Source organism: Exiguobacterium sp. SH0S1, from assembly GCF_004337165.1.
GTDB lineage: Bacteria > Bacillota > Bacilli > Exiguobacteriales > Exiguobacteriaceae > Exiguobacterium > Exiguobacterium aurantiacum_A.
Window position 1 is genome coordinate 57,672 of record NZ_SJVC01000001.1, and the last position, 57,114, is coordinate 114,785.

The window sequence follows — 57,114 nt, forward strand, 5'->3', positions numbered from 1 at the left end:
GCTCGGCGTCGGCAGCCATTTGAAACGTTGGGGCGTCGGGGCCGAACGCATCGTCGAACGCGATTGGGGCGATACGTATCAGTTCGGGACGTGGACGTTCGTCTGTGCGCCGGCCCGTCACTTCTCGGGTCGATCGCTCACCGACCGCAATGCGACGCTTTGGGCGTCATGGGTCGTCATCGGTGAGACGGACCGCTTGTTCTTTAGCGGCGACGGCGGTTACGGTCCTCACTTTAAAGATATTGGGGACGAGTACGGACCGTTCGATTTCGCGGCACTCGAATGCGGGCAATACGATGAGCGTTGGCCGGATGTGCACATGCAGCCACGAGAGACGGCTCAGGCGTTCCGCGACGTGCGGGCCGATAAGATGTTGCCGATCCATTGGGGCGCGTTCACGCTATCGTTCCACGCCTGGTACGACCCGGCCGAACAGATGACGCAGTTGTTGCCGCAAGAACACGTACTTACTCCGATGATCGGGGAACGGATCACGCTCGACGGACGCAACGACACAAACACGTGGTGGCGTGACATCGAGGACATGAACAAGCGCTGACCGAATTCGGTCAGCGCTTGTTTTGTTAGGACGAGATCCGTTCGGTCTCGTCCGTTTCGATATAAAGCTTGTGTTTCCGCGTATAGACGAGGAAGGAAGCGGTCATCGCGATTGAACTTACCCCGAACAAGACGACCATGAGCTGCAGACCGATCAAGTCGAGGAAGAAGCCGGTGACGAGCAGAACGACTTGAAAGACGATGCGGTCGAGCATGTTCCGGAACGAGAAGAAGCGTCCGTGATAGTCTTTCGGCATCCGCGTCTGGAAAATCGTCACCGCGGTCGGGAAGAAACAACCGACCGAGAAGCCGAACAAGACGAACGCTGCGATCGAGACGACTGGGATGTCGGCGAAGTACAGCATGAGCTGAGCGATCCCGATCAAAAACGAGAACGTGAACAAGATTGAGAATACGGAGAACTTCTCACCGATCCGTTTGATGACGAACGCGCCGACCATGAAGGCGATCCCTTCCGCCGTATAAATCCAGCCTTTGATCGCGGTCGAATCTTGCAGCTCGCTAATGTTGATGACGAGCAGGTTGAACCCGCCGATGAAGAGGAGCGGGATGAGCGTCATGACGAGCGTCATGAAGATGACCGGGATCGACTTGATGATCGGGAAGACGTCCTTGAATCCGCCTGACGACTTTGTATCGACTTTTCGGGCGGACGGTGTCGTCGTCTCGTCGATGTTCAAGAACCACGTCGCGACAGCGAGCAACAAGTAGGCGACGAGCGAGAGCGCATAGACGTCCCGCAGTGAGATGAGCGTGAGCAGAATCCCGGCGATGGCCGTTCCGATGACCCGGGACAGCGTGGAGACGTTCATATGGACCCCGTTCAAGGCGAGCAGCTCGCGTTCCTTGACGATGAGCGGGATCGCTGCTTGGAGCGCTGGGAAGTAAAACGCGGCCGACCCTTGCAAGAAGACGAGGAAGACGACCATCCACAGGACGCTTCCCGTCTCGATGGCGACGAACATGAAGAGGACGCTGAGCGCCCGGACGATGCTCGAGATGAGCATGATTTTCTTTTTCGAGCCCTGATCGGTGAGACGACCGGCGAGCGGTCCGATGGCGACGCCAGCGAGCAGCCCCCCGGCGAGGATGAGCGCCTTGACGAAGTCGGACGGGACTTTCTCCTGCATGAACTCCAAGTTGCCGATGATGCCGAGCCAAAGCCCGAGACCGGCGACGAACTCCCCGGTCAAGATGATCCAGACGTTCCGATTTTTCCACATATGTTAAGTCCTCGATTCTTATCAGTTAATAATAATTATGCTCGAGAATGATTCATTAAGCCACAAAAAAGAAGCCGAGATTCGACTTCTTCTCCCATTCATTGATTCATGCGAACTGATTATATAAACACTATGATTTCGTAATACAATGTGTGTAAAGGAGGGTGATTGTATGGGAACGATATCTGTGCGACTCAATAAGGAAGACGAACTTCTCATTAGAGAGTATGCGAAAACAAAAAATCTTACCCTCTCTATGCTTGTTCGGGAAGCTGTCCTAGAACGAATAGAAGATGAATTAGACATAGTGCTTTATCATGAATCAATGAGTGCACATCAAGAACATTCTGAAGCAGTTTCATTCGAGGCCATGCTAAAGGATTTGCAAACTTAGATTAAACCTAAAAAAGCATTCGTCCGTATTCAGACGAATGCTTCTCTGTCGTTCTTTTGAAGTCAAATATCGCAGTTATCGTCCGTGCACGTCGCGCCACCCGAGAGCACTTGAAGCGTCGGTGCCGATTCGGCCCACGTCTTCTCAAGTACTTGCGTGAACGCCTCGGTCGGCTGGGCGCCGGAGACGCCGTACTTCCCGTCAAAGACGAAGAACGGGACACCGGTGATGCCGAGATCGCTCGCGCGTCTTTCTTCAGCACGAACCTCTTCCGTGTATACGTCTGAAGCGAGCACGTCTTTCACGGCGTCAGCATCGAGCCCGACGCTTGTCGCGATCTCGACGAGGACGTCGTGGTCGCCGATATGTTTCGCCTCGATGAAGTACGCTTTGAGGAGCGCTTCCGACAGCTCCTTCTCTTTACCGACCGTCTTCGCATAGTGCGTCAACCGGTGCGAGTCGAGCGTGCCGGTGACGACCATGTTGTCAAAGTCATAGTCGAGTCCGACTGATTGAGCTTGAGCGGCGACTTGGGCCGTCGTTGTTTTCGCCTGCTCGAGCGGCATGCTGTATTTCTTCGCGAGCACTTCATAAATCGAACGTGAATCGGTCGTCGGGGCGTTCGGATCGAGTTCGAAGCTCTTAAACTCCACTTCGACCTTGTCCGCGTGTGGGAACTGTTCGAGTGCTTCTTCTAGACGGCGCTTGCCGATATAACAGAACGGACAGACGTAATCTGACCAAACTTCAATTTTCATAGTGAATCCCTCCTACAGTCAGTGTAGGATGTCTTGAAATTGAAGTAAATGAATGTGCTCACAAAAAAAGCCCTCACGAGGAGGACTTAAAAGACGTACCAGAACACGCAGACGAAGTGGGCGAAGCTGCCGAACAAGATGAACAAGTGGAACACCTCGTGGAAGCCCCAACCGCGCCAGTTGACGAACTTCGGCTTGAAGCCGTAGATGAGACCGCCGACCGTGTACATGAAGCCTCCGAGCAAGAGCCAAAAGATGCCGCCGTTGCCGATCACGCTATGGAGCGGTCCGATGAAGAAGACCGACAGCCAGCCCATACCGATGTAGAGAGCAGTCGACAAGAAGCGTGGGGCGTGGAACCAGACAAGTTTGAAGATGATGCCGAACAAGGCGAGGACGTGGACGATACCGAACAGCACCCAGCGCATCGGGCTTTCGAGCGCGAGCAGTGTGAGCGGGGCGTATGTCCCGGCGATCAAGGCGTAAATCATCGCATGATCGATTCGTCGGAAGAACGCGATGACTTTCGGCGAGGCGATGATGCTGTGGTACAAGCCAGACGACAGGTAAAGAAAGACGAGACTGATTCCGAACAAAATCGCCGCCATGATGGCGAGCGGTGAGCCGAGCAGTGACGCTTTCACCGTCATCGCGATCAAGGCGATGAAGGCGAGTACCGCTCCGGCGAGATGGGTCAGCGCGTTAATAGGTTCCCGAAAAATCGAATTCATGCAAAAACACTCCTTATGACGTCATGTAGTATCCATAACTACATGATAAGCGGTATGGGCAAGAAGAACAAGGTTTTTGTTTCGACAAACGACGATTGTCCGTATACTGAAAGTGAGGTGATTCGATGAAACCGAACGAGATTGTACGGACGGAAGGCACGCTCCCGAAAGCGGTATTGCCGACGATCGACTTATATATGGACCAAGTCATCCAACTGTTCGAGCAGCATTACGGCAAGATGAAACGTAATGAAGACGAGACGATTTTGACGAAGACGATGATCAACAACTACGCTAAAGGCAAGTTGTTCCATCCCGTCAAAAACAAGAAGTACACGAACGAGCATTTGATGCTCCTCGGGTTGATCTATGAGATGAAAGGGCTGTTGTCGATCAACGACATCAAAGAGACGCTCCGGCCGCTGAATGAATCGGACGAGGCGTTCTCGCTCGAAGACTTTTATGACGCCTATCAAGCTCAGAAAGAACAAAACTTGCAGGCGTTCGAGACGCAAGCCGAGACGCTGCTCGCGAACGTGAAAGCGACTGAAGCGAGTGAAATCCAACAGTCGCTCGCCATTGCCTCCGCGGTGCATATGAGCCACTTGTATCAACGGCTCGCCGAACGGTTGATCGACGAAAGTAAATAAAAATGTCCCCTAGACTCCGTTTGTAGTCTAGGGGACATTGTGTCATTTTAGATGTTCGCGTTCGAAGCGCTCACCTTTGTTGTACATTTTAACGACGAGAAGTGGTGCTAAATAACTGATGGTCACAAGAATGAAAAGCGTCCATAAGAGATTATAATCTAACATTAGACGCTCATACGTGAACGACAAAAACAAAATGACGGTGATATGAACTAACGGGTGGAGGTTCCTGAGCAAGGCGTTGAGCACACTACTGATGAATACAGTCAAAATCACGAGCATGAACAAGAAAAACGCAATCAACAACCACATGTAGTCCATACGTCACCACCAAGTTAATTATTGATGTACTTCTCGAACACGTCACCGAAATCTTTCCGGTTCCATTCGTGATAGTGGCCTTGGAGCCAGTCGAACGATTGTTGCGACAAGTCTTTGAACGTCGTCGCGACGTTCATGTCCCCTTGACGGAGGCCGCTCAGAACTGACACGGAATGCGTGAGCGACGCGTTGGCGAACTCGAGCATTTTCCGGCCTTCGCGTTGTTTCTCGGCGATGGCGAGGAGTGATTTGTACAAGTCTTTGACGTGCTCGATTTGCTTTTTGTTTACGTCGATCGAGTATGGCTTATCGCCGATTGTGAACTTGATCTCGACGTCTAAGTCGACCGTGCCGGCCGTCTCGAACATGACGTGTTGGAGCGGATGTTGCGCGTACGGATAACGATACAAGACGCGCTTCGAACTGATGGCGCTCGCGCCGTCGAGATGGATCATCGCGAGGTTCGTGAAGCAGTACTCATCCGATTTCGACTTGATCAAGAAGTAAATCTTCTCGTTGTCCTCATGTAAGACGTAATCGTCGGCATCGGCCTTGTCGAAGTCTTTCGGGTCGATGACTTCACCGATATCGCTAAAGCCTGTCAAATCAGAAGCTAGTTTTTTGAACATGTACAGTCTCTCCTCAGTAGTGGATTTTGTGCATCTCGACCGGGTCGGACCCGGTCCGCTCGTTCCGGTTGAGTCCGTCGATCGCTGCCATGTCTTCTTTCGTCAACGTGAAGTCGAATACCTGTATGTTTTCACGAATCCGACTCGGTGTGACCGATTTTGGAATGACGGCGACACCGTTTTGAAGATGCCAGCGCAAGATGACTTGGGCCGGGGACTTGCCGTACTTGCTCGCGATGTCGACGATCGTCGCATCCTCGAGCGCCTCACGACCTTTCATGAGCGGACTCCACGCTTGGATCTGGATGTCGTAGCGCTTGCAGTACGCGATCAATTCTTTTTGGGACAAGTATGGGTGGATCTCAACTTGATTCACCGCCGGTACGATCGCACACGATTGGATGATCTGTTCGAGGTGTTGAATCTCGAAGTTCGAGACGCCGATGGCCCGTACTTTGCCTTCCTCATACAACTGTTCGAGCGCTTTGTACGTCTCGACGAACTTACCGAAGCGCGGCATCGGCCAATGGATCAAGAACAAGTCGACATAGTCGAGACCGAGTCGGTCGAGGCTGTCTTGAAACGCCTGGAGCGCCTCGTCGTAGCCGTGAAACTCGTTCCACAGCTTCGTCGTCACGAAGATGTCTTCGCGCGGGACGCTCGACTCACGGATCGCCTGCCCGACGCTCTCTTCGTTCTGATAGATGGCGGCCGTGTCGATCAACCGGTAGCCGGCGTCGAGTGCCGCCTTGACCGTGTCGACCGTGACCGTCCCGTCTTCAACTTTGTACACGCCGAGCCCGAGCATCGGCAGTTTCACATCATTATTGAGTGTTGTCCATTCCATAATTTGATTCCCTCCCTCTCACATCTAACGTTACCGAAAATCACGACAAAGTGAAAGCGAAACCTACAGCCGAATGCTTTCTCCGTGCGCCTTAATCACGATTTGATCGCGTTCGAGTTTGGCCGCGGCGACGAGGCGGTCATACGGCTCCTCGACCGGCTCGTATGATAAGACGAACGTGTCCCAGTGCATCGGGAAGAACCGTTTCGCTCCGCTCTGTTTGAACATCGTCCACGCTTGCTCCGGGGTGCAGTGCGCTTCCTGGAACGAGTCCGGTTGATACGCACCGATCGGGAAGAAGGCGAGGTCGATCGGTTCTTTGTTCGCGAGCCCGTTGAACGCTTCGGTGTACGCCGTGTCGCCGGCGAACAGCATACGGACGCCTTTATATTTCAAGACGTAGCCGTTATAGCCCATATGTTTGTCCCACGGGAAGCGGTTGCCCCAATGCGCGACCGGGATCGCTTGGACGTTGAGTCCGTTCGCGAGTGTCAACTTGTCGTGCGGATGCATCTCGAGAGTCTGTAGGCTCGGATAGTGACGCAACAGTTTGCTCGTCCCCGGTGCCGAGATGACGACCGTGTCACGGGTGATGAGCCGCTTCAAACTTTTATGGTCGAAGTGGTCCATATGGGCGTGGCTGAGCAAGATGACGTCGACGTGACCGATCTCTTCGATCGAGAGGGCAGGGGCGGTATGCCGTTTCATGCCGAACGTGACGGGACCGACGTGGACACCGATCCGTTTTGAGAATACCGGGTCGGTCAAAATTTTGAGGCCGTACCAATGGATGAGCACGGTCGAGTGGCCGATCCACGTGGCGCTCACGCTCGTCTCGTCGAAAATGGACAAGTCCGGTTTGATCGGCGCCTCTTTAAAGTCAGGACGCGGTAACCGCTGTTTCAGTCGTGTATAAAAGAACGTGCCGACGCTTGCCAAGACAGCGCTCGGGACGAGTAAGTTGCGTAATTTCATGTGAGTCACCTCGTTATATAGGATAGTTTCATCTTAACGCTGACGACTAAGACATGCATCCGCCCATAGGCGTAGAAACGATGGGAGATTGTGGGTTTGCTGGTTGCGAATCCGCTTACATTTTGGTAAGGTGGCAGTAGATTAGGAAAGGAAGGTACCGCGTGCTATGAAAAAGTCACACTCACTCAACTGATGAAACGAATCATCACTGTTCGTCTGAACAGTCACGGGTGAAGTGTGTCCAATCTCAAGCTGCGGGGTGACCCTTTTTTTCCGCTTGACCGGAGATCTTCACACCATCGCTTTCTAGCGAATGGTGTTTTTTGTTTCATCGCGTATCGGACAAACAAGCGAGGTGAGACAACTATGTTATCTGTACATCAAGTCCGGTTCGACTACGACCAGCAACCGCTATTTGACAGCGTCTCGTTCGACGTGTCAACAGGCGAACGGGCCGTCTTGTTCGGCCAAAACGGGTCAGGGAAGACGACGTTGTTCAAATTGCTCGTCGGTAAACTGAGCCCTCAGGCCGGTCGAATCGAAGTAGCCGGAAAAGTCGGTGTCGTCGAACAGACCGTGTCCGTTGGGGATGGGACGACGCTCGCGTACGTCATGAAAGGTGACAGCGAACGGTTCCGTTTGTACGAAGAAGTCACATCAGGCGACACGGAGCGCGTGCTCGCGGTGTATGACGAGGCGATGGCGTGTGACGCTTTCGGACTCGAGGCCGAGGCGAACCAAGCGTTGAAACGAATCGGCATGGATGGAATGGGATTAAGACGGCTTTCTGACTTGAGCGGCGGCGAACAGACGCGGGCACAATTGGCCCGGCTCATGATGCGTCACGTCGACGTCGTCTTGCTCGACGAGCCGACGAATCATCTCGACGTCGACTCGATCGACTGGCTGACGCGCTGGGTGCGTGAGTTTCCGGGCACGGTGCTCGCCATCTCCCACGACCGCCAGTTCATCGATGACGTCGCAACGGTCATCCTTGAACTGAGTGACGGCGAGGTCGTCCGCTATCCGGGCAACTATAGCGCCTATAAGCAGCAAAAAGCCGAGGAACGGGTGCGTGACGAGCGGGCCCATGCGCGCTATGTGGCGCGCAAGTCGGAACTGCTCGATATGATCGTCCAGTACAAAGGCTGGCACTTGAAGGCGAAAGCGACGGCGAGCGTCCGCAGTCCTGGTGCTCAGAAAGGGGCGGCGAACCTTGCCGTCAAGATGAAAGCAAGGCAACGAAAACTCGATCAGCTCGAACAAGGGCGTCCCAACAAACCGAAAGACGCGGGGCGCGTTTCGGTCCGCTTCGAAGCGGAACCGCTTGAGGCGAAGACGTGGATCACGGTCGAGAACGTCGTGTTCGGGTATGACGAGCCGTTGTTCGAGCATCTTTCGTTCACGTTCAATCGAGGAGACCGCTTGTCGATCGTCGGACCGAACGGGAGTGGGAAGACGACGCTGTTGAAGCTGCTTTTAGGGCAGCTTCAGCCAAACGAGGGTGTTGTGCATCGCCATCCGAAACTGAAAATCGGCTACTTCTCACAGACGCTCGAGCGGTTGCCCGAGGATGGGACGCTGCTTGACGCACTATTATCCGCGAGCGACATTCCGGAGACGGAAGCGCGGACGCTCCTGGCCCATTTCTTGTTCCGTCGTGACGACGTCTATAAACCGATGCGTGAGGCGAGCATGGGCGAGAAGTGTCGGATCGCATTCCTCATCCTTTATTTCTCAGACGCAGACATGCTCGCGCTTGATGAACCGACGAACTATTTAGACGTCGCGACACGCGAACAAATCGAGGCGGCCTTATCGATCTACCGGGGCGGTCTCATCCTCATCTCGCACGACCGGACGTTCCATCAGCTGACGGACCGGACGATCGAGCTCGGCGAGACGGTGCGAATTTTAGAAGCCGGACAAGACACGCCCCCCATCGACGTCGAAGCGACGATTCAGACGCTCGAGGCGCTGACGAATGACGAACAAAAATTTGTTGACGAGGCAGGAAACGTGAAGCCGTTTGACGAATCGGAACAGATGAGACGAAACGAGTAGGAGTGGAGAATAATGAAGGAAGAAGTTCGGTCATCACGGGCCGCGTCAAGGAAACGAAAACGGTTGTTACGGTTAGCGACGGCGGTCTTGTTGATCGCTTCATTGATCGGTGTCATCGCGTTCGCGGCGTACATCGATTCGCAAAAGCAGACGGCACTGCCTGAGTCGGACAACATCTCGACGGAAGAAGTCGATAGCGGGACAGAGGCGGAACCTGAAGAGGAAGCGACTGAAGAAGAGCCGAGTGAGGACGTCGTCTACATCGCGACGCCGTACACGAAAGTGTATGCTGATGATCGTGTGACCGTTCTATATGAGGCGGATCTTGGAGACCGGTTCGAACGGCTCGAAGCCGTCAGTGGATTCGTCAAACTTCAGTTGAACGACCGGACGACCGGATGGGTGACGGAAGAGCGCGTGACCGAGGAAGCGACTAGCGTCTCGGACGATGAAGTGGAACAGGCGTGGCAAACGGTCGTGCCGACGGCTTCAGCGTCTGCTTTGGACTGGCTCGGACAAGACGTGGCGACGGTCCGATCGACACTCGGGGCACCGGCGTCCGTCCAGCGCGACCAAGTGAACGAGTACCACTTCTACAATGGCTTCTTTTTAATGGTGCGTGACCAACGAGTGAAAGCGATCGATTGGGACCGTCAGACGGCCGTGACGCCTGAACTTGAGGCGGCGAGCGCCCAAAGCGCGGGCAGTTGGTATGACGGGGAGACGCTTCAATTGAAGCTGTTCCCGTATAACGGGGTCATGCGGGTCCGAATTGAACAAAAGTAAATGCTGGCGTCGAGAGGGTGCATCCTGTCGGCGCTTCTTTTTTCGAATTCATTCAAACGAGCGTTTGAATGATAGGGAGAAAAGGGATATAATGAAGGGAGAGAGGAGCGATGACGCATGGGACAACATGATCATGGCCACGAAGGCCACCACCACACAACGAATCAACGAGCATTATTGCTAGCATTTCTGTTGATCGTCACGTTCATGGTCGTCGAAGTCATCGGCGGTCTGTGGACGAACAGCCTCGCGCTCTTATCGGACGCGGGGCACATGCTCGGCGACGCGGCAGCGCTCGGGCTCAGTTTCTTGGCGGTCCGGTTCGGCGCCCGGAAGGCGACACCGAACCAGACGTTCGGGTACCGCCGCTTTGAGATTTTGGCGGCGTTCGTCAACGGATTGACGCTCCTTGTCATCTCAGGTTATATCATCATCGAGGCGTACAAGCGCTTGTTCGCGCCACCAGAGATTTTAAGCGGCGGCATGCTCGCCATCGCCGTCATCGGGTTGCTCGTCAACGTGCTCGCGGCGTGGATCTTGATGCGTGGCGAGCGGGACAACTTGAACGTCCGGAGCGCGCTCCTGCACGTGTTCGGAGACTTGCTCGGATCGGTCGGGGCCATCACGGCGGCGCTGCTCATTCTAATGTTCGGGTGGACGCTCGCTGATCCGATCGCCAGTATGTTCGTCGCGCTCCTCATCTTGGTGAGCGGGTACCGCGTGACTCGGGACGCCGTCCATATTTTGACGGAAGGGGCGCCTGACAAAGTCGACGTCGTGGCGATGCAGCGTGACCTTGCGACCGTCGAAGGCGTCAAAGAAGTACATGACCTCCACGTCTGGTCGATCACGTCTGAGGAGTACGCCGTCACGTGCCACGTGTTGATTGATAAAACGACAGATGATCAACGCGTGCTGCACGATGTGACGGAGCGGATGAAGCAGTACGGGTCGTTCGGTCGTTCGACCGTTCAAATCGAACGAGAGACGGCACACTGCGAGGAACGAACGATCTGGTAAACGCACGAGCGGTCCCTGACAAGAGTCGGGGACCGCTTTTGTTATGGTTTCAGGACGACTTTGACGCAGTCGTCGAGGTGGTCATTGAATATCTTGTAGGCGTCAGCGGCTTGTTCGAGCGGCAGGCGGTGGGTGATGATGTCGGTCGGATCGAACTTCTTGTCGACGATCATCTGGAACAGCTCAGGCATGTAGTGGATGACCGGAGCTTGACCAGTCTTAAGCGTGACGTTGCGCGTGAAAAAGTCACCCATCGGAAACTGGTTATAGTTCATCGGGTAGACACCGGTCAATTGGACCGTACCGAACTTGCGGACAGCTTCTTTGGCGACTTTGATGGCGCTGAGCGTTCCGCCTTGGATCATCAGCTTTTGCTCGACTTTCTCGATCGGGGTTTTCTTCCCGTCGATACCGACACAATCGACGACGATATCGGCGCCACCACCCGTGATTTCCCGGATGTATTTGCCGGTCTCGACCGGGTCTTTCAACAAAACGGTTTCGACGTTGTTTGAGAGTTTGGCTCGGTTCAATCGATAGATCTCCGGGTCGACAGCGATGACGCGTTTTGCGCCGCGCACCCAGGCGAGTTTTTGTGTCATCAAGCCGACAGGGCCCGACCCGAGAACGACGACCGTGTCACCGGCCTTCATCCCAGCGTTGTCCAAGCTCCACCATGCGGTCGGGATGACGTCGGAGAGGAACAACAGTGCCTCATCCTCGAGCTCGCACGACTCTGGGATGACGAGCGGCATGAAGTTACCATACGGTACTTTCAAATATTCGGCCTGACCACCCGGGTGGTTCCCGAACTGTTCAGTGTAACCGAACAGTCCGCCCGCATCTGTGTGCGGGGCGTGGTTCGAGTTGTCACACTGGCTCTCCATTTCATTCTCACAATAGAAGCAATGGCCGCAAGAGACGTTGAACGGTAAGACGACGCGATCGCCTTTTTTCACTTTGGTCACGTCTGGTCCGATGTCTTCGACGATACCCATCGGTTCGTGTCCGATGATAAACCCGTGCCGGGCCGGCATGTTGCCTTGGTAAATGTGAAGGTCAGACCCACAGATGGCCGTCGACGTGATCTTGACAATGATTTCTTCTCGGTTCTCGATTTCCGGGTCCGACACATCTTTCACTTCGATGTTTTTCGTCCCTTGATAAGTAACAGCACGCATACGTTGGTTACCTCCTTTTTTGAAAGACAGGTGAACGACGACATGGTTACTGTACCCGTATGGTGCGAGCATGAATCTACCCGCGAACGGGAATAGAAAAAAGGACTCACAAAGGAGTCCCAGTGCCCGCGATGTCGATGACGACGATCTCGGGTGGATTGAAGATACGCGGTACGCTGACTGTGTAGTTGAAGCCGCGGCCGATGATATGGGTGAACGAATCGTGTTCATACAGGCCGCCCGCATATTTTGGGAAGAAGCCTTGGTCAGGCGCGTAAAGCCCGTTCAATAGATAAGGGATACGGACCTGGCCGCCATGGGCGTGGCCCGACAAGACGAGGTCGAACGGAAGCTCGGCGTACGTCTCGACTTGTTCCGCCCGGTGGGACAAGAGCAGGCTGAACGTGTCGTCCGTTTCGACGTCGTCAAGTGCGGTCAAGACGTCTTGCTCCCAGTTCCCGTATATGTTTTCGGCGTACGTGCGAAGCGGGTCCTCGACGCCGCCGATGATGAGTTCGACTCCGTTAACGGTCACGGCCTCGGCTTCGTTCTCGAGCACGATCACACCAAACGAACGAAACACGTCTTTGACGTCGTGCCGGACGAAATCACTTGATTCATCAATTTCATGGTTGCCGGTGACGAAATACATCGGGGCGATTCCTTGTAGCCCTTCGATTAGTTCGAAAGCGGCGTCTGGCGAGCGGTATCGATCGAGCAAATCACCGGGAAGCGCGATCAGATCAGGTTGCTGCTCACGAACTTTTTCAATCAGATTTTTTTGGTCCTCACCATACGAATAGCCGTGCAAATCCGAGAGGAGGATGACGCGTAACGATTGACCAGTTTCGAGCTTATCGGTCGTCAGCTCGTACTCTCTAATCGTCAGCCCGTTGTAAAGGGCGGCGAACAGAAAGACGACCACGATGCCGAACGTGATGTACTTTCGTTTTCCTTTTAGCATCGTGTCGCCTCCTCGGTCGGATGTTTGTCTTTTCATTCTACTCTGTTAATAGGTGTGGACGCAAAAAAAAGCCCACTCATATTTGAGTGGGCAGGGGATTAGGCGACGTTTGTCGTCAATTTGACGTCGACGTTGCCGCGTGTCGCTTTCGAATACGGGCACACTTGGTGCGCTGCTTCGACGAGACGCTCAGCAGTTGCTTGGTCGACACCTTTGATTTCGACTTCGAGCTCGACCGAGATGAAGAAACCTTCGTCGTTCTGGTTAAGTGTGACGTGGCCAGTGACGCTCGTGCCATCTGTCTTGACGCGCTCTTTACCGATGACGAGGTTCAACGCGCTGCCGAAGCAAGCTGCGTATCCGGCTGCGAACAATTGCTCAGGGTTCGTCGACTCTTCTGCTTGTTTCGATCCTGGCATCGCGACGCTCAAGTCGATGACGCCGTCCGTAGATGTGACGCGACCTTCGCGGCCACCGAGAGCTGTTGCTGAAGCTGTGAATAGTGGTTTCATAATTAAATTCCTCCGTTTCGTTTTTAACAATTAAGTTGTGCACAATTTAATTATAGGGCAGTCAAACAGATATTCAAGTGATATGCTTGACCTAAGACTTTAGCCGGAGGAATTTATATGAAAAGTTCGTTAACATTAGAGCATCAGATTTGCTTTCAGCTCTACACCGCCTCAAAAGAATTGACACGTTTGTATCGGCCGATCTTAGAGCCGCTCAAACTCACATACAGCCAGTATTTGGTCATGCTCGTTTTATGGGAAGAAGATCACATCGATTTGAAACAGCTCGGGGAACGGTTGACGCTTGATTCGGGCACGCTGTCACCGCTCATCAAACGGTTGACCCAACTCGGGTACGTGGAGAAAATCCGGGCGACCGATGATGAGCGCCGGGTGTTGGTGTCGCTCACCGCATCGGGTAGCGCACTTCGTGAGCAGGCCGAGGACGTGCCGGTCAAAGTGAGTGGTATGCTAAATATAGACGAAGCGACTTATTTCGCTTATATGGAGATGCTCATCGATATCAAATCGCGTCTGCGTGAATTCGGTGAGCGACAGGGCTAGGTTCTCACGAAAGGAGACGATATGTTTCGTAAACTGTTTATTCTATTGATTGGGATTGGTCTATATACGGCTTGGAACTATGAGGTGCCGAACGTATCGGCGCCGACGAGCGTCCAGGTGAAGTCGACGGAAGTGGTGGAAGAGCGCGTCGCGACCGACGCTCCAAAGTTCGCGAGCCAATATGCCGGTCACGACTGGTATTTGCTCGAGAAAAATGGCGACCGGACGCTTGAGCTCGTCGATGAGGATGGTGCCAAAAAAGGGCAATACCAATTCGAGTCGGGCAGTACGTTCGAAGGGCTCGTCCTTGACCAGACGACACGACAACAAGTCGAGAACATCGGCTTCGACGAAGTGAAGTCTTACGATAAAGGGTTGAAACGTTACTTGATCCCGGACGATCCTTCGTTCTCGGTCTATGCGATGAACGGCAATTACGTCACGATGTTCTTTGACCAACATGACGAAGACAAGCTGAAAGGCATCCTTTCCGTTGAACGGAGCGTCGAGGAGTCGAGCGACGGTTATTATGGAGACGTCTCGGAAGAGAGCATCGTGTCTAACGAGGCGCTCATGCGCATGCTCATGAACTGGGACCGTCAAAAGTTTGGGTTATCCGCACTCGCTGACTATGAGCCGCTGCTTCCGGTCGTCCGGGCGCATAGTGAGAACATGGCGGTGAACAACTTCTTCAGCCACACCGACCCCGAAGGACGCGACCCGTTCGAACGGATGAATGAGGCCGGACTTGCCTACTCGCTCGCCGGGGAGAACTTGGCGATGGGACAGATGAGCGTCTTTCACGCTCACTGGGGACTGATGAACTCGCTCGGTCACCGCGAGAACATCTTAAAGCGAGACTTCACGCACGCCTCGGTCGGTCTTGTCTATAATGAAGACAACAGTCCATTCTATACGATCAACTTCATCACACCACGATAAAAGGATGGTCTACCCTAGAGGGGCGGACCATCCTTTTTAGCGGTCAGAGCAGGCGTTTCACCGCTCGCTCGATCTCGTCCGGTGTCGTCTGCGGTGAGAACCGTTCGATGACGTTGCCTTTCCGGTCGACGAGGAACTTCGTGAAGTTCCATTTGATCGCTTTCGAGCCGAGCAGGCCAGGTGCTTCTTTCGATAAGTATTGGAAGAGCGGGTGGGCGTCTTTGCCGTTGACGTCGACTTTCGAGAACATCGGGAACGTCACGCCGTAGTTCAATTGACAGAACTCGCTGATCTCTTCGTTCGAGCCCGGGTCTTGGTTGCCGAACTGGTTGCACGGGAAGCCAAGAATATGGAAACCTTGACCTTGATAGCGCTCAAATAGCTTTTCAAGGCCGTCTAATTGAGGTGTGAAGCCGCACTTGCTCGCCGTGTTGACGATCAAGAGGACGTCCCCCTCGTATTTGGATAAAGGCTGCAGCTTGCCGCTCATGTCGGCTGCTTCGTACTGATAGATCATCATCTGATTCCCCCTTTTTATGTTCATTATAGCAAGCCGTTCGATTGCGAACGACTTTGAACCGGTTGTCCGCAATCAAATTGTCACGAAACGATGAGGTCGCTGTTACAATGAAATCAAACGGAACCCGTATAATGAATCGTTGTAGAGAGGAAAGGTGTTATGTACATATTGAAAAATGAATTTATTTGGATCGCATTGATCCTGATCGGCTTGTTCGTCTCGAGTGCGACGCCGTACTCTGACCAAAGCATCGTCTCGCCGCTCGAACGCTTCGATTGGACGTGGGCCGAACCAGCCCTCTCGAACGTCGACTTCGACTATGCCGGCAGCCCGGTCTCGCTCGAAGACAAAGGAACCGTCGGCTTGATCGAATTTTTAATTCGGAAAGCGGCACACTTCACGGTCTTCTTCGTCTTAGGTGCGTTGTTCGTCAAAGCCGTGTCGCGGACGAGACTGAACGCGTGGCTCGTGTTGTTGTTCGCGTGGGCGCTCGCGAACACGGTCGCCATCTTTGATGAGTTTCATCAGAGTCTGACCCCGGAACGCACCCCGCTCATTCAAGACGTCGTATTAGACAGCTTCGGCGCTTGTTGCGGCGTCCTGCTCTTTGGTGGCTATTATCTGTTCGTGAGAAAACGTAATAAACACCAACGGAGAGGTTATGTATCGGTCAGGTAGATAAAAAATAGTATAGGTCATTATTTGAAAAGCGCTTTCATAAGGCGTTTTTCTTTTTTACTAAATTCATATTTTGTGACAATTTGTGGATTGAGCCCGTTAAATACCCACGTTTTATCGAGGATAAAACCTAAATCAGGTCAATGTAACGCGAATGAAATATAAGTGTAAAATAACTTTAGGTTTAGATTGCTATAATGAGTCACAGGGCGAGACGGATTCTCGCAAAACTATACAGAACTCATTCATCTATTATCCTATAGAAATTCACACGACTCAGCGGAGGTAAGCACATTGATTAACTTGAAGAAACTTGCAGCAACCGTCACTTTAGGCGCTCTTCTAATCAGCGGCACGACACCTGGTTTTGCAGCGTCACTTACAGACAAGCAAAAAAAGGTCCAACAGCAGCAACAAAAGAATAGCACTGAGCAGAGCAAAGCGAACTCTTCGATCCAATCACGCGAACAAGCGATCAGCAAAGAGCAGCAAGAAATCAACAAGCTAGACGCTGAACTCCAAGACGTCATCAACGACGTCGCACAAAAGAAAGCTGAGATTCGTGCTACGCAAGAAAAAATTGCCGCGCTTGAAAAACAAATCAAGCAGTATGAAGCAAAAATGAAAGCACAAGAAGAACTTATGAAAGAGCGCATGGCAACGATGCAAAAGAACGGCGGCGGGTCGATCGACTGGGCCGAGTTCATCTTCGGATCAAAAGACTTCGGTGACTTGCTTACTCGTATGATCACAGCAGGTACGATTCAAGAGAACGACAAGCAAATTTTTGAAGAGTACCAAGCGACGAAAGAAAAGCTTGCGACAGCACAGGCTGAATTGAAAGCCGAGCGCGACGCTCTCGTTAAACAAAAGCAAGAACTTGAAGCACGTAAAGCAGCGCTCGACAAGAAAATGAAAGAGCGGGCGGCTAAAGTCAAGAAGCTCAACGCTGAAAAAATCAAGTTCGAATCGAAATTGATGAGTTTGAAAGAAATGGAATCAACGCTCCAAGCACAAGAAGCTTCAATCAAGGCAGAAATCGAAGCACAACGTCGTGCGGCTGAAGAAGCGAAACGTAAAGCAGCGGCGGAAGCGGCAGCAGCTGCAGCAGCAGCGAAACAACAAAAGCAACAAGGTTCGTCAAGCAAGCCGAGCGCGTCAGCGGCAACGCCTGTAGCGGCGGCACCGGCAAGCGGCGGCATGTTCCAACGTCCTGCTAGCGGTCGTCTTACACAACCTTTTGGACCTGCAAGTGGTGTGAACGGTTATACGTTCCACAACGGTCTTGATATCGCGGCACCGGTCGGCACACCGATCTATGCAGCGCAAACAGGTACGGTCACGACGGCAGGATGGGGCGGCGCCTACGGGAACCACATCATCATCACGCACGTCTTGAACGGACAAGTTTGGACGACGGTCTACGCTCACTTGAGCTCGGTGTCGGTATCGGCTGGCCAACGTGTCTCGCAAGGTCAGAACATCGGCGGCATGGGTAGCACAGGTAACTCGACTGGTTCGCACTTGCACTTCGAGATTCACCGTGGCGGTTACTCGTACTCGTCTTCGAGCGCGGGTAGCACGGTCAACCCAGCTTCATTCTTCTAAACGTATACAAAAAGTGATCGACGAACGCGTCGATCACTTTTTTATTGCCCGATAAGCGATAAACGTCAGCAAGGCGGCCCCGATGACGCTCAGCAAGAGCGTGTCGAGATTCGGGTCGGCAAAGACGCTCATGCCACCGACGATCAGCATGTAGGCAACGATCGAGCCGACGAAGACGGTCGACACGACCGAACGGACTCGTTTCGGGATTTGCTTCCACCAGTTCCTCATAAAAATCGCCTCCACCTATTAGTATAGGGGAGGCGGGATGATTCATCTAGCGAGCCGGATCCACGAAGATTCCATGATCGGCCGGTAGCCGACTTCTTGATAAATCTTGTTTGATGTCGGGTTGGTCAAATCGGTGTAGAGCGTGCAGAACGATTTCGTTTCGAGCAATCGACGACTGAGAGTGGCGACGAGACTGCGAGCGTATCCGTTTCCGCGTTTCGCAGGAGCCGTGTAAACGAAAGACACCGTGATGCCATTCAACGTCGGGCGGGAGCGCTTTGCGCACGAAACGGGTATGCCGTCGACTTCCCAGATGAAGGCGTCATCGTTATCAATCATTGAAGTGACGACAGAGACCATTCTTTCGTCATGTGATGGTTCGAGTCCCGAGTCTTGTTCAAAGGCACGGTACCACGTCTCTAAAAGAGGCTGGTCGGACTTGGTCGCCTGGCGCATCGACCCGCCGGCCAGAACGATGTCGTTGACGCGGTCTAATCGATAGAGCCCTTGCGACATGAACGTCGACGCTGCTTCATCCGTCCGTTTCTCCCACATGGCACCGAACGTCTCGGCATGTGTCTTTTCGGAGACGACTTCTGTGAACGGGATGTCTAGCTGTAGTAGAGCCGGGATGACAGCCGCGTGGATCAATGTTGCCTGAGACGTGTCGACGACGACGTAATTGAGCGGGTGCGGCGGTGTGACTTGCATGATGGCGAGGAGCTGTCCATCGTCTTCGACCGTCAACTGATGGTAGGTGTCGTATAGGTCTCGCTTAATATTTTCAAGGATGCCGATCATCAAGCTGTTCTCGGCCTCTTTTTTCAACAATTCCGGCATGACGCGTTCCGAAAACGCGAACGGGTCGTTCCAAACTTTCACTTCCAAAGTCGACACCCTTTCTGTATATGTATGAAAAACGGGCAAACCGTAAGGCCTGCCCGTTGTCTAGCTCGTAACTCGTTAAGCGATGTCTTCGCGCGCTTTCGCGTCGTCGAGCAAGTTCGTGTTGCGTTTGAAGTAATGGACGATTTTGGCGATGGCGCCGTCACCTGTGACGTTCGTCGCCGTACCGAAGCTGTCTTGCGCCAAGTAGAGCGCGATGACGAGGCTTTGCATCGTCGCATCGAATCCGAGGATCGACCCGAACAATCCGAGTGATGCCATGACGGCCCCACCAGGAACACCTGGCGCCGCGATCATCGTCACGCCGAGGGCGAGGATGAACGGGAGGACGATCGCGTATGACATCGGCATGCCGTTCAAGTACATGAGGGCGACACCGACCGATGTGAGCGTGATCGTCGAGCCTGATAAGTGGATCGTCGCGCAGAGCGGGACGACGAAGTTGGCGACGCCTTCATCGACGTTGTTCAATTTTGCCTGACGAAGCGTGACCGGGATCGTCGCGGCTGACGACTGTGTGCCGATGGCTGTGAAATAAGCCGGCATCATCGTCTTGAGCAGTTTGAACGGATTCTCTTTATTGAGCCCGCCTGCGATTGAATATTGAATCATGAGCATCGTCGCGTGAAGGACGATGATCGTGACGAATACGAGCGAGAACACCGACAAAATTTCGGCGACTTGACCGGCGTACGTCATGTTCATGAAAATTCCGGCGATGTGGATCGGCAAAAATGGAATGATGACTTTACTAATGAGTAGTTCGATAATATCGCGGAAGTCCATGGCGAGGTCGAGTGAGCGTTTGCTCTCGATCGCGGCGATCCCGATTCCGATGACGAACGCGAGAATGAGCGCCGTCATGACACCGAATACCGGTGGAATCTCAAACTCCATGAAACCTTTCAAGAGTGCTTCTTCTGGGTTTTCAGCTGATGCCGTGCTGCGTGCTAAGATCTGCGGGAACAGGTTGCTCGTCGCGAAGTAGGCGAGTGTACCGGCGACGATCGTCGATACGTAAGCAATCGCGGCCGTCAAGCCGACTAGTTTCCCGGCGCCTTTTCCAAGTTCCCCGATACCTGGAATGATGAAGGCGAGAATGATGAGCGGGATGGCGAAGCCTAAGAATTGTCCGAAGACCGTGTTGAACGTGACGAACGTCCGTACAATCCAGTTCTGGCTTTCTGGTACGATGCTACCGACTAATATCCCGAAAGCGATAGCGATGATGATGCGGCCTAGAAGACCAATCCTTAATTTCAAATAAATCATCCTTTCTAAATGTTTGAATTGTTGCTATTTTCGCACATTTCCCTGCGTGTTGCCAGCCTATCTTCGAATTTTACTGAAGATTGACGTTTGACAACTTCTGAACAGGGTATCACAAAATGTTAGTGATAAAAAGGAAGGGGTCTTCTCCTTTTCCTAATATACAAACGATGTTATGATTAATTTGGAACAGACGTAAAGGAGGGGTGACACGTGCAGGTACAACGAACAACGATTCACATTGCGGGGCAAGACTATACAATTGTTAGCGAGGAGTCAGCCGATCATGTGAGGGAAGTGGGCTTTCTCGTCGATAGTAAGATCCGCGAGATTCGTGAACAGTCCCCTCAGCTAGACGCTCGTCAGGCAGCGGTCCTCGCCGCGATCCAAATTGCGAGCGATCACGTCAAAACTAAACGAAATACGGGAGAATAAATCAATCCATGGTTACTCTACTTATACTGTTTTTCTTGTTTATCGGGATCATTAACGGCTTCCGCCGTGGTGCGATCCTCCAGCTCGGCCATTGGGTCGCGCTCATCATCAGTTTCTTTGTCGCCAACGCCTATTACCGGGATCTCGCCGAAGCGTTCAAGCTTTGGATCCCATACCCGTCGCAACTTGACGGGACGTTACCGGGCGGTGTGCTCGACTTGAACTCACTGTCAGGCATCGAGATGACATTCTATAACGTTTTTTGGTTCGTCATCTTGTTCCTGATCACGAAGCTCGTCTTGCATCTCATCTTGTCGATGCTCGACTTCTTGACGGACTTGCCGATCTTGCGCCAATTGAAAGGCATCATCGGTGCCGTGCTCGGATTCTTCGAGTCATACGTCATCACGTTCTTCATCCTTTGGGTGATCGCGTTCGTCCCGATGGCGGGCGTCCAAACTGCGGTCGACAACTCGTCGCTCGCGACGTTCATCATCCAGGACACGCCATACCTATCTGACTGGTTCTCGAATAAGATGCTGTGACACGACAGGCCGGAATGCAAGCAAGCGCTTGTGTCTCGGTCTTTTCTGTATGAAAAAGGGGGAAATACGATGAATAAAGTTGAGGCGATGATGCTGTTAGAGAAAATCGCGCAATATATGGAGATCAAGGGTGAGAACCCGTTTAAAATCAACGCGTTTCGGAAAGCGGCGACGGCGCTCGAGAACACCGAGCTCGAACTCGACGACATCGATGATTTGACGACGATCTCAGGTATCGGTAAAGGGACGGCAGCTGTACTCGAGGAATGGCGCCAGACGGGACGGAGCGAGGTGCTCGAGTCGCTCCAAGAAGAGATTCCGTTCGGCTTAATGAAGCTGCTCAAAATTCAAGGTCTCGGTGGCAAGAAACTGGCCCAGTTAAGAGAAGTCGGCGTCGTCGACCTCGAGTCGCTCATCCGTGTATTGGAAGACGGCACGGCGTCAGAATTGCCGCGCTTCGGCACGAAGAGCGTCGAGAAGTTGCTCGCAGCAGCACGGAACTTGGAATCCCGTCCGGAACGCCTGTCGTACGCGATGATGCGCCCGGTCGTCGACGAGATCAACAAAGTGTTAGAAGGCGAGGCGCTCGTCCTCCGGCATTCGGTCGGAGGCAGTTTCCGCCGGGCCGAGGAGACGTGCAAAGACTTGGACTTCATCATCGCGACCGAGGAGCCTGTCGCTTTGCGCGACAAACTGCTCGCGCTCCCGTTCGTCAATGAAGTCATCGCAGCCGGTGAGACGAAAGTGTCGCTCGTCTTAGAGCGCGAGGAGATGGTGTCGGTCGACTTCCGGATGGTCGAGCCCGGTGCTTTTGCCGCGACGCTCCACCACTTCACCGGCTCAAAAGACCATAACGTCCGCATGCGCCAACTCGCGAAAGCTAAGGGTGAGTCGATCTCCGAGTACGGGGTCGAGACCGCGGACGGCCTATGGCAGCCGGAGACGGAAGCAGAGCTGTTCGAACGCTACGGCCTCCCGTTCATCCCGCCGGAGCTACGGGCAGGGAATCTTGAGTTCGAGTACGACATCTCGAAGCTCGTCACGCTCGACGATATCAAGGCCGACGCGCATATGCACACGGTCTGGTCGGACGGGAAGTTGACGGTCGATGAGCTCGTCGCCGCGATGAAAGCGCGAGGTTACGAGTGGATCGCCATCACCGATCATGGCAAGTACATGTCGTTCGTCAACGGTTTGACCGAGGAACGATTAGAAGCGCAAGGGGAAGAGATCCTTGCCGCGGCGAAAAAATACGATATGCACGTCTTGCGCGGTGTCGAGATGGACATCCGCCCAGACGGGACGCTCGACTACGAGCCTGAGTTTTTAGCGACGCTAGACTACGTCGTCGCCTCGATCCATTCAAAGATGGACCAAGGTGTCGACGAGATCATGGCGCGGCTCGAGAACGCCTGCCGTTCGCCTTACGTCAACGTCATCGCCCATCCGACCGGGCGCTTGATCGGACGTCGTGACGGCTACCCGATCGACGAGGAGCGCTTGATCGCCCTCGCGAAAGAGACAGGGACGGCGCTCGAACTGAACGCCAACCCGAACCGTCTCGATTTGACCGCCTCGACGCTGAAAAAAGCGAAGGCGGCCGGTGTCAAACTGATGGTCAACACCGACACGCACCACCCTGATATGATGGAAGATATGGCACTCGGCGTCTTGCACGCAAGAAAAGCCTATCTCGAACCGTCAGACATTATTAACTGCCTCACGTTCGAGGACGCCAAGGCGTTCTTCGACGCGAAGCGACAGAAAGGAACATGCTAGATGGATCACGCGTTACGCGTATTAGAATATGAAAAGTTACGTCAACAGCTCGCCGTGCATGCGGCCAGCTCGCTCGGGAAAAACCGGGCGCAAAACATGCAGCCTGACTACTCGTACGACCGGGTACTCGCCAACTTGAACGTCACGCGCGAGGCGACCGAGGTCGTCCGGCTCCGGGACCGTTTGCCGCTCGGCGGTCTCTCAGACGTCCGCGCCGAAGTGAAACGGGCCGCCATCGGCTCGGTGCTCTCGACGAGCGAACTGCTCGCCGTCGCCGCCGTCATGTACAGCGGCCGCCAAGTGAAAAACTTCTTTGAGAAGTTGCACGAGGACAACGAAGACATCCAAATCCCGCGCCTCGACGAATATGCCGAGCGCTTGACGAAGCTGATCGAGGTCGAGCAATCGATCCGTCACGCGATCGATGACCAAGGTACGGTCCAAGATTCGGCGAGCTCGCAACTGCGCGGTCTGCGGACGCAACTCCGCAGCTTTGAGGGCAGTGTCCGCTCGCGGATCGACAACATCCTCCGCAACAACGCCAAGATGCTCTCAGACGCGATCGTCACGATCCGGAACGACCGCTTCGTCGTCCCGGTCAAGCAAGAGTATCGCCAAGCGTTCGGCGGGATCGTCCACGACCAGTCGGCGTCAGGGCAGACGCTCTTCATCGAGCCGCAAGCAATCGTCTCGATCAACAATGAAATCCAAGAAGTCCGCTTGAAAGAACGCTCGGAGATCGACCGCATCTTGACCGAACTGTCAAATCTCGTCGGCGGCGTAGCCGATTCCGTCGTGACGAACCTCGACGTCTTGGCCGAACTCGACTTCGTGTTCGCGAAAGTCGCGTACGGACATCAACTGAAAGCGACGGAGCCGAAGTTGAACGACGCCCGCGAGATCAAACTGAAGCAGGCGCGTCATCCATTCATCCCGCAAGATGAGGTCGTCCCGATCACGGTCGAGCTCGGGGAAGACTTCACGTCGCTCGTCATCACCGGACCTAACACGGGTGGTAAGACGGTCACGCTCAAGACGATCGGGTTACTGCAACTGATGGTCCAGTCAGGGCTCTATGTCCCGGCCGAGTTCGGTACAGAGCTCTCGGTGTTCGACGCCGTCTACGCCGACATCGGTGACGAGCAGTCGATCGAGCAGAGCTTGTCGACGTTCAGCTCGCACATGACGAACATCGTCAGCATGCTCGACAAGGTCGACTTCATGTCGCTCGTCCTATTCGATGAGCTCGGTGCCGGGACCGACCCGCAAGAAGGGGCCGCGCTCGCCATCGCGATTCTCGATGAAGTGAAGCGGCGCGGGGCCCGCGTCGCGGCGACGACCCACTATTCCGAGTTGAAAGCGTACGCCTATAACCGAGAAGGTGTCGTCAATGCCTCGATGGAGTTCGATATCGAGTCGCTCAGCCCGACGTATCGTTTGTTGATCGGTGTGCCGGGACGCTCGAACGCGTTCGAGATCAGCCGACGCCTCGGTCTGTCCGAACAAGTGATCGATAAGGCGCGGAGCCACGTCGGCACCGACGCCGAGTCGGTCGAATCGATGATCAACGAGCTCGAGTCGGCGAAACAACGCGCCGAGCAGCTTGAGCAAGAACTGATCATCAAACGCCACGACTTCGAACAAGAGCAAGCGGCGTTCGAGGCGAAGATGAGTGAATTCGAGACTGAACGCGACACGATGTACGGCGAGGCCGAGGCACGTGCCGAGAAGGCCGTCGAGAAGGCGAAGCGGGAAGCGAACGAAGTCATCGACCGGTTGAAGAAGCTGCGTGAGCAAGGCATCGTCAAAGAGCACGAGATCATCGCCGCGAAGAAACAGCTCGAATCGGCGAAACCGACGCTCCAAGATAAAAAGATCCAAAAAGTGAAACAAAAAGCGCAACAAAAACGTACGTTCAGTAAAGGCGAAGAAGTGAAAGTGACGACGTTCAACCAAAAAGGGTATATCGTGAACCAGATCAACGACAACGAGTACAACGTCCAAGTCGGGATCATGAAAGTGAACGTCAAAGCGGACGACCTTCAAAAAGTCGGACCCTCGAAAGAACAAGCGCTCCAGTCGAAAGGTAGCTCGCTGAAGCGCCAGAGCTCGACGAAGTCGGAGCTCGATCTTCGCGGCGTCCGGGTCGAAGAGGGACTCTCGCGCCTAGACAAATATATCGACGAGGCGCTCGTGTCCGGATACGACAACGTCCGCATCATCCACGGGCTCGGTACGGGCGCGATGCGACAAGCGACGCAAGAGTATTTGAAAGGACATCGTCACGTGAAGAGTCAACGCCCGGGTGGTATGGGCGAAGGTGGACTCGGGGTCACGGTCGTCGAATTGAAGTGAGGGACGCATGATGATGGGGAACGTAACGTTTGGCGTGATGCTCGAGTCGCTCGGATTGTACTCGATCGCCGGTCTGATGATCGTCGTCGGGCTCGCCATCTTCGAGATGACGACGCCGTACAGCAACTGGCGCGAGGTTCAAAAAGGGAATATCGCCGTCGCGCTCGCGACCGGGGGCAAGGTCGTCGGCCTGGCCAACATCTTCCGTGTCGTCGAGAGCCATCACGAGCGGATGATTGACGTGTTGGTCGGAGGGAGCTTCGGCTTCTTCTTACTGCTCGTCACGTATTGGTTGTTTGAATTTTTGACGCCGTCGCTCAAAGTGAACGAGGAGATCGGGAAAGGCAACATCGCGGTCGGATTGCTCGCGTTCATGCTCTCGATCGGAGTCTCGCTCGTCGTCGGCGCAGCGTTGGTGAGGTGAAGACATGGTATACGAACGATTGGCAAAAATCCTCTTTATCGGGGCCGGACTGTTTTTAGTGGCAGCGGTGTTGTGGTTTGTCTTTTATTGAACATAAAACTGGGACGCTCCCGAGGCGTTCCTTTTTTATTTGTGTCAGCAGCATGGAGCTGGTGATAAATGTTTCCTCAAACGGACTTGCAGGAAAGAGTATAGGAGCGAGAGCTTAAGACAAAGCATATATCTAAGGCGAAGAGGTGTGGATAAATGGACAATGGTGCAAAATTTTTTGAACTGTTAGTGGTGAATGGAGTTAAATTACCAGGTGTGAAAGTAGACCGAACGGAGTTCTTAGCCACAAGTTTTAGCAAGCACGTGACCCCGAATCAATTAGCAGCCCTTCTTGAGAAAGGCCCTGTTCAAGCGAACGTCCCTAAAAAATTAATCAGACGAATCGCGAAGAAGACCGTTCGGAATCGGACTATGAAAAGTACATCAGCGTCGTTTGCCGCAGGATTACCAGGTGGCGTCGCGATGGCGGCCACTATTCCGGCTGATACCGCCCAATTTTTTGGCGTGGCAATCCGATTGGCTCAAGAAATCGGTTATTTATACGGGTATGAAGATTTTTGGGATGAGAACCGGTTGGATGTTGATCGGGTGAACGGAGAATTGATTTTGTTTCTCGGTGTGATGTTCGGTGTCGGGGGAGCGACGGCCACCATTAAAGTACTGTCTTCGCAATTCTCGAATCAAGCATTGAAGAAAATTCCGAATCGAGCCATGATGCGGACGATTTATTATCCGATTCTTAAGAAAATGGGAAGCTACATCGGGGTGAAGATGACGAGAAGATCGTTTGCTCAAAGTGTGTCTAAAGTGATTCCAATCGCAGGAGGTGTGCTTTCGGGTTGGATCACGTATTCATCGATGAGGCAGATGGGGAACAGACTGTTCACTGCACTTGAAGAAAGTATCGATCTCTCTGATGAAGAACTTGTAGCCAGTTTCAAAGAGATGAAACAAGAAAATCCGGATATTATGGATGAGGATTTTGAAATGTTAAGGGAGAGTGTCTGAGCGTAGGGGACGAACAGCATAGTTACCAGTCGAAATGATGCGACGATGCTGTTGACGTGGTGCGAGGGGCGTGACCGGATTTTAATACGTTTGAACAAGAGTTTCACGTCTTGGCATACGACGATCCGATCGTCCGCGACTTGGGGAAAGTCGGGAATACAGGGGGGTGTGGTGGAAACCATAGATGAAATTTCCTAAGAAAATCTAAATAGATGCGAAGGAGAATCGATGATGAAAAAGTTACTTTTATCCGTCTCTCTGTTTGCAGGAGCAACGATGGCTTTAACCGGTTGCGGAGGAATGGGCACGGTTGAAACGATTGACGACAGACCCGTCATTCATTTCGATGCCTCTTCAATCATTTCGTCAGCACGCGACCATCAAACCAAGATGCTCATGTTATCGAGTATGCCAACAGATATCGTCGCAATATCCGGAGCGGTTAAAGAATTGCAGGGGATGAAAGCAGACACTGACAAGTATTTGGCCGAACTTGAAAGACTACAGCATGAAGACCCCTCGGCCGATGAGTTCAAAGACCTCGTTGTTGAATATTTAGAAGCGGAAAACACGTATATCAATCAAACCATCGAGGAGTTATACGGTGGAGGCACGAACAGTCCAAGTCGCTTCTCGATGGAAACTCTTTACTCGAGAGCAAGCGCAAAAGTCTCCGATTTCCGGTATGAGCCGAAGTGAAGAGATTCCGTTCCATAAAGACTCTGTATAAAGATACCTGTAAGAATAAACTCGTAAAGAATCCATCTCTTACAAGACAGAGTATTATTGGACGTAGTGAAGGAGAATCGAGCAGAATGGGGAAAAGTGTTAAGAGAAAGTACGGAAACGAGTGAGAAAGGAGTGGAGATGATGAAACAGTTCGAGATCGAGTTTCATTTAATCAACGAGGAGATTTTGACGTATACGGTCGAGGCAGATAGTCGCTATGCGGCACTTGAAGCCATTTATCAGTCGTTCCGGCATGCGTCGGATGGCTTTGTCCAGTTCGAGGACGAATGGATTATTTTCCTCGATCATGTCGTGTATGTGAAGGCGTTTGAGATTGTGGAGTAGGAGGCAGCTATGGTGAAACATAATAAGTTGGTCCGAGACCGTGTACCTGAACTGATCCGTGCGGACGGAAAACGAGTCATCGTCAAACAGTTGAATCAAGCCGAACACTTTGAACAGGCACGCCTGAAGCTATATGAAGAACTGAAAGAGTATGAAGAGACGAATATCGATGAGGAATGTCTTGAAGAGCTAGCGGATATTCTTGAGCTCGCTTATGAGCTCGGTAAAATGCATGGGGCTTCGTTTGAAGAGATGAATGCGATTCGTGCAGAGAAGCGGGAGCGGAAGGGTGGATTTGAGAAGGGGTTATATTTGGAGGAAGTTCTGGAGTGACAAAAAATCACGCATCCGAAAAAGGATGCGTGATTTTTTAATTCATTGGCGGGACTTTAAGATGATGATGCTCTTGGTTGCTTAATTCCTCGGCATTTATTTTATATTGTCCTACCGCCAAGCAATGTGCTTTCTTTAGGCCTCTTAGGTCTTCAAGTGAGACTGCGCCAATACGATTAGCAATCACTTTTAATTCGCTGTCAGCTGGTGCAAAGTAAATCTTTGTAGCGGCATTATCCAAAATCGCAAGTTCTTCTTTATCGAAGTTGCTGAACGATTGTGTGGCGAACCAAGCCGACCAACCGAACTTCCGACCTTCTCTTAAGATTTTCTCAGAAGGAGAACCTTTACGGAAAGATAGGTTCTGCGCTTCATCCAAGATGACCGGCATCGGTCGGCTTTCTGAACCAGATAAAGAATAATACCATAAATCCCAAAGAATAAACTCTGCTAGTAACTTTTTGATTTCATCTTGGTCATATCCCTCAAGTTGGATGACCGTCACTCCGTTGTTGTTGTCAAAAATCTTACTCCAATCGTTGTCCGATTCATAATCAAATGGATCCATATCGACCATTTGGGTGAGGCGGCTGATTACAGATTGGACTGTAGATTTTGAGGAAGTCTCGAGACTTTCTAACTCTTCGATGAGCAATTCCATTCGCATTTCTTCCCCATACTTCTCAATCCCGTTTTTCGTCGCCATATAAATGGCGTTTTTTTGTTGATCTCCTAAACCTCTGTAGACGGATGCGAATACGGCTGCCACTCTTGTGGCGACGGAAGTAATCTTTTCAGGTTCTTTCCGTCCGCTAATTTCTTTTTCCCGTCTCTTGAATGGGTTCAATGGGAATGACTCGTGGTATACGATGCGTTCCGTCAGTTTTGACCCCATACGATTTATAAATGTTTCATCGAGTTGCCCTAAAGTATAACTGTTTGAGTAGTCGATGACCAAAGCGGATTGATTCTGTTCAACCAATTGCAAGAGTAGGGACTGGACGAAGTACGTTTTTCCTTGACCGGATCGACCACCAATCAACAGATGTCTGTTTGACAAGCGCGAATGTCCATACTCCCAATAGTAGTTTTTATTAAACTCGCTACCTAATAACAATCTGATAGCATTAAAACTATTTCCTGTAGGTGTGACAGGATTGATTGATGGAATCACTGGTTGAGGTTCTGTTGTTTTTTTGCCGTTATCTGTTGAAACTTTCACAGCGACTTTTGCTCTATCTGTTTCGTCACTAACTTCTTTCGCGATTCGAAGTCTAGGCGTATGAGAAGAGGTCGCTTCATTTTTGATAGTAGACGTACTGCCTTTTTCTTTTTGTTTTGCATTAAGCGAGTCTAATGATTCTGTTAACACTTCATATCCATATTGTTCAGGTAATTCGAGAATAACGACCCCTTGGTTTCTCGAATGGCGAACAGAGTCCGAAGACTTCTTGAATGAAACGAGAACGCCATTTCCGAATTTCGCACGTTTCTCGTCGACAATTTCAAAATCATCGTTCATCAATCGGTCAATCAATGAAGCATCTAACCGATAGTCTTTGCTTGGCCAGATATCATTTTCCTGCATTTTTTGTGCGTTGTTGATAAAGAGTCTCGCAAAATAGTTGCGTAGGAATTTCGCATCAAACGTCATTAAGTCGAGCAAATGATCGTTTAAGCGAGCCTTCAGCTCTGAGATTTGTGAGATACCTTTTGTGATGACCGAGTTATCGTTCAATCCGATTTTAACTTCGACCGGGAAGAAGTGCACTTTCAAACCTGATTGATTGATTTCAAGACCAATCATCAATAAATCATCGCTACAGTTGCCTCTCCGTCCGATAGTCTTACCTGAAAATAATCCAGCTCGCTTACTCAATTTCACATTACCGGTTACTCGAACAACTTCTTCCATAGAGATTGGCACCCAGATTGTATTGTCTTCATTGAACAGTAACAGCGTTTCTTTAATCGCTGAAACAATGCTCATCTTCTCGCGCTTGTCGTACCCTCTCCCTTGAACAGCACGAAGTAACCATTCACCATTAAACGTATTGAAGGCTCGAATTGTTTCCTCGATTTGATTTTGAGTAGAGGTGACGCCTTGAGAACTGATGAATTCTTGGATGACATTGAAATATTGATCCGATTTGTCAGTAACAGTGATTGCGTCATATCCGTTCGTAGACGAGTACTGATCACTATAATGAATGATAATCAAATTGTCGGAAGACGACTTGAAGAAATCAAGCCCGACCGGCGGATCGATGAAGGTTACCCAATGAGAAGAACCGTAGATTTTTTCAAGCGCACCTTTATCAGCTACATCAATATGCATCGTCAACGAAACATTTTTCATGTATGAACTATGTCCGCCATCTTTCATGTTTGCTGTCAGTTCATTGTAATGATAGCCGAATCGTGTCATGAGACTTCGAGTAACGTCAGCTCCTGCAGTACCAAAGCCAACACGGTACCCGGTTTCATTGCTTTGGACTGAAGAAACGGTAGTAAACAGCCCGTCTAAATTCATGCTGCTGGCCAACTCACTCATTGGTTGACTAACGACCCGAGATTCGTTCCCCATCTTATAGAATGAGATATGGGCATAATGTACAGGGGCATCAAAATTTAACTTGCGATACAGGATAGACTGCTGGAGTAGATGCAATACTTCGTCTGGCTCAAATTCATGAATAGACAAATCAATCCCGAATTCGTCTTTGAATTGTTCGCCCGTTTCGATATCGTTCAATTTATCAAACGCACTCAAACCAGAAGCGTCTGGAATGTACAATGATACTTCTAATGACTTGACCGCATCCAGGGTCCCTTTAGAAGAAATTTGTTGTTTGAACCATGAAATAATTCCTTTTAAAATTTCGTCGTCGTTTGTTACGTTGATGACATTCACACAGAGTGGAGCGGAGTTCTGAATCGAGAATAAATAATCATAATGTTCAGTGAAGTGATTCATTTTATCTTCGACCACTTTTGCTAAATAAGAATTGGTTTCACCTACACTTACACGTTCTCGCAATGTGTATTCATGCCACTCTGGCAAAGGAGATTGATCTGTCGGTTTAAGAAGCATTTCATGCATATTAAATGCATATGGCACGGTGTAGCTTGCTTTCAATTTCTTTAAGATGTTCGAATCAATGTCTTCAGACCCTAAAGCTTCGTTCACTTGCCATTGGTATGCGATGTTCAGAGGAGAAAATGGCGTCAATAACAAGCCGTCGATTGTCTCGATTTGTCCTAAACGATATAAGTTTCGTTGTTGAATGGTCATCAGTGCCTGAGAAGGGATGTTCTCAATTTCAGTCAAATACTCGTTCACAAATGTATAAGCCGCAGCTTGTACCTCGGCATCATAGTACAACAATGAAGGAATTGTGCCTTTGTTTTTGACCGTATTTAAAAATCCGTTATAACTTTGCTCAACAGAAGTAGGAATATCTAGATGGATGTTTTCAAAAGAATCATCAGATAATTGTTTTCCATACCGTACGTGATTATCCAACCACTCCTGCTCCATTTTGAAATAGTTTCTGTCAACGGAACGCGTTGAATAGGTACGTTGACCGTTATGGATTGTTTTAAAGTCTGAATCAATCAAAAATGATGTTTCGTCTTTTCGTTTTCTCGTCCAAATGCTAAGTCCGTCTAAGGGCGTGGTTTTTAACATATCATCTTTAATAGAAAGAGGAATTTCGACGTCATTTAACATGATCGAGAATCGAATGCGTGACTCTCCTTCGTCTAAAACATTAAGCGGGAGATTGATTACATCATGTTGATCAACCTCTAACGCCTCAGGGGAGTCAATGGTGACTTCAAGGCTATCCCCCGTACCATCGCCAAGTTCTATCACATTGTGACCATCTAGAATCAAGCGGATAGCTTGCTGACTTTTAGATGTTGTATCAACCAAGTATCTTGTTTGATACGGTGTTAAAAATTCAGGTGTCAATGGTACTACAGCGATATTGAATAAATACGTGGTAGATGACTGACCTTCATGTTTATACCGGACTTTTGAAAAAGTGACTTGATTTGAATCGACTTCCACTGAAGTGATGAGTGAATAACCTGAACTTGTCGTATTCTTCGCACTCTTGTTGTCTAAAAATTGTTTTGATGTATAGCGGTCAAATGGGAGATGAATCTGAATATCATTAGCATGTTCTGGAGCAAAGAGGATAATATGCCAAGTACGCTGACCGGATTTTGTTTCAGATTGCGGCCGTCTCCAAAAATAATGCCCTGAAACTAATGAGCCGCTCACTTTAGCTGTCATTTTTTCCGAAACAAATTGAATGTCTCGATTCGATTTTGCTTTTTCCTCCCACTTTTTCAAGACATCATAATCCGTTTGTTGCCACGTATCTTCTTTTAATTTAGAGGCCCCATTATCAAATCGTTCTTCTAATTTTTCGCGCGAGTTACCTAATGTGAAATATCGCTCGACATCTTCGAACAGTTCATGGTTCTCTGATAAACGATTTTCGATTTGTTTATTAACTTTTTTCCAAGTAGAAGAACCGTATTTTTGTTCATCTCGTTCTCGGATGAGTGAAGATAGCTCTCCATCTTGAAAATATTGTAACGATGTATAATCTTCCATCGCTAAAGCGTCTTTATGAAGAAGGCCTAAAATATCAATGAAATCTAAGAATGAGCCATTCGTAATTTGTTTTTGATGATTGTGACGCTTTAAATAGTCTGAAACAATCATCTGTTCAGGTTTTGATAATTGACTGCTGGCCAATTGGTTATCTAAATGTTGAATGATTTTACTGATATGCAATGGACGTCCTTCAGAAGTTAAGTCGATACTACCTCCACGAATGGAGTCATTTAAATTATCAGTCAAGACTAAGAGAGAAGTATTCGCCCATTGACCAATCTGTTCACTCATCTCATTTCTTAACGTGACAAGGAAATCAATATCTGTATCGAAAGAGCTTGCCACGACTAATTTTCCAGATGAGAAGTTTAACGAAGTCGTGACGTAGTCCTCGTTCCCGAATGGGTGTTTGTACGTAAATATGTTTGCGACGTTTAATGCTGATAACGCGTCATACATCTCTTTGACATCTTGTTTCGACGGAAGATAGACGTAGTAACGATCCGTTCTTTTTTGCTTAATTTCGTTATCGAAGAAATTGAGCAATTGTTGCGTGATGAACTTATAAAATTGATTTGACATACTGTGCATCCCCACTATCGCTTTTCTTTTCAAGGTAATTCAATTTGTCCAGTAACCCGACAATTTCTTCTTTTGAATGGTGATCGAAGAATAATCCTCTTGCTTCAAGTTCGTGCCAAAGTTTGTTCAATTCAATCTTTTCTTGTTTGATTGAGCAAGCTACTAATGCCAAAAGTTGTTCCTGATTGATGGCGAGTAATGAACCTAATGATCCGCCATGCTTCTTATAAAACTTCAAAACAAAGGCCTCAAGAGCTGCCGGATATCGAGATTTTAGCTCTTTATTCAATCCAACCGAGACGGATTCAGCCAAGTCTCTGAATGCCTCGTCCAACGTTTTTGCGGAAGTGTATTTTGGTGTTTCGATTGCCTTGTATTTCGTATAAAAATTGTTCATCCAATCATAAAGTGATTGAACATAAGTATTTAAAGCTTCCTCGCCGTTTGACACCAATATTTCATTGAGGTGATGATAATATAGATTTTTTTTCGTTTGAAAAGCAGGTGTCTGACAAACGATATTTAATGCATGTTCATGTTTATAAAAGTCTTTTGCCTGTTCTTTTAACAATTTGTACCCATTCGTGTAACTGGTTCTCCAACGTGCCCCTTTTTCCCACTCCATCAAAAAGAAGAGCGGTATCATTTGTTCATGATCAAATTTAGTGAAGCGATTCGTTTGAAGAACTGTTTGAGAAATCATGATAAATGTATAGTGTACTAACAAGTGATTTAAGTTATCTAAAAAGAATTTTGGATTTTTAGATAGGTGAATCAAATCTTGTTTGAACTGTTCCTGTATATTCGGAAACAGACAAGAGTATGGACTTGTGAACGAACTTTCCTTTGAAAACTGGGTACTACGGAAAATTTGAGTCAATAAATCATTGTTGTCGTCATCAGAGAAGAGTGGTGAAAGTTCATCTTCGTTTCCTTCAATGAGGGTCCCATATACGTAGTTAATAAAATCAATCTGTCCGTTTCTTTCTTTTTTCTCACTTAACGTCAAAAGTGGTAATTGTGAAAGCCTTGAAACATCTGTTTCCTCAACTTTGCGTTGCTGACTCTGTAAAAAATGTTTGAACCATTCATTTGTTTCAGGTGAGTCGAACTTGCCGATAGACATAATCTGATTCATGTCCGTGCTGTTTTCTTCAGGAATAATAGGCTCATTGGAGAGTAGTCTTGCAAGTCCTCCGGTTATTGGCCAAAACCCGTTTTCAAACTTTGAGCGCTCAGGTTCACGAGTAGGTAAAGGTAAAACATACGTATCTTTACGTCGAGCATATCGATAACCTTTATTCTGAACTAAGAATGATTCAAGTCGTGACCAGTCTAGTGAATAGTCATTTAAATGTTGAACGTTAGTCATATTACTGTTTCACCTTCCTTACTTCAAACTTAGATTTGCTAAATTTCGGCTTAGTCAGTTCAACCATCGATCCATCATGTGTCGATACCAATAGAATCGATTTTGATTTATCAGTATATCGAATGAGTTCATCATAAAAATCGATAAATTGAACCGCGTCGCGCAAATCATTTCGGTTTGGACGATATCCGTCTTGTATTTTTACTAACAGACTATAGAGTTTATAGTCGAGATCGAATAAAATTTCTTTTCCGCCTACTTCAAAACCGATTCGAATAAATGGGCTAAAACGATAAAAATCTGAGTCTTTGTTTTCTGCACTTGCGAATAGACGTTCGTCTACAATCTCCTCAGCCTGAAACGGGTAGGCGACTCTATAATCATTATTCGCACCGTCGATATATAAATAATTTTCTCGTGGAGACCCGCGCCATAAGTAAATGACTTCTCGAATCAATTCAAATAATGATTCGATACTCTCTCCGTCACCGAGATAGTACGCCTTTAAATATTTCAAGAAATCTAGATAAGTGCGATCGGTTTCTTGTGGGTTCAATAGTGAATAACTTCGAATGAGGAACGACCCGAGTGCATTCATAGTATCTGTATTCTCCGGTGCATGATGAATGAATCGATAGATTTCTGCCATGTCACCTAAAGCATTTTTAGCAATATCTTGAGGCTGCTGTGCCAATACATATTTTGTAATCAATTGATCGAAAAAGTCGGTGCGGAACGAAACTGGATCAATTCGATGTAAAGCATTCAATATGATTGAACGATCCGGGTGACCAAAAATAAGGTTTGGGAGAGCTGCGTTCGGTTTATCTGGTTCAAGGCTTAAGTTTGATGGTGCAAGAATATCAAAAATGAAATTATAGAATGCTCGCGTTGAGATAATTAACTTTTCTTTCACCATTGTTTGGATGACGACATTTTCAACCGATTCTCTGACAGCCAAATTCGATAGAAAATCGTAATTGTCATGAATAATAGATTGGATGCCATTATTGACGTCTTCACAGTAAGCATCATAGAACGGATTGTCGTTCGACGTTAAGACCACTTTTTCTAAAATCTTCGAGAAGAACAAAGACTCGGCACCGTTTGTTCCTAAGCTATAAGTTTGGAAGCCGGCTATATTTAATAAGTGGAGTGACTTATTTGAATAGACAATGTGTTCTCCGTTTCCGAAAATGTCCGAGTCATCAATGAAGTTTCTGAGTGATTCGTATCGGTTTTCAGACGCTGCAAAGTTATAGAAGTTATGAAGAACTCCTAGGTTGATAGCAATCAGCAAATGTTTAGTTTCAGAATCCTGTTTATAAAAAGAAGATAGTACACTATCTAATGTTTCGATTGAGTTTTTTGATGGATCAAATGACTCGGTCGAATCGTTATGAATCCTGAAATCTTTGACCAAATGAGAATGTTTTTCTTTGATGTAAGCCAGTAAGTGACTCTTCCCATCTCCAACACTACCACTTAGCAAAATTAGTTGTGGTGTGGATTCATTGTCAATCGCCTCTAATGTTTCAATGAGAGAGTATTGAATCGGGCGATCGATATGCATATACTCCCGAAACTCCCCAAAGCTATCTGCATTGACGACCGATTCTTTCGAAGAAGATTGCAGCATACGAAGTTTATCTAGCAATTTGCTAGTTGTAGCGTCTCCATTAATATCTATAGAACTAACAATATCCTCGGTGACTGTATCTTTTTGGGCCAGGAGATTTTCGGTAGTGAATGAATCGTTCACGTTATCCTCTACAGTTGTGTCTTCAGGGATTGTTTCTTTGATTTCTTGAGTAGGTGGTTCTGAGAATGTAATGGGCTTTACTCTATGCTCTTCAGAGTCATCCAGTATTTCTTCTTTTGTGAAGACATCGCTGTCATAAAGTCCGGATGAATTCTCCGTCTCGTTGAGATATACTTCGCCTAAAGAGATCAATTTTTCAAAAGCTTCTAGAGTCTCAATTTTTAAAAGGTTACGCTTTGTATATAAGTCACTTAACTCTATGTAACGGTGAGCCCATTTTAACTCTTTCATCGATGCGTTTAGTTCGACCTTTAGTTTTTGCCAACCAAACTTGATGACGTGACGATCAAAGTATCGTTCAGATAGAGCTGGGCGCTTAGTGTTCTTTGCAAGCATATACATACGTTTTAAAGTTAAAGATTGGAAAATGCCGTCTAAGTAAACCATAGCCTCTGTAGGTGAATCAATCATCCACTTGTTGAATTCCTCATAAGTAAACTTTGTATCTTCCTCAGGAACTAGGTTCGTGACTAAAAAAGACCAGATTTTTTGGGTGTTCATTGTTAATCCCTTTCCTGTATAAAAATGATATTTTACAAACATTGTAACAAAATATAGAATCATAATCATCGATTCTGAGTGATTCCTTTGTAACCTTGTTAAATAATTTATATAGGGCGAAACGTAGGATGATTTATATCCTTTATTTATGTAAAATAAAGGATGAGGATTTGAAAAGGGGAGATTGCATGATCTATAACAAGTTGGTAAGGGATAAAATTCCTACAATCATTGAGCAGTCTGGGAAAATAGCAATACATAAAAAACTATCTAATGCTGAGCATATGAAATTCGCAGCTCATAAACTTCATGAAGAAATCAAAGAGTACGAGGAAACAAACATCGATGAAGAATCACTCGAAGAACTTGCCGACGTACTGGAACTTGTCTATACGCTCGGGAAGATGCACGGTGCGAGTTTTGAAGAATTAAATCGCATTCGTGAGGAGAAGCGCGAGAAGCGGGGCGGTTTCGAAAAAGGTATCTTCTTGGAAGAGGTCCTTGATCATGAGTGAGTTACGTCTGCACACCAGTCATTTACGAATTCCATTACAGAATCAAATCAACGCGGCGACTGAAATTTATATGGTCGTCGCGTTTGCACAATTATCAGGTGTTCAAGAGATTGCGTCTTCACTTAAAAAGGCGGTCATGCGCGGTGCCCAAGTCCGGATTTTGATTGGGGATTACCTCTATTTGACGAACCCAGATGCGCTCGAGATGCTCATGGAAATCGATGGGGTTGAGTTGCGACTTTATCGTTCGAATGGTCAATCGTTCCATCCGAAAGCCTATTTGTTCCGTACTCAAGATAGCGGGACGTTCTTTGTCGGCTCGTCGAACTTGTCGCATAGCGCCTTGAACCGTGGCGTCGAATGGAACGTCGAGATTCCGGCAAGCATCTCAGAGGATGTGTTCGAACAATCGGTCGATGCATTCCACGAGCTGTTTTATAGTGAGTATGCTCAAATCATGAATCCAATCTCGCTGCAGCCTTATCGCGAAGAATACGAAGCGAGACAAGAGCGGATGAATGAGATGGGCAAAGTAGCTGAGATGACTCCTGTCTACATCGAGGACGACACGATCACGCCGAACACCGTCCAAGATGCCGCCTTAAAGGCGTTACGTGAAACGATGGAAGAGGGAAGACGGAAAGCGATGCTTGTGCTCGCTACCGGTTTAGGGAAGACATATTTAAGTGCCTTCTTCGCCCGACAGTTCAAACGGGTACTCTTCATTGCCCATCAAAAAGAAATTCTGCTTCAAGCTGAGGCTTCTTATAAGAAAGTCTCGACTGAATGGAAAACGGGCTTATTGCTAGGTGGTGACTCGAGAGATGAGCAGTCAGCCGACGTGTTATTCGCTTCGATTCAAACGTTAGCCTCGAAACATCGGATGCAACAGTTCGCGCCTGATCAGTTCGATTTGATTGTCGTCGATGAATTCCATCACTCGGCCGCACCGTCTTATCGTCGTGTCCTCGATTACTTCGAGCCGAAATTCTTGCTCGGACTGACGGCGACGCCGGACCGACTGGATGGGGGAGACGTTTACGCTCTCTGTGATGACAATGTCGCCTATCAAATGCACTTTACTGAAGCAATTGAAGAATCTTACTTGACTCCTTTTCATTACGTCGGAATTTATGACGAAATCGACTATTCGCAAATCCGATTGATTAACGGCCGCCGTTATGATCAGGATGAGCTATTGGCAGAACAGTTAAAGGAAAGTGTCGCTCAAAAAATCTTCGAAGCCTGGCAGATGCATCACCAGACACGTGCGCTCGGATTCTGTTCTTCGGTCGCTCAAGCCGAATATTTAGCTGACTACTTCCGTCTCCAAGGCGTTCAAGCCGTCGCCTTACATAGCCAGACTGAATATGACCGAGAGGATGTCATCAAACAATTGAAGCAAGGACATCTTGATATCATCTTCGCGGTGAACTTGTTCAATGAAGGCGTAGACATTCCTGAAATCGATACGTTGTTGTTTTGCCGTCCGACCGAATCGTTGACGGTCTTCACGCAACAGATTGGTCGAGGACTCCGTTTGTTGAGCGGGAAGACGCATTGCACCATCATCGACTTGATCGGGAACTACAAGAACATCGACAAGAAGTTGGCGCTCTTGACGACAAAGCGACAACCAATTGTAAAAGAGCTTCCAACAAACGGGACCTTGCCCGATGGCTGTACCATCGAATTTGATTTACATGCCGTTGATTTGTTGAAGCGGATGGTGACTCGATCTTCAACCCGCCAGCAGCAGTTAGAACGGAACTACTTCATGGTGAAAGAAGAGCTTGGAAGACGACCGAGTTATATGGAGTTGATTCAACGAGGCGAGTACTCGATGGACGCCTATCGCTCTCAATGGAAGAAAGACGGGGGCTACTTCGGTTTCTTGAATCGAATTAGTGAGTTGGGAGAGGAAGAAAGTCATCTGTTTGAAGGTGCGAAATCATTGTTAGTCGAAGTTGAATACACCGACATGACGAAGAGTTATAAGATGATTGTGCTATCGCTCATGTTGAACCGTGGGCTAGAAGGATGGCTCGGACCACTTTCAGCGAGCGAGGCAGCTCGGCCGTTTTATGACTTCATCAATGCAATCCCGTACCGTCAACAGATCGATGGGAAGACAAAAGACTTCCAATCACCGTTCCATCAGCAAAGAATCGAAAAGTTACTGTTGCGGATGCCATTTGATAAAATAGCTAAAGGACCGTTTTTTGTGTCTGAGGAAGCATTACATATCGAGCAAAACGAAGCGTATGCTCATCCTCTGGTTTACGAATGGGTCAGTCAAATCGTTGAAGTTCGACTGCATCACTACTTCAGTCGGAAAGCTTCAGAGTGATTGGGAAAGGAGTCTTTAACTTGAAACGCGCACTACTTCGCAAAATCCAATTCGCCCTCCAGCACTACGGTGGGACGGCGTCATTGAAAGAAATCTACGACTATATCGAAAAGTCGTATTATCAACTCGAGCTCGATCGCTACAAAGATTGGAAGGCTCACGTCAACAAACAGATTCGGGCCCATTCGAGCGATTCGGCCAGTTTCGCGGGGAAAGATGACTTGTTTTATGCCACGGGAAATAAGGGCATCTGGGGCCTTCGCCAACCGAATACCTAACCGAAAGCGGAACCATTTCAGTTGGTTCCGCTTTCAAAGTTTACAATACGTCACACCCCCTTGTCACAGAATGTTCAATCCTGTAAACTTCGAAACAGTGTGAAAAAAATGTATAAGGGGTTACTTCATGGAAATCGTTCAGCAATTATCGCAAATGCAATTACTCAACCAATTCTGGTTACTTGTGGCCTTCATCATCCCGATGGTCATTTTATCGCGGATGGTCGTGGCCGGTTCACGGTTCTCACCAATCCTCGTCATCGTCATCTTTGGCCTCGGTCTCGGCTTCGCTATGGTCGAGATGGGCATCGCGACTCCGGGTCTTCCTGAGTTCCCGCTCGTCGACTTCCTGTCGCGGACGACGATCATCGCGCTCGTCGTATCGTTCTTCGTCGGTGGGCAAGAGCTTCGTAAGATCTTAAGCAAGCAAGAGCTCGAGATGAAAGACATCGTCGTCCCATCTAAAGAAGAGATGTTCCTCGGAACAGGGCGCACACAGTTCATCTTCATCGTTCGTTCGTTCTTCTTGCTCGTCGGACTCGAAGGGTTCTTCCGCATGATGATCCAACCGGGAACGGCAGAGGGCATCACGCTCTACTACCCGATCCTCGCGTTGATCGGTCTCGCGGCATCGTTCCTCTTGATCGACCATAAGGCACAAATCGACGACAAGCACGTTTATATGAAGAAGGGCTTGATCGAGACGGCGTTACTGCTTGTCATCTTGTTCATCTCGTACGCAATCGCCATGGCCGTTCAACCGGTCATCGCCTTGCCGCAAATCTTCTTTGCGATGCTTTTGTCATCAGCACTCGGTGCCATCTTCCAAAACTGGACGTACGGACCGACCGTCCGCGCGCTCTTGTTCGCCGGTATCCCGGTCGTGTTGGCGGCCAACTTCATGGTCGGTGGTTCGCGGATCGGTGACGCCTTCGCCATTGAAGGCATGAACTCGATTCTCGTCTACGGTTTCTTCGGTCAGTTGTTCTGGATGTTCGGTGGGATCGCGCTCCTCATGTGGTTCGCCCGCACGGGGCACATCCGTAACCTCGCACCAGGTATGGCCGGTTCGCTGTCGCACAGTGGTCTCACAGGTGCATGTACGGCCGGTGACTTCGGTCAAGTGGCGGCAAAACGTGCGCCGATCATGATCAACATCCCGTTCTTCGGTCACATCTTCGTGTTCTCGATCTTGGCAGTCAGTGCCGACAACGGGGCGCTTTGGATCTGGCCGACGGCGATCATCGTCTTGGTCGGTCTCGTCTTGACGGCACTCGCGCTTAAAAACTTGCGCGGTGCGAACGGTGAGGACTTCAAAGAAGTGAAGGCGCTCATGCAGTTCTCGTTCGGTTGGCAGATGATGGCCGTCTTCGGCGGTCTCGTCATCCTCAGCTTCAGCACGATCGCATTCGACTACACGACGATGGCGCAATCGTCAGCCATCTCACACTTTGGCCTCTTCGCAGCGGTCCAAGGTGGCATGTTCGGGACGGAAGCATCGCTTCTCATCCCGCTCATCTTCTCGATGCCATTCCTCGTGCATCCGATCGTGTTCTTCATGTTCGGGAAAGCACTCGACAACAACGGCGAGATGCCGCGCGTACCAGTTTACGCGATGGCGCTCATCGGTGTCGTCGGCGTATCGTTCGCCATTCTCGGTATATAATAAACAGCCGCTTCTACAAATGCGTAGAAGCGGTTTTTGTATGCCTGCTAGTTGGATAAGGGTTGCCAATGGTAGGGATCATGCTAAAGAGTGTACAGAAAAACGGCCGACACGAGGTCGACCGTCTGCTGATTAGTTGACTTCCGTCACATGGAGCACCGGTTTCGCCGTCACGTAGTTGGCTACGTTTTGGGCGAAGGCGATCAAGTCCGGGTTTTGGTTGTGTTTTTCGATTGCCGCTTGGTCGGCCCAGTTCTCGATCATGACGAACCGGTTCTCTGACGTCGTCGACTGATAGAGCTCATAGCTCAAGCAGCCTGCTTCTTGTTTCGACGAGTCGATGAGTTTGTTAATATCGGCTAGAAAGCTTTCGAATTCTGTTTCTTTCACATCAAAAATGGCGTTGACTAAGATCATGTTGAATTCCTCCGATTACTTGAAGTTTGTGATTGTTTCAGCGTCGAGACGGACCGATTGGTAACCTGCTTCTGCCGCTTTACCGACTGAGAGGATCATGACCGGTACGTAGCGGTCTTTGTCCATTCCGAATGCTTCTGCGAGCTGGTCTTTCTCAAACCCACCGATCGGGTTCGTGTCGTAACCGTGGGCACGGGCGACGAGCATGAACTGCATCGCAGCCAAACTTGAGTCGATTTTGACGATATCGTTCATCTCTTGTTTCGACAAGTTTTTGTAGTAAGGGATAATGGCGTCGAGTTGTTGGTCGCGTACTTCTTGCGGCATCTTGCCTTCGGCGACGGCTTGATCGTAGATTGTTTCGCCGAGCTCGTAGCATTCCATGTCACCGAAGATGAGAAGCATCGCGGCCGACGTATCGTTTTGGCGAACGTTGAAGCGGATGAGCGGTTTGAGCGTCTCTTTTGCTTCCGGGCTCTCGACGACGACGAAGCGCCATGGTTGCATGTTGACTGACGACGGAGCCGTCGTCGCTTCTTGGATCATTTCGAGCATTTCGAGTTGTGGAATTTTGACCGTTTCGTCATAGACGCGGATCGACTTTCTGTCGAGCATTACGTCTGTTAATGTGTTGTTTTCAAATGTAGTTGCCATGGGTAATCTCCTCTTTCTCTGTTCAAATAGTATTTAGCTTTTGTAATAGGGCGGATAGCTGTTGCATCTCCGACTCCGATAATACTTTGGCGATCAAATGGTTCGTCTGATCATGGTTTTGTTCACAGTGCTGCAACTCGCGTGCCGCCGTCTCCGTCAAGCGGACGAACACTTCGCGGTTGTTCGCGACGTTCCGCTCCCGCCTGACGTGGCCTTTCTCCTCGAGGATCTTCAAGTGACGGGTGATCGCCGCATTGTCGATCTTCATCTCTTGTTGGATCTCGCTTTGCGAGCAGACGCCTTTGTCGTTGACGATCATGAGCATCTCGTAGCGGGTCAGGCTGAAACCTGTCTCACGCTCGAACGATGTCGCGACGCGCTGGTCGGCGAGTTTGATTTGGTATAGCAACCGGCTCATCTCTCGTAGCTCCATTGCGTCCCACCTTTCATATTTGACTCATCAATCATTGACAAGTCAAATGTTAGCAAGTCGACCGCTGTCTGTAAAGCAAGACGACTCGAGAAAAGACACTACCGGATTAGTCAGCAGTGTCTCGCTCGATTTTCTTCCCATCAAATCGGTATTCGCTGATGAACGTCGTCTTGTCAAACCCATACAGGCGGTCGTGGCGGTTCAAGTCGTCAATCGTTTGGAGTGAATTGAACGACGGGTCGCCAGATTGGGGTGTGCGTGACACGTTCAAATAACGCTCGGTGAAGTCGTCATCCTCGTTCGGTGTCCCGTCGAACGAGAAATGGATCGACTTCACATCGTCCTCGAGCAGACGGATGACGTCGAGCACGCGCTGTTTCTGTTCAGCGGTGTCGTTCCATGCTTCGTGCAGCATGACGGAGGCGCCTAAAAACGTCTCTGGATTCAGTTCGAAGATGGACGTCGGTTCAGGCTTTGTCGTCACGTCGCGCATTCGCACCGCGTCTTCCGGTACGTTCGCCCGGACCGTCTCTTCACGTGACAAGACGTTCGCGGTGACGAGTCGGTCGTGTAGCGTCGTCTCGGCTTCTTTCACCCAGTAGGCGGGCATCACATCGTCGTGGATCGAGCCGTCCCCATACGTCCGCGCGGAATACGTCCCGCGAAGCGGTGTCGTCTCCAGTTTGAACGTCGCCTTGTATCCAGTCAGTTTCCAGTCCTGTGATACGTCGACATCGACACGCTCCCCGTACGTGTCATAGATGTAGTCTGTATAGCGCTCCGTCGCTTCGCTTCTCCCGTACATCGATCCGGCGACGAGCAAGCCGACTGCGCCAATTAACAACCTTTTCTTCATTTTCTGTTCACCTCTACTACAATGTACCCGAAAAGACCGAATCCCGTCTCGGTCCAAAGTCGTATTCTATTTATTCCCAATTCCCTGTAAAATGAAAATGCCCTCTAAGAACTATTGCTATTACGTGTACTAATACATATAATACACTTATACCACGTTTACAAGAGAGGGTGTGACCCATGTTATATAAGATCGATATGAAAAGTGCGGAACCTTTATATGAACAAATCGTCAATCAGACGAAAGCGCTCGTCATCCGCGGCATCTTACGACCGGGCGACAAAGTCATGTCGGTCCGTGAGCTCGCGACGGACCTCGTCATCAATCCGAACACCGTCAGCAAGGCGTATCAAGAGCTCGAGCGGCTCGGTTTGCTCGAGATGCATCGCGGGCGCGGGACGTTCGTCTCGATGGACTGGGTTGACCAAGACGCGTCACGCGCGCCGGTCGTCGCAGCCATCCAAAAGCTCGCTATCGATTGCCATTACGCAAACGTGTCGCTTAAAGAAGCGATGACGCTATTTGAGACAGAGTATAAGAAAGTAGGGGAGAACCATGCTGACAGTACAGCAACTGAGTAAGAGAATCGACCGCCAAACCGTGCTCGATGCAATCGACTTCTCGGTCAGACCAGGAGAGATCATCGCCCTCGTCGGTCGTAACGGGGCCGGCAAGACGACACTCCTCCGGACGATGGTCGGCATCATCCGACCGGACACCGGGGACGTCCGCTACGGGCCATCGAGCATTTTTGAGAAAGCTGAATTGAAGCGGGACGTCATCTTCGTTCCGGATTCAGCCGACGCGCTCAAACATTACACCGTCAACGAGGCGATGGATTTATACGCCTCGATCTATCCGTCGTTCGACCGGGCGGCGTTCACCGAGACGCTCACGCGCTACAACATCGGTAATAAAAAGATCCGTCAGTTGTCCAAAGGGCAGAAAGCGATGGTGACGCTGTCGCTCGCTTTCGCCGTCAAAGCGAGCTATTACCTGCTCGATGAGCCGACCGATGGACTCGATGTCGTCGCCAAGGCCGACGTCTTGAAACTAATGATCGCCCAAGTCGAGGCACGCAACTGCTCAATCATCGTCTCGAGCCACCAGCTGCACGAGCTCGAGCGGATCGCCGACCGCATCATCATGATCGAGAAGGGGCGGGTCAAAGCAATCATGTCGCTCGAAGAGGCTCGTGAGTCGAGCGTCAAGCTGCAAGTCGTCTTCAACGACCAAGTACCGGTCGAACTGCTCGAACGAAAAGATATCGAAATCATCAACGTGACGGGACGCGTCGTCTTGTTCATGGCGAAAGAACGGACGCAAGAGCTCGACACGTTCGTCGACGCCCACGACCCGATGCTCGTCGAAGAGATCCCGATGTCGCTCGAAGACATTTTCCGGGTCCAATTAGGAGGTGAGGCAAGTGTCATTTAACGTGTTGTTGAAAAAAGATTGGAAACAAGTGTCGTTGTTATGGATTTTGCTCGTCTTCCTTGGGATTGTCGCGTACACGCTCCCGGTGTGGACACAAATGCAGTCGTTCGATGAACAAGTTCAGGACATTCAAATGAATCCGGACAAGTATGCCGAGTGGTTTAATGGTGATGCGTCGAACGCATCAGTTGAAGAGTTGTTCAACCCGCAATATAGTTACTGGATTGGCGATTTACAGACACTCATCCCGTATGTTGGAGTCATCTTTCTCTATATCATCTTCGGCTTCTTGATGGCGTCTGTCTTGATTGGCAGTGAACGCAACAGCCAAATGTCTGACTTTGCGATGTCCCTCCCGTTCAACCGGAACCAGTTGTACATATCGAAATGGTTGATTGGGACGAGCGGCATCGTCGTCTCGACACTCCTTGGTGGACCGCTCATGCTTTGGATGATCCATGCGTCACGCTATTCGTTCTTAATTGAAGGACATACGTTGAAAGTCGCAGCGCTCGTTGGTTTTATGCTATTGACCGGAATTGCTGTTTTCTCGTTGGCGTTATGGATGGGTTCGTTTGGCGGGGAGGCAATCTCGCAAGTGCTCTGGTCGGTCGTCGCACTATTGTTCCCTGTCGGCATCTTATTGCTGATTCAAGGATCGGTCATATCGTTCACTCAAAATACAGAGCGCGTATATAGTGTATTCGAACGTGCGATTGAAAGTGTGTTCTTGCGCGTGATTTCACCGCTTGCGAATGTAATTAACGTCGACACGTATAACTTATATACAGACAACAGCGTGTGGCAAGAGTTCCTAGCCGTTGCTCCATTAAGCGTACTTGCTTTTATTGTCCTATCGTTTGGACTCGGACTCCTTACATTCAACCGGGCCCCGCAAGAGAACAACGGCCGCTTCTTCATGTTCTCGAACTGGCTCTGGTTCGTTCACCTGATGATGGTGCTTTGTTTCGCCATGCTTGGTGGGATTATCTTAGCGAATATCGCGTATTCGACGAACAGCATCCTTTACGTCATCGGCTTCTTGATCGGCGGCTTCCTCGCCCACTTGCTCGCCAAACGCCTGCTCTACCGCTTCAACCTGCAACTCAAATCTTAAGGAGGACGTATCATGAAACGGTTCGGTCTGGTGCTCGTCGTATTACTGTTTGTACTTTCTGGGTGTAGTGATCCCTCGAAGCGGCCCCCGAGTGCCTTTCAATACGAGGGCACATACGTCGGCGATATCAACGCCGTCGTCGGCATCGCCAAGACGTTGCCGATGCACGACTGTTATAAGTCGATCGAGCTGCAGACGAAAAAACGTCCCTATGGCTTGACCGTCCGTTACCATGATCCGGAGATTGAGCGCATCGAGCAGGAGCGGCTCGCCATCCGTAACGCGGCGACGTATTTCACGCTCGTACAAAATACGGAGATCGTCCGTTTCGCGTTCCCGAACCGGACGTACGCGTTCTCTCGCCCCGAGATGGAGGCGTGGCTCGGGATCGACTTCTCGACGATCGAGAAAGAAGAAGAGTTGATTGCCCGCTTGGATGAAAAAATTGGGAATGAAGAGCAAACTGAAGCGTACTTCAGACGCGTCTAAAGTGTATGGATTTTTGAATCCATGCACTTTTTTTCGATATTTTCTGAAAATTATCGGGTAAAGGGTAGATGAAAGCGTTTTCTTAGCATTATAATGGAATTAACTGAATGACTATTCATTCTAAGGAGGAGAATCAATGGAAAAACCGTGGTTACAAGATTATCCAGCTGACATGCCTGAAACGATCGACTACGAGGTGAAACCACTCTATGAGGCACTCAGCCGCGCCGCTAAAGATTTCCCGGACCGGACCGCCGTCTCGTTCATCGGCAAGGATTTGACGTTTGCCCAAATCGATGATGCGGCCCACCGTTTGGCGACGATGTTGCAGTCGAGAGGGTTGCAAAAAGGGGACCGGGTCAGCCTGATGCTCCCGAACTGTCCACAGTACGTCATCTCGTTCTACGCCGTCCTGTACGCCGGTGGGACCGTCGTCCAGACGAACCCGCTCTACACCGAGCACGAGCTTGAAAACTTGATCACCGATTCCGGCGCGAAGATCGTCATCACGCTCGATCTCCTCTATCCGAAGTCGCTCCGGGTGAAAGAAAAGACGGACATTCAAACGATCATCACGACGAGTATCGCCGACTACCTGCCATTCCCGAAAAACAAGCTGTACCCGATCAAAGTGAAACGCGAGAACAATATCGTCATCGATACGACGGGTTCGGTCGCGTTCAAGGACTTCAAAAACTTTGGACCGGTCAAGCCGATCGAGATCGACCCGAAACAAGACGTCGCCGTGCTCCAATACACGGGCGGGACGACCGGGCTGCCGAAAGGGGTCATGCTGACACATTTCAACTTGACGGCGAACGTCGACCAAATTTCGAACTTCTTCTATAAATATAACCGCGGTGATGAGAAGCGCGTCTTGAGCGTCGTCCCGTTCTTCCACGTCTACGGCATGACATGCTGCCTCAACTTCGGGGTGGCGAACGGGTATGAACTCATTCTCGTGCCACGCTTTGACGTCACCGACGTCTTGAAGACGATCAACAAGAAGAAACCACACTTCTTCCCAGGAGCCCCGACGATGTATGTCGGCATCTTGAACGACCCGAAACTGAAAAAGTATGACTTGTCGTCGATCGAGGCATGTATCTCAGGATCGGCACCACTACCGGTCGAAGTGCAAGAACAGTTCGAAGACGTGACGGGCGGGCGCATCGTCGAAGGATACGGGTTGTCCGAGACGTCACCGGTGACGCATGCCAACTTCTTGTGGGACAAACGCATCGTCGGCTCGATTGGGGTGCCGTTATCCGATACTTCTGCTAAAATTGTAAAGGCAGACGGCGAGACATTGGCCGAAGTCGGTGAGATCGGCGAAGTGTTCCTGAATGGACCGCAAGTCATGAAAGGCTACTGGCAAAAACCAGAAGAGACGGCGGCCGTCTTGAAAGATGGATGGCTCGCGACCGGTGACCTCGGCTATATGGGCGAGGACGGGTTCTTCTATATCGTCGACCGGAAGAAAGACATGATCATCGCCGGCGGCTTCAACGTCTACCCGCGTGAGATCGAAGAAGTGCTGTACGAACATCCGGCCGTCAAGGAAGCGGTCTGTATCGGTGTCCCGGACCCGTACCGCGGTGAGACGGTCAAAGCGTTCATCGTCACGCGGGACGGGGTGAATGTGACCGAAGACGAGCTCGACAAGCATTGCCGTGAGAAGCTCGCGGCGTATAAAGTACCAAAGCTGTATGAATTCCGTGACGAGTTGCCGAAGACGTTCGTTGGTAAGATCCTGCGCCGCGTCCTCGTCGACGAAGAGAAGGCGAAACAAGTGAAACAAAGCAGTTGACACCTCTCTTTGACATGATAGAATAATAAATGAATGAACCATCATTCATTTTTCTGCAGCAATAAGGAGCATGGGTGTCTATGAAAAAGAATGTATCAAAAAGTGACCGCATTATCGATGCGGCAGTGAAAGTGATCGCGGACCATGGTTATCACGGTGCAAAGGTGACAGCCATCGCCAAAGAAGCTGGTGTCGCGGACGGGACGATTTATTTGTACTTCAAAAACAAGGAGCATCTGTTGATCGAACTGTTCCAGACGAAGATGGGCCTGTTCATCGACTACTCGAAGCAACAGATCGAGCAGGAGACGACGGCAGGCGACAAGCTGTACCAGTTGATTGAGTCGCATCTCAAGCAGCTGTCGGTCGACTACGACCTCGCCGTCGTGACGCAAATCGAGCTCAGACAGTCGAACTTGGCGCTCCGCCAAAAGATCAGTGAAGTGTTGAAGCCGTATTTGAACTTGATCGATGCGGTCGTCAAGCACGGCATCGAGACCGGGGAGTTTGACCAGGACCTCGACTACCGGCTGGCGCGACAAATGATTTTCGGCACGATCGATGAAGTGGTCACGAGTTGGATGGCGAGCGGCTTCAAGTACGACTTAATGTCGACGTTACCGAAAGTACACCATATGTTGAAAAAAGGGCTTGCTTAACCGTAAGCCCTCTCGCTAGCTCAAAAAATGAATGGAGATTCATGAATGATGGTGCGAACAACTTAAAGGGGGAACTACGATGAATATTTTTGTGTTGCTAAAACGTACGTTCGATACAGAAGAAGCGATCCAACTTGAGAACGGGGAGATTCAAGAAGACGGTGCCGAATTCATCATCAACCCATATGACGAGTATGCGGTCGAGGAAGCGATCCGCAAGCGTGACGATCTCGGGGGAGAAGTCACGGTCGTGACGGTCGGACCGGACGACGCGGACAAAGAACTACGGACAGCGCTCGCGATGGGTGTGGACAGAGCGGTCCGCATCTCGATCGAGGATGACGTCGAGGACGCGGATCACGTGACGATTTCGAAAGTGCTCGCCGCATATTTGAAAGACCAAGCACCAGACCTCATCTTCGCCGGTAACGTCGCCATCGACGGCGGTAGCGGACAAGTGGCGCCGCGCGTCGCCGAGCTGCTCGACATGAACTACGTGACGACGATCACGAAGCTCGACATCAACGGCACGACGGCGACGGTCACGCGTGACGTCGAAGGGGACACGGAAGTGATCGAAGTCAACCTGCCGCTCCTCGTGACGGCGCAACAAGGCTTGAACGAACCGCGCTATCCGAGCCTTCCAGGTATCATGAAAGCGAAGAAGAAGCCGCTCGAAGAACTCGATCTCTCAGACATCGACCTCGACGAAGACGAGATCGGAGCGAAGATTGAGACGATCAAACGGTTCTTGCCGGAAGAGAAGAAAGCGGGACGTATTCTTGAAGGGGACACGTCGACACAAGTGAGCGAGCTCGTTCAATTACTTCGCACGGAAGCCAAAGTCATTTAAGGGGGACATCACATATGAAAGCTTTAGTACTCGCAGAAGCGCGCGAAGGCGCGTTACGGAACGTATCATTTGAAGCGATCGCCGCGGCGAAGCAACTGACGGACGACGTGACGGCGGTCGTCATTGGGGATAACGTCAAAGCACTCGCGACTGAACTCGGGGAGCACGGCGCAGCGCGCGTCCTCGTCATCGAAGACGAGCGACTCAAACATTACACGCCGGACGGTTACGGCCAAGTACTCCGCCAAATCATCGACCAAGAAGGACCGGATATGATCGTCCTCGGTCACACCGCACTCGGAAAAGACATCGCACCGAAACTCGCGGCCCGTCTTGACGCCGGCCTCATCAGTGACGTCGTCTCGATCGAAGGCTCGGGACGAGACGCCGAATTCGTCCGTCCGATCTACTCGGGTAAAGCGTTCGAGAAAGTGAAATTCAAAGATTCGGTCATGTTCTTCACGATCCGTCCGAACAACATCGACGCACTTCCGCGTCAAGCGGGGGCGAGCGTGTCGGTCGAGACGCCGGCCGTCGAATTGAAAGACCTCGCCATGATCGTCAAAGAAGTCGTCCGTAAAGCGACCGGTAAAGTCGATCTCGCGGAAGCGAAAGTCATCGTCGCCGGAGGACGCGGCGTCAAGAGCGAGGACGGTTTTAAACCGCTCGAAGAGCTCGCTGAACTGCTCGGCGGCGCGGTCGGTGCTTCACGTGGAGCGTGTGACGCGGACTACTGCGACTACGCACTCCAAATCGGTCAGACGGGTAAAGTCGTCACGCCGGACCTTTATATCGCCTGCGGGATCTCCGGGGCAATCCAACACTTGGCCGGGATGAGCAACGCCAAAGTCATCGTCGCCATCAACAAAGACCCGGAAGCGAGCATCTTCAGCGTAGCCGACTACGGCATCGTCGGCGACTTGTTCGACGTCGTGCCGCTCTTGACTGAAGAGTTCCGAAAACACCTCGTCAATAGCTGATGGGCATAACGTTTGGGGAAAGTTACCCTCCGTGGTATACTCTGAACATGAAATGCAAGAGAGTTCTTAATTGAACTGTCTCATCTTACTGGGGAGGTATTTACCAAATGGCTATTAAACACGCAACGACTCAAACGTTCGAACAAGAAGTGAAAGAGGGCGTCGTCCTCGTCGATTTTTGGGCAGCATGGTGTGGACCGTGCCGCATGATCGCACCGGTTCTTGAAGAACTCGATCAAGAGATGGGCGACCAAGTCCAAATCGTTAAACTCGACGTTGACGAGAACCCAGAAGTAGCGGGCGCTTTCCAAATCCAAAGCATCCCGACACTCATGATGTTCAAAGACGGACAACCTGTCTCGAAAACAATGGGCTTCCAACCAAAAGAAGCGCTTAAAGAGTTTATCGCGTCAGCAAAATAATAAACGTACAGCCGATCGGGAGACCGATCGGCTGTTTTTTGTTGGCTTCGTTAGGGAACAAGGAGTTTAGTGAGCGAGCAAAGAATAAGATAGGTTAAGGTTTACCATCGATTCGGGAGCGGCAACACGTTTGAGAGAGCTTACATATGCTGTCCGCATCCAATTTTTTTTAGTCGTTTTTTGTCGACTCCCTTCATATTTAACAGTTCAGGTTTTTTTAACCATGGCTAGAAAAGTGAGAAGCTTTTATCATGGAAACAGCCTGAAAATTTACGCTATACTCATGAGGAAGACGTGATGGCGTCAAATGAACTTAATATTTGATGTCATCGTTGTAAGACTCTGTTCGAAGGAGGAATTTTCTTGTCGGTGTTACATTTCGCTATCTTATTGCCGCTCCTCGCGGCACCGTTCATCCCGTTTTTGTTTCGGGCGTTGAAACGGATCCATACGGGCTGGTTCGTACTAGTCGTCCCGGTACTCCTGTTCGTCTACTTCTTCCGCTTCATCGGAATCACGAGTGCGGGAGACGTCGTGAGCGAAACGGTCGAGTGGATGCCGTCGCTCGGGATCAACTTTACCGCTTACGTGGACGGGCTTGGACTACTGTTTGCCCTCCTCATTACAGGGATTGGGGCGCTCGTCGTCCTGTATTCGATTTACTACTTGAACAAAGATAAAGAGTCGCTCGGTCACTTTTATGTGTACTTGCTTCTCTTCATGGGTGCGATGCTCGGTGTCGTCCTCTCGGATAACATGGTCGTCATGTACATGTTCTGGGAACTCACATCGATTTCGTCGTTCCTGTTGATCGGGTATTGGTATGAGAAAGAACGCTCTCGCTACGGGGCACGCAAGTCGATGCTGATCACCGTGTTCGGTGGTCTGTCGATGCTCGGCGGGATCGTCATCTTGGAGTCGATCGTCGGATCGTTCAGCATCCGCGACATGGTCGCGAATCAAGCGCTTATCGCCGAAAGTCCGTTCTTCGTCGCCGCCATGATTTTGATTTTGCTTGGGGCGTTCACGAAGTCAGCGCAATTCCCGTTCCACATCTGGTTGCCGGACGCGATGGAAGCACCGACCCCGGTCAGTGCGTACTTGCACTCGGCGACGATGGTCAAGGCCGGGCTCTACTTGGTCGCCCGGATGAGTCCGGTGTTCCAAGAATCATCGCTCTGGCTATGGATCATCGCCTCGGTCGGGACGTTCACGTTGTTCTGGGGAGCCTTCAACGCCGTCAAACAGACGGACTTGAAAGGGATACTCGCGTTCTCGACGGTCAGTCAGCTCGGTCTCATCATGTCGCTGCTCGGCCTTGGCGCCGCGGCGCTTCATTACGACGGGATCGACGACAACATCTTCATGGTCGCGACGATCGCGGCCATCTTCCACTTGATCAACCACGCCACGTTCAAAGGGTCGTTGTTCATGATGGTCGGGATCGTCGACCACGAGACGGGCACACGTGACATCCGTAAGCTCGGCGGTCTCATGACCGTCATGCCGATCACGTTCACGATCGCCGTCATCGGCTCGTTGTCGATGGCAGGGTTACCGCCATTCAACGGCTTCCTTAGTAAAGAGATGTTCTTGAAGGCGACGACGAAAGTGTTCTCGATGGACTTCTTCGCGCTCGACACGATCGGGATCTTGATCCCTGTCGTCGCGTTCATCGCGAGCGTGTTCACGTTCATCTATAGCTTGATCATCTTTACACGGACGTTCATGGGGAAAGCCAAGTTCGACGAATTGCCGAAACAGCCGCACGAGGCACCGATCGGGATGCTCATCCCGCCGGCCATTTTAGCCATCCTCGTCGTCGTCCTCGGCTTCGTTCCGAACGTGTTGTCGAACTCGCTCATCAAGCCTGCCGTCGAGTCGATCTATCCGACGCTCGTCGCGAGCGGGCAAGAGGTCAAAGTCGACATCTACTTCTGGCACGGACCGACTCCAGAGCTATTCATGACGCTCGGGATTATCGCCCTCGGGACGCTCATGTTCTTCATGATCAACAAGTGGATGGGGATCTACAACCATATCCCGAACCGGTTGACGCTGAACGGTATGTACGACGGGTCGCTCGTCTGGTCGAACAAAGCGGCTTATCGTTTTAAAGACAATTACATGACCGGCTTCATCCGGTCTTACTTGATCTACATCTTCCTGTTCTTATCAGGGATGCTGTTGTTCTCGATGTACTGGTTCGACTTGTTCAACTTCTCGTTCGGCGAGATGGAGGCTGTCGCGCCGTATGAATATGTGCTCGGGGCGGTCATCATTTTGGCGGCGCTCGCGATTCTGTTCATGGGCTCACGCCTGCCATCGATCATCTTGCTCGGGGTCATCGGCTATTCGGTCGCCTTGTTCTTCGTGTTCTTCGGTGCGCCGGACCTCGCCTTGACGCAGCTCGTCATCGAGACGGTATCGGTCGCCTTGTTCTTGCTCGTGTTCTATCACATGCCGGAGATCAGCCGCAAAGAAGTTCGTATCAAATTTAAAGTGGAGAACGCGATCGTGTCGGTCATCGTTGGGGTGACGGTCATGTTGCTCAGCTTCATGGCACTGTCGAACCGATCGTTGTCTTCGATCTCTGAGTATTATAAAGAGAACGTCTACGACTTAGCAGCCGGAAAGAACATGGTCAACGTCGTCCTTGTCGACTTCCGGGGCTTTGATACGCTGTTCGAGATCGTCGTCCTCGCCGTTGCGGCAATCGGGATCTATACGATGATCAAATTTAGAACGACAGAACGCACGAAAGGAGCAGATGAACATGAATCGGAAAAATGATCAAGTGAATGACGTCATTTTACAGACGGCCGCGGTGATCATCTTCTTCATCATCATCATGTTTTCAATCAACCTATTCTTCGCCGGGCACTATTCGCCAGGCGGCGGGTTTGTCGGTGGATTGATGACGGCTGCTGCTCTCGTGTTGTTACTGCTCGCGTTCGACTCGAAGACGCTTGCGAAAGTCTTACCGTTCGACTATCGAATCATGACGGCACTCGGTCTTGTCATTGCGATGCTAACATCGCTCCACAGCATCTTTTGGAATCGTCCGTTCCTGACACACGCTTATGACAAGTTCGATTTGCCGCTCCTTGGTGAGCAGACGCTTCACACGGCCATCGCCTTTGACTTAGGCGTCTACCTTGTGGTCATCGGTGTGACGATGACGATCATTCAAACGATTGGAGAGAGTGAATAATGGAAATCTTCGTTAGCATCATCATCGGGGTACTGACGATGAGCGCGGTCTACATGATTCTCTCAAAGAGTTTGTTGCGCATCATCATCGGTACCGGCCTGCTCAGTCACGCAGCCCACTTGCTCGTCTTGACGATGGGTGGACTGAAGACGGGAGCGGCACCTGTCCTCGTCGACGGGGTCACGGAATATACTGACCCGCTACCGCAAGCGCTCGTCTTGACGGCGATCGTCATCAGCTTCGGTGTGACGGCGTTCTTCTTGGTACTCGCTTATCGGACGTACCAGGAGTTGACCACGGATAATATTGAGGAAATGAAAGGAACGGAATCGAATGATTAACTTACCGATCTTTCCGATTGTCATCCCTGCACTTGCGGCCGTCATCCTGATGTTCGCACCAAAACAGGTACGCCTACAACGTGTGATGGCACTCGGGGCTTTACTTGTCACGTTCGCGGTATCGGTGTTGCTCGTCTTCACCGTATCGCAAGACGGTATCTTGACCGTCAACCTCGGGAATTGGCCCGCACCGTTCGGAATCACGCTCGTCTCGGATATGTTGTCGGCGCTTCTCGTCACAACATCGACGTTGATCGTGTTCTTCATCGTCTGGTTTGCGACGCATTACTTCTCGGACGCTTATGAATCGAACTACGTGTACGTCGCGATGTTATTTTTACTCGTCGGTGTCAACGGCGCCTTCACGACGGGCGATATTTTCAACTTGTTCGTCTTCTTTGAAGTCTTCCTCATCTCTTCGTACGTCTTGATCGTACTCGGTGGGAAAGGTGTCCAGTTGCGCGAGTCGATCAAATACTTGCTCGTGAACGTCATCGCGTCGGCGCTGTTCGTCATGGCCGTCGCACTTCTTTACGGCGTCGTCGGGACGCTCAGTCTCGCTGACTTGGCACAGAAGATCCCGCTCGTCGAAAATCAAAACGTCATCACCGTCATCGGTGTCTTGTTCGTCATCGTCTTCGGTATGAAAGGGGCGCTCGTCCCGTTGCACTACTGGCTGCCTGGATCGTACGTCGTTGCCCCGACGCCGATTCTCGCTATGTTCGGTGCCTTGCTCACAAAAGTCGGCGTCTATTCGATCTTACGGACGTACACGCTCTTGTTCGACACAGGGTCGTTCATGCAGACGTTCTTGATCGTGCTCGCCGTGCTGACGATCGTCATCGGGATGACCGGGGCGATCGCATATAACGATGTGAAGTTGATCATCATCTACAACATCATGATCGCGGTCGGCGTCATCCTTTACGGGATCGCCCTCAATACGCAGACGTCGCTCGAAGGGGCGCTCTACTATTTGATGCACGACATGCTCATCAAGGCCGCCTTGTTCATGCTCGTCGGGATGATGATCGGGATCACCGGTTCCGGTCAACTTCGCGACATGGGTGGATTGATCACCCGGTTCCCGCTGTTCGGATGGACGTTCTTCATCGCCGCGTTGTCACTCGCCGGCATTCCGCCGCTCAGTGGCTTCTTCGGTAAATTGTTGATCGTTCAAGGCGGGGTGGCCGACGGCGACTTGTTCGGCCCGCTTCTCATCTTGCTGTCGAGCTTGTTCGTTCTGTTCTCGGTCATTAAGATTTTCCTCTATGGGTTCTGGGGAGAAGAGAGACGCGTCTATGACGGTCCGCTCGTCCCGTATATGAGCCGACTCATCGTGCCGACGTTGTTACTC

At 50.4% G+C, this 57,114-nt stretch carries 57 protein-coding genes (2 of these 57 running past the window's edge); 36 read left to right on the forward strand and 21 right to left on the reverse strand.

What is annotated here, in order from left to right:
- Window positions 1-559: the 3' portion of an MBL fold metallo-hydrolase gene (locus EVJ20_RS00285; RefSeq protein WP_236633728.1), read on the forward strand. The gene continues 536 nt to the left of window position 1, outside the view; the window shows 559 of its 1,095 coding nt (coding positions 537-1,095); the start codon falls outside the window, past its left edge; the stop codon is at window positions 557-559.
- Between the two features lie 25 nt (window positions 560-584).
- On the opposite strand, the gene EVJ20_RS00290 is transcribed toward EVJ20_RS00285, so the two are convergent.
- The gene (locus EVJ20_RS00290) at window positions 585-1,802 is read right to left on the reverse strand and encodes an MFS transporter (RefSeq protein ID WP_131465575.1); all 1,218 of its coding nucleotides are present in this window, start codon (window positions 1,800-1,802) and stop codon (window positions 585-587) included.
- Window positions 1,803-1,974: 172 nt separating this feature from the next.
- Between EVJ20_RS00290 and relB the strand changes: the two genes are divergently transcribed.
- On the forward strand, window positions 1,975-2,196 hold the full coding sequence (relB, locus tag EVJ20_RS00295) for a type II toxin-antitoxin system RelB family antitoxin (RefSeq protein ID WP_131465573.1): 222 nt from the start codon (window positions 1,975-1,977) through the stop codon (window positions 2,194-2,196).
- Window positions 2,197-2,258: 62 nt separating this feature from the next.
- Here relB and EVJ20_RS00300 read toward each other — a convergent pair whose 3' ends face one another.
- On the reverse strand, window positions 2,259-2,954 hold the full coding sequence (locus EVJ20_RS00300; RefSeq protein ID WP_131465571.1) for a DsbA family oxidoreductase: 696 nt from the start codon (window positions 2,952-2,954) through the stop codon (window positions 2,259-2,261).
- An 86-nt stretch (window positions 2,955-3,040) separates the two neighbouring features.
- Window positions 3,041-3,685 carry a PAQR family membrane homeostasis protein TrhA gene (gene trhA, locus EVJ20_RS00305; RefSeq protein WP_070327786.1) on the reverse strand — a complete coding sequence of 215 codons (645 nt, stop codon included), beginning with the start codon at window positions 3,683-3,685 and terminating at the stop codon, window positions 3,041-3,043.
- A 125-nt stretch (window positions 3,686-3,810) separates the two neighbouring features.
- Here trhA and EVJ20_RS00310 point away from each other — a divergent pair, with 125 nt between their 5' ends.
- A complete protein-coding gene (locus EVJ20_RS00310; protein WP_070327785.1) occupies window positions 3,811-4,335 on the forward strand; it encodes a DUF1836 domain-containing protein in 525 nt (174 codons plus the stop codon).
- Between the two features lie 42 nt (window positions 4,336-4,377).
- Here the strand turns inward: EVJ20_RS00310 and EVJ20_RS00315 are convergent, their stop codons facing one another.
- The 4 genes from EVJ20_RS00315 to EVJ20_RS00330 all read right to left on the reverse strand — a co-directional run bounded on the left by EVJ20_RS00315 (window position 4,378) and on the right by EVJ20_RS00330 (window position 7,107).
- Entirely contained in the window at window positions 4,378-4,656 is a 279-nt protein-coding gene (locus EVJ20_RS00315; RefSeq protein WP_131457522.1) for a hypothetical protein, read from the reverse strand.
- A gap of 14 nt (window positions 4,657-4,670) precedes the next feature.
- Window positions 4,671-5,285, reverse strand: a complete 615-nt coding sequence (locus EVJ20_RS00320; RefSeq protein ID WP_131489934.1) for a PH domain-containing protein — start codon at window positions 5,283-5,285, stop codon at window positions 4,671-4,673.
- Between the two features lie 13 nt (window positions 5,286-5,298).
- The gene (locus EVJ20_RS00325) at window positions 5,299-6,132 is read right to left on the reverse strand and encodes an aldo/keto reductase (protein ID WP_131457518.1); all 834 of its coding nucleotides are present in this window, start codon (window positions 6,130-6,132) and stop codon (window positions 5,299-5,301) included.
- A 63-nt stretch (window positions 6,133-6,195) separates the two neighbouring features.
- Complete coding sequence (locus EVJ20_RS00330; protein ID WP_131465567.1) at window positions 6,196-7,107, reverse strand: MBL fold metallo-hydrolase; 912 nt, start codon at window positions 7,105-7,107, stop codon at window positions 6,196-6,198.
- 366 nt (window positions 7,108-7,473) lie between these two features.
- Between EVJ20_RS00330 and abc-f the strand changes: the two genes are divergently transcribed.
- The 3 genes from abc-f to EVJ20_RS00345 all read left to right on the forward strand — a co-directional run bounded on the left by abc-f (window position 7,474) and on the right by EVJ20_RS00345 (window position 10,977).
- A complete protein-coding gene (gene abc-f / locus EVJ20_RS00335) occupies window positions 7,474-9,171 on the forward strand; it encodes a ribosomal protection-like ABC-F family protein (protein WP_131504826.1) in 1,698 nt (565 codons plus the stop codon).
- Between the two features lie 12 nt (window positions 9,172-9,183).
- Window positions 9,184-9,957, forward strand: a complete 774-nt coding sequence (locus tag EVJ20_RS00340) for a hypothetical protein (protein WP_131489932.1) — start codon at window positions 9,184-9,186, stop codon at window positions 9,955-9,957.
- Window positions 9,958-10,074: 117 nt separating this feature from the next.
- On the forward strand, window positions 10,075-10,977 hold the full coding sequence (locus EVJ20_RS00345) for a cation diffusion facilitator family transporter (RefSeq protein ID WP_131506785.1): 903 nt from the start codon (window positions 10,075-10,077) through the stop codon (window positions 10,975-10,977).
- A 41-nt stretch (window positions 10,978-11,018) separates the two neighbouring features.
- Here EVJ20_RS00345 and EVJ20_RS00350 read toward each other — a convergent pair whose 3' ends face one another.
- The 3 genes from EVJ20_RS00350 to EVJ20_RS00360 all read right to left on the reverse strand — a co-directional run bounded on the left by EVJ20_RS00350 (window position 11,019) and on the right by EVJ20_RS00360 (window position 13,634).
- Window positions 11,019-12,158 carry a zinc-dependent alcohol dehydrogenase gene (locus EVJ20_RS00350; protein ID WP_131489930.1) on the reverse strand — a complete coding sequence of 380 codons (1,140 nt, stop codon included), beginning with the start codon at window positions 12,156-12,158 and terminating at the stop codon, window positions 11,019-11,021.
- 106 nt (window positions 12,159-12,264) lie between these two features.
- Window positions 12,265-13,122 carry a metallophosphoesterase gene (locus EVJ20_RS00355; RefSeq protein WP_131504824.1) on the reverse strand — a complete coding sequence of 286 codons (858 nt, stop codon included), beginning with the start codon at window positions 13,120-13,122 and terminating at the stop codon, window positions 12,265-12,267.
- A gap of 98 nt (window positions 13,123-13,220) precedes the next feature.
- Entirely contained in the window at window positions 13,221-13,634 is a 414-nt protein-coding gene (locus EVJ20_RS00360) for an organic hydroperoxide resistance protein (RefSeq protein WP_083273990.1), read from the reverse strand.
- Between the two features lie 117 nt (window positions 13,635-13,751).
- Here EVJ20_RS00360 and EVJ20_RS00365 point away from each other — a divergent pair, with 117 nt between their 5' ends.
- Window positions 13,752-14,198 carry a MarR family winged helix-turn-helix transcriptional regulator gene (locus tag EVJ20_RS00365; RefSeq protein WP_070327775.1) on the forward strand — a complete coding sequence of 149 codons (447 nt, stop codon included), beginning with the start codon at window positions 13,752-13,754 and terminating at the stop codon, window positions 14,196-14,198.
- A 21-nt stretch (window positions 14,199-14,219) separates the two neighbouring features.
- Complete coding sequence (locus EVJ20_RS00370; protein ID WP_131504823.1) at window positions 14,220-15,140, forward strand: CAP domain-containing protein; 921 nt, start codon at window positions 14,220-14,222, stop codon at window positions 15,138-15,140.
- A gap of 43 nt (window positions 15,141-15,183) precedes the next feature.
- On the opposite strand, the gene EVJ20_RS00375 is transcribed toward EVJ20_RS00370, so the two are convergent.
- Window positions 15,184-15,660 carry a glutathione peroxidase gene (locus EVJ20_RS00375; protein ID WP_070327773.1) on the reverse strand — a complete coding sequence of 159 codons (477 nt, stop codon included), beginning with the start codon at window positions 15,658-15,660 and terminating at the stop codon, window positions 15,184-15,186.
- Between the two features lie 159 nt (window positions 15,661-15,819).
- On the opposite strand from EVJ20_RS00375, the gene EVJ20_RS00380 reads away from it, so the two are divergent.
- Window positions 15,820-16,338 (forward strand): VanZ family protein, encoded by a 519-nt coding sequence (locus EVJ20_RS00380; RefSeq protein ID WP_131465557.1) that lies wholly within the window; start codon window positions 15,820-15,822, stop codon window positions 16,336-16,338.
- A gap of 294 nt (window positions 16,339-16,632) precedes the next feature.
- Window positions 16,633-17,946, forward strand: a complete 1,314-nt coding sequence (locus tag EVJ20_RS00385) for a murein hydrolase activator EnvC family protein (RefSeq protein WP_131504822.1) — start codon at window positions 16,633-16,635, stop codon at window positions 17,944-17,946.
- 33 nt (window positions 17,947-17,979) lie between these two features.
- Here EVJ20_RS00385 and EVJ20_RS00390 read toward each other — a convergent pair whose 3' ends face one another.
- The 3 genes from EVJ20_RS00390 to EVJ20_RS00400 all read right to left on the reverse strand — a co-directional run bounded on the left by EVJ20_RS00390 (window position 17,980) and on the right by EVJ20_RS00400 (window position 20,355).
- On the reverse strand, window positions 17,980-18,177 hold the full coding sequence (locus tag EVJ20_RS00390) for a hypothetical protein (protein WP_233589617.1): 198 nt from the start codon (window positions 18,175-18,177) through the stop codon (window positions 17,980-17,982).
- Window positions 18,178-18,219: 42 nt separating this feature from the next.
- The gene (locus tag EVJ20_RS00395; protein WP_236636171.1) at window positions 18,220-19,059 is read right to left on the reverse strand and encodes a GNAT family N-acetyltransferase; all 840 of its coding nucleotides are present in this window, start codon (window positions 19,057-19,059) and stop codon (window positions 18,220-18,222) included.
- Window positions 19,060-19,140: 81 nt separating this feature from the next.
- Window positions 19,141-20,355, reverse strand: coding sequence for a dicarboxylate/amino acid:cation symporter (locus tag EVJ20_RS00400; protein ID WP_070327768.1), 1,215 nt, complete (start codon window positions 20,353-20,355; stop codon window positions 19,141-19,143).
- A gap of 210 nt (window positions 20,356-20,565) precedes the next feature.
- On the opposite strand from EVJ20_RS00400, the gene zapA reads away from it, so the two are divergent.
- From zapA to EVJ20_RS00445, 9 genes are all read left to right on the forward strand, one after another.
- Complete coding sequence (gene zapA, locus EVJ20_RS00405) at window positions 20,566-20,787, forward strand: cell division protein ZapA (protein WP_016508139.1); 222 nt, start codon at window positions 20,566-20,568, stop codon at window positions 20,785-20,787.
- A gap of 8 nt (window positions 20,788-20,795) precedes the next feature.
- Complete coding sequence (locus tag EVJ20_RS00410; protein WP_071399306.1) at window positions 20,796-21,332, forward strand: CvpA family protein; 537 nt, start codon at window positions 20,796-20,798, stop codon at window positions 21,330-21,332.
- A gap of 69 nt (window positions 21,333-21,401) precedes the next feature.
- Window positions 21,402-23,111, forward strand: coding sequence for a DNA polymerase/3'-5' exonuclease PolX (polX, locus tag EVJ20_RS00415; RefSeq protein ID WP_071399307.1), 1,710 nt, complete (start codon window positions 21,402-21,404; stop codon window positions 23,109-23,111).
- Complete coding sequence (locus EVJ20_RS00420) at window positions 23,112-25,466, forward strand: endonuclease MutS2 (protein WP_131506787.1); 2,355 nt, start codon at window positions 23,112-23,114, stop codon at window positions 25,464-25,466.
- 7 nt (window positions 25,467-25,473) lie between these two features.
- Window positions 25,474-25,890, forward strand: coding sequence for a DUF350 domain-containing protein (locus tag EVJ20_RS00425; protein ID WP_131506789.1), 417 nt, complete (start codon window positions 25,474-25,476; stop codon window positions 25,888-25,890).
- Between the two features lie 246 nt (window positions 25,891-26,136).
- The gene (locus tag EVJ20_RS00430) at window positions 26,137-26,949 is read left to right on the forward strand and encodes a bacteriochlorophyll 4-vinyl reductase (protein ID WP_131506791.1); all 813 of its coding nucleotides are present in this window, start codon (window positions 26,137-26,139) and stop codon (window positions 26,947-26,949) included.
- Window positions 26,950-27,180: 231 nt separating this feature from the next.
- Window positions 27,181-27,648: a hypothetical protein gene (locus tag EVJ20_RS00435; protein WP_071399310.1), complete on the forward strand. Its 468-nt coding sequence runs from the start codon at window positions 27,181-27,183 to the stop codon at window positions 27,646-27,648.
- A 171-nt stretch (window positions 27,649-27,819) separates the two neighbouring features.
- Window positions 27,820-28,023: a hypothetical protein gene (locus tag EVJ20_RS00440; protein ID WP_071399311.1), complete on the forward strand. Its 204-nt coding sequence runs from the start codon at window positions 27,820-27,822 to the stop codon at window positions 28,021-28,023.
- Window positions 28,024-28,032: 9 nt separating this feature from the next.
- The gene (locus EVJ20_RS00445) at window positions 28,033-28,356 is read left to right on the forward strand and encodes a nucleoside triphosphate pyrophosphohydrolase (RefSeq protein WP_070327760.1); all 324 of its coding nucleotides are present in this window, start codon (window positions 28,033-28,035) and stop codon (window positions 28,354-28,356) included.
- 37 nt (window positions 28,357-28,393) lie between these two features.
- On the opposite strand, the gene dptH is transcribed toward EVJ20_RS00445, so the two are convergent.
- From dptH to dptF, 3 genes are read right to left on the reverse strand one after another with little or no spacing between them, the layout of a single operon-like run.
- Window positions 28,394-33,571, reverse strand: a complete 5,178-nt coding sequence (dptH, locus tag EVJ20_RS00450; protein ID WP_161568079.1) for a DNA phosphorothioation-dependent restriction protein DptH — start codon at window positions 33,569-33,571, stop codon at window positions 28,394-28,396.
- On the reverse strand, window positions 33,552-34,943 hold the full coding sequence (gene dptG, locus EVJ20_RS00455) for a DNA phosphorothioation-dependent restriction protein DptG (protein WP_070327758.1): 1,392 nt from the start codon (window positions 34,941-34,943) through the stop codon (window positions 33,552-33,554). Before dptG ends, dptH begins: the two co-directional genes overlap by 20 nt.
- Before the next feature lies 1 nt (window position 34,944).
- Window positions 34,945-37,266: a DNA phosphorothioation-dependent restriction protein DptF gene (gene dptF, locus EVJ20_RS00460; RefSeq protein ID WP_161568080.1), complete on the reverse strand. Its 2,322-nt coding sequence runs from the start codon at window positions 37,264-37,266 to the stop codon at window positions 34,945-34,947.
- Window positions 37,267-37,454: 188 nt separating this feature from the next.
- Here dptF and EVJ20_RS00465 point away from each other — a divergent pair, with 188 nt between their 5' ends.
- The 4 genes from EVJ20_RS00465 to EVJ20_RS00480 all read left to right on the forward strand — a co-directional run bounded on the left by EVJ20_RS00465 (window position 37,455) and on the right by EVJ20_RS00480 (window position 42,075).
- Window positions 37,455-37,781: a nucleoside triphosphate pyrophosphohydrolase gene (locus EVJ20_RS00465; protein ID WP_131469287.1), complete on the forward strand. Its 327-nt coding sequence runs from the start codon at window positions 37,455-37,457 to the stop codon at window positions 37,779-37,781.
- Window positions 37,774-40,131, forward strand: a complete 2,358-nt coding sequence (locus tag EVJ20_RS00470) for a DEAD/DEAH box helicase family protein (RefSeq protein ID WP_070327755.1) — start codon at window positions 37,774-37,776, stop codon at window positions 40,129-40,131. The genes EVJ20_RS00465 and EVJ20_RS00470 overlap by 8 nt, the downstream gene beginning before the upstream one ends.
- Window positions 40,132-40,151: 20 nt before the next feature.
- A complete protein-coding gene (locus tag EVJ20_RS00475) occupies window positions 40,152-40,409 on the forward strand; it encodes a hypothetical protein (protein WP_131465531.1) in 258 nt (85 codons plus the stop codon).
- Window positions 40,410-40,536: 127 nt separating this feature from the next.
- Window positions 40,537-42,075, forward strand: coding sequence for a hypothetical protein (locus EVJ20_RS00480; protein ID WP_131506795.1), 1,539 nt, complete (start codon window positions 40,537-40,539; stop codon window positions 42,073-42,075).
- Window positions 42,076-42,207: 132 nt separating this feature from the next.
- On the opposite strand, the gene EVJ20_RS00485 is transcribed toward EVJ20_RS00480, so the two are convergent.
- From EVJ20_RS00485 to EVJ20_RS00500, 4 genes are all read right to left on the reverse strand, one after another.
- Window positions 42,208-42,492, reverse strand: a complete 285-nt coding sequence (locus tag EVJ20_RS00485) for a putative quinol monooxygenase (protein WP_131465525.1) — start codon at window positions 42,490-42,492, stop codon at window positions 42,208-42,210.
- A gap of 15 nt (window positions 42,493-42,507) precedes the next feature.
- On the reverse strand, window positions 42,508-43,146 hold the full coding sequence (locus EVJ20_RS00490; protein WP_131441010.1) for a nitroreductase family protein: 639 nt from the start codon (window positions 43,144-43,146) through the stop codon (window positions 42,508-42,510).
- A gap of 22 nt (window positions 43,147-43,168) precedes the next feature.
- The gene (locus EVJ20_RS00495; RefSeq protein ID WP_131465523.1) at window positions 43,169-43,579 is read right to left on the reverse strand and encodes a MarR family winged helix-turn-helix transcriptional regulator; all 411 of its coding nucleotides are present in this window, start codon (window positions 43,577-43,579) and stop codon (window positions 43,169-43,171) included.
- 106 nt (window positions 43,580-43,685) lie between these two features.
- Entirely contained in the window at window positions 43,686-44,435 is a 750-nt protein-coding gene (locus EVJ20_RS00500) for a hypothetical protein (RefSeq protein WP_131506797.1), read from the reverse strand.
- Window positions 44,436-44,614: 179 nt separating this feature from the next.
- Here EVJ20_RS00500 and EVJ20_RS00505 point away from each other — a divergent pair, with 179 nt between their 5' ends.
- The 13 genes from EVJ20_RS00505 to EVJ20_RS00565 form a co-directional block, all read left to right on the forward strand.
- A complete protein-coding gene (locus tag EVJ20_RS00505) occupies window positions 44,615-45,016 on the forward strand; it encodes a GntR family transcriptional regulator (protein WP_016510027.1) in 402 nt (133 codons plus the stop codon).
- Window positions 44,991-45,872, forward strand: a complete 882-nt coding sequence (locus tag EVJ20_RS00510; protein ID WP_070327748.1) for an ABC transporter ATP-binding protein — start codon at window positions 44,991-44,993, stop codon at window positions 45,870-45,872. The genes EVJ20_RS00505 and EVJ20_RS00510 overlap by 26 nt, the downstream gene beginning before the upstream one ends.
- A complete protein-coding gene (locus tag EVJ20_RS00515; RefSeq protein ID WP_131489913.1) occupies window positions 45,862-46,989 on the forward strand; it encodes an ABC transporter permease subunit in 1,128 nt (375 codons plus the stop codon). Before EVJ20_RS00510 ends, EVJ20_RS00515 begins: the two co-directional genes overlap by 11 nt.
- A gap of 12 nt (window positions 46,990-47,001) precedes the next feature.
- A complete protein-coding gene (locus EVJ20_RS00520) occupies window positions 47,002-47,478 on the forward strand; it encodes a DUF4825 domain-containing protein (protein ID WP_070327746.1) in 477 nt (158 codons plus the stop codon).
- Window positions 47,479-47,614: 136 nt separating this feature from the next.
- Window positions 47,615-49,288, forward strand: coding sequence for an AMP-binding protein (locus EVJ20_RS00525; RefSeq protein ID WP_070327745.1), 1,674 nt, complete (start codon window positions 47,615-47,617; stop codon window positions 49,286-49,288).
- Window positions 49,289-49,368: 80 nt separating this feature from the next.
- A complete protein-coding gene (locus EVJ20_RS00530) occupies window positions 49,369-49,947 on the forward strand; it encodes a TetR/AcrR family transcriptional regulator (protein ID WP_070327744.1) in 579 nt (192 codons plus the stop codon).
- Window positions 49,948-50,026: 79 nt separating this feature from the next.
- Window positions 50,027-50,800, forward strand: coding sequence for an electron transfer flavoprotein subunit beta/FixA family protein (locus tag EVJ20_RS00535; protein ID WP_070327743.1), 774 nt, complete (start codon window positions 50,027-50,029; stop codon window positions 50,798-50,800).
- Between the two features lie 14 nt (window positions 50,801-50,814).
- A complete protein-coding gene (locus EVJ20_RS00540; RefSeq protein ID WP_131457438.1) occupies window positions 50,815-51,780 on the forward strand; it encodes an electron transfer flavoprotein subunit alpha/FixB family protein in 966 nt (321 codons plus the stop codon).
- 107 nt (window positions 51,781-51,887) lie between these two features.
- Window positions 51,888-52,202: a thioredoxin gene (gene trxA, locus EVJ20_RS00545; protein WP_070327741.1), complete on the forward strand. Its 315-nt coding sequence runs from the start codon at window positions 51,888-51,890 to the stop codon at window positions 52,200-52,202.
- A 363-nt stretch (window positions 52,203-52,565) separates the two neighbouring features.
- On the forward strand, window positions 52,566-54,995 hold the full coding sequence (locus tag EVJ20_RS00550) for a Na+/H+ antiporter subunit A (RefSeq protein ID WP_131465516.1): 2,430 nt from the start codon (window positions 52,566-52,568) through the stop codon (window positions 54,993-54,995).
- The gene (locus EVJ20_RS00555) at window positions 54,979-55,416 is read left to right on the forward strand and encodes a Na(+)/H(+) antiporter subunit B (protein ID WP_131489910.1); all 438 of its coding nucleotides are present in this window, start codon (window positions 54,979-54,981) and stop codon (window positions 55,414-55,416) included. The genes EVJ20_RS00550 and EVJ20_RS00555 overlap by 17 nt, the downstream gene beginning before the upstream one ends.
- Complete coding sequence (locus EVJ20_RS00560; protein WP_071399343.1) at window positions 55,416-55,757, forward strand: Na(+)/H(+) antiporter subunit C; 342 nt, start codon at window positions 55,416-55,418, stop codon at window positions 55,755-55,757. The genes EVJ20_RS00555 and EVJ20_RS00560 overlap by 1 nt, the downstream gene beginning before the upstream one ends.
- Window positions 55,750-57,114 carry the 5' portion of a Na+/H+ antiporter subunit D gene (locus tag EVJ20_RS00565; protein WP_131506799.1) on the forward strand. The gene runs 117 nt beyond the window's last position, so 1,365 of the gene's 1,482 nt are visible here — the first part of the coding sequence; it begins with the start codon at window positions 55,750-55,752; its stop codon lies off the right edge, out of view. Before EVJ20_RS00560 ends, EVJ20_RS00565 begins: the two co-directional genes overlap by 8 nt.

What these genes read in the sequence shown, in the direction of transcription:
- EVJ20_RS00290 (WP_131465575.1), bottom strand. Translation starts at nt 1,802, where the DNA reads ATGTGGAAAAATCGGAACGTCTGGATCATCTTGACCGGGGAGTTCGTC.
- relB (WP_131465573.1), top strand. Translation starts at nt 1,975, where the DNA reads ATGGGAACGATATCTGTGCGACTCAATAAGGAAGACGAACTTCTCATT.
- EVJ20_RS00300 (WP_131465571.1), bottom strand. Translation starts at nt 2,954, where the DNA reads ATGAAAATTGAAGTTTGGTCAGATTACGTCTGTCCGTTCTGTTATATC.
- trhA (WP_070327786.1), bottom strand. Translation starts at nt 3,685, where the DNA reads ATGAATTCGATTTTTCGGGAACCTATTAACGCGCTGACCCATCTCGCC.
- EVJ20_RS00310 (WP_070327785.1), top strand. Translation starts at nt 3,811, where the DNA reads ATGAAACCGAACGAGATTGTACGGACGGAAGGCACGCTCCCGAAAGCG.
- EVJ20_RS00315 (WP_131457522.1), bottom strand. Translation starts at nt 4,656, where the DNA reads ATGGACTACATGTGGTTGTTGATTGCGTTTTTCTTGTTCATGCTCGTG.
- EVJ20_RS00320 (WP_131489934.1), bottom strand. Translation starts at nt 5,285, where the DNA reads ATGTTCAAAAAACTAGCTTCTGATTTGACAGGCTTTAGCGATATCGGT.
- EVJ20_RS00325 (WP_131457518.1), bottom strand. Translation starts at nt 6,132, where the DNA reads ATGGAATGGACAACACTCAATAATGATGTGAAACTGCCGATGCTCGGG.
- EVJ20_RS00330 (WP_131465567.1), bottom strand. Translation starts at nt 7,107, where the DNA reads ATGAAATTACGCAACTTACTCGTCCCGAGCGCTGTCTTGGCAAGCGTC.
- abc-f (WP_131504826.1), top strand. Translation starts at nt 7,474, where the DNA reads ATGTTATCTGTACATCAAGTCCGGTTCGACTACGACCAGCAACCGCTA.
- EVJ20_RS00340 (WP_131489932.1), top strand. Translation starts at nt 9,184, where the DNA reads ATGAAGGAAGAAGTTCGGTCATCACGGGCCGCGTCAAGGAAACGAAAA.
- EVJ20_RS00345 (WP_131506785.1), top strand. Translation starts at nt 10,075, where the DNA reads ATGGGACAACATGATCATGGCCACGAAGGCCACCACCACACAACGAAT.
- EVJ20_RS00350 (WP_131489930.1), bottom strand. Translation starts at nt 12,158, where the DNA reads ATGCGTGCTGTTACTTATCAAGGGACGAAAAACATCGAAGTGAAAGAT.
- EVJ20_RS00355 (WP_131504824.1), bottom strand. Translation starts at nt 13,122, where the DNA reads ATGCTAAAAGGAAAACGAAAGTACATCACGTTCGGCATCGTGGTCGTC.
- EVJ20_RS00360 (WP_083273990.1), bottom strand. Translation starts at nt 13,634, where the DNA reads ATGAAACCACTATTCACAGCTTCAGCAACAGCTCTCGGTGGCCGCGAA.
- EVJ20_RS00365 (WP_070327775.1), top strand. Translation starts at nt 13,752, where the DNA reads ATGAAAAGTTCGTTAACATTAGAGCATCAGATTTGCTTTCAGCTCTAC.
- EVJ20_RS00370 (WP_131504823.1), top strand. Translation starts at nt 14,220, where the DNA reads ATGTTTCGTAAACTGTTTATTCTATTGATTGGGATTGGTCTATATACG.
- EVJ20_RS00375 (WP_070327773.1), bottom strand. Translation starts at nt 15,660, where the DNA reads ATGATGATCTATCAGTACGAAGCAGCCGACATGAGCGGCAAGCTGCAG.
- EVJ20_RS00380 (WP_131465557.1), top strand. Translation starts at nt 15,820, where the DNA reads ATGTACATATTGAAAAATGAATTTATTTGGATCGCATTGATCCTGATC.
- EVJ20_RS00390 (WP_233589617.1), bottom strand. Translation starts at nt 18,177, where the DNA reads ATGAGGAACTGGTGGAAGCAAATCCCGAAACGAGTCCGTTCGGTCGTG.
- EVJ20_RS00400 (WP_070327768.1), bottom strand. Translation starts at nt 20,355, where the DNA reads ATGATTTATTTGAAATTAAGGATTGGTCTTCTAGGCCGCATCATCATC.
- EVJ20_RS00410 (WP_071399306.1), top strand. Translation starts at nt 20,796, where the DNA reads ATGGTTACTCTACTTATACTGTTTTTCTTGTTTATCGGGATCATTAAC.
- polX (WP_071399307.1), top strand. Translation starts at nt 21,402, where the DNA reads ATGAATAAAGTTGAGGCGATGATGCTGTTAGAGAAAATCGCGCAATAT.
- EVJ20_RS00420 (WP_131506787.1), top strand. Translation starts at nt 23,112, where the DNA reads ATGGATCACGCGTTACGCGTATTAGAATATGAAAAGTTACGTCAACAG.
- EVJ20_RS00425 (WP_131506789.1), top strand. Translation starts at nt 25,474, where the DNA reads ATGATGATGGGGAACGTAACGTTTGGCGTGATGCTCGAGTCGCTCGGA.
- EVJ20_RS00430 (WP_131506791.1), top strand. Translation starts at nt 26,137, where the DNA reads ATGGACAATGGTGCAAAATTTTTTGAACTGTTAGTGGTGAATGGAGTT.
- EVJ20_RS00435 (WP_071399310.1), top strand. Translation starts at nt 27,181, where the DNA reads ATGAAAAAGTTACTTTTATCCGTCTCTCTGTTTGCAGGAGCAACGATG.
- EVJ20_RS00440 (WP_071399311.1), top strand. Translation starts at nt 27,820, where the DNA reads ATGAAACAGTTCGAGATCGAGTTTCATTTAATCAACGAGGAGATTTTG.
- EVJ20_RS00445 (WP_070327760.1), top strand. Translation starts at nt 28,033, where the DNA reads ATGGTGAAACATAATAAGTTGGTCCGAGACCGTGTACCTGAACTGATC.
- dptH (WP_161568079.1), bottom strand. Translation starts at nt 33,571, where the DNA reads ATGTCAAATCAATTTTATAAGTTCATCACGCAACAATTGCTCAATTTC.
- dptG (WP_070327758.1), bottom strand. Translation starts at nt 34,943, where the DNA reads ATGACTAACGTTCAACATTTAAATGACTATTCACTAGACTGGTCACGA.
- dptF (WP_161568080.1), bottom strand. Translation starts at nt 37,266, where the DNA reads ATGAACACCCAAAAAATCTGGTCTTTTTTAGTCACGAACCTAGTTCCT.
- EVJ20_RS00465 (WP_131469287.1), top strand. Translation starts at nt 37,455, where the DNA reads ATGATCTATAACAAGTTGGTAAGGGATAAAATTCCTACAATCATTGAG.
- EVJ20_RS00470 (WP_070327755.1), top strand. Translation starts at nt 37,774, where the DNA reads ATGAGTGAGTTACGTCTGCACACCAGTCATTTACGAATTCCATTACAG.
- EVJ20_RS00480 (WP_131506795.1), top strand. Translation starts at nt 40,537, where the DNA reads ATGGAAATCGTTCAGCAATTATCGCAAATGCAATTACTCAACCAATTC.
- EVJ20_RS00485 (WP_131465525.1), bottom strand. Translation starts at nt 42,492, where the DNA reads ATGATCTTAGTCAACGCCATTTTTGATGTGAAAGAAACAGAATTCGAA.
- EVJ20_RS00490 (WP_131441010.1), bottom strand. Translation starts at nt 43,146, where the DNA reads ATGGCAACTACATTTGAAAACAACACATTAACAGACGTAATGCTCGAC.
- EVJ20_RS00495 (WP_131465523.1), bottom strand. Translation starts at nt 43,579, where the DNA reads ATGGAGCTACGAGAGATGAGCCGGTTGCTATACCAAATCAAACTCGCC.
- EVJ20_RS00500 (WP_131506797.1), bottom strand. Translation starts at nt 44,435, where the DNA reads ATGAAGAAAAGGTTGTTAATTGGCGCAGTCGGCTTGCTCGTCGCCGGA.
- EVJ20_RS00505 (WP_016510027.1), top strand. Translation starts at nt 44,615, where the DNA reads ATGTTATATAAGATCGATATGAAAAGTGCGGAACCTTTATATGAACAA.
- EVJ20_RS00510 (WP_070327748.1), top strand. Translation starts at nt 44,991, where the DNA reads ATGCTGACAGTACAGCAACTGAGTAAGAGAATCGACCGCCAAACCGTG.
- EVJ20_RS00520 (WP_070327746.1), top strand. Translation starts at nt 47,002, where the DNA reads ATGAAACGGTTCGGTCTGGTGCTCGTCGTATTACTGTTTGTACTTTCT.
- EVJ20_RS00525 (WP_070327745.1), top strand. Translation starts at nt 47,615, where the DNA reads ATGGAAAAACCGTGGTTACAAGATTATCCAGCTGACATGCCTGAAACG.
- EVJ20_RS00530 (WP_070327744.1), top strand. Translation starts at nt 49,369, where the DNA reads ATGAAAAAGAATGTATCAAAAAGTGACCGCATTATCGATGCGGCAGTG.
- EVJ20_RS00535 (WP_070327743.1), top strand. Translation starts at nt 50,027, where the DNA reads ATGAATATTTTTGTGTTGCTAAAACGTACGTTCGATACAGAAGAAGCG.
- EVJ20_RS00540 (WP_131457438.1), top strand. Translation starts at nt 50,815, where the DNA reads ATGAAAGCTTTAGTACTCGCAGAAGCGCGCGAAGGCGCGTTACGGAAC.
- trxA (WP_070327741.1), top strand. Translation starts at nt 51,888, where the DNA reads ATGGCTATTAAACACGCAACGACTCAAACGTTCGAACAAGAAGTGAAA.
- EVJ20_RS00555 (WP_131489910.1), top strand. Translation starts at nt 54,979, where the DNA reads ATGAATCGGAAAAATGATCAAGTGAATGACGTCATTTTACAGACGGCC.
- EVJ20_RS00560 (WP_071399343.1), top strand. Translation starts at nt 55,416, where the DNA reads ATGGAAATCTTCGTTAGCATCATCATCGGGGTACTGACGATGAGCGCG.